Raw genomic sequence first — 54,676 nt, forward strand, 5'->3', positions numbered from 1 at the left:
AGGTCTTCTCGGCGGCCTGGGCCGCGGTGTCGGGCTCGCGCTTCTGGGCGGCGGGCACGGCGTAGAACTGCGACGCGGCGGCCGCAGCGGAAGAGATGGTCGACATTCTCGTCTCCAGCGACCGCTTCGCGGCCGATGGCTTCGGAATATCGCGCCGCGGGTAACCGGCCTTTAAGAGACGGGGTGAACGGCGAAGAAAGGATAACGCGGGTCTTCGAGGGCGCGGCGCTTGCCATCCGCCCCCCTTTCCGCTACTAGCCCGCCCCTTCGGAACGGCCTGGCCCCAAGGCATGCCATGGCGGTTCATCAACACGACCAGAGGACGGGGTTCCAGGACTCCGAGTGAAATGCCGAAACTGAAGACCAAGTCGGGCGTGAAAAAGCGCTTCAAGATGACGGCGACCGGCAAGCTGAAGGCCGGCGTGGCCGGCAAGCGCCACCGCCTCATCAGCCACAACGGCAAGTACATCCGTCAGAACCGCGGGACCAAGGTGATGAGCGAGGCCGACGCCAAGATCATCAAGTCCTGGCTCCCCTACGGCCTCTAAGGAGAACTGACAGATGGCTCGCGTGAAACGGGGCGTTGTCGCCCACGCCAAGCACAAGAAGGTTCTCGAGCAGGCCAAGGGCTTCTACGGGCGCCGCAAGAACACCATCCGCACCGCCAAGGCGGCCGTGGACAAGGCCGGCCAGTACGCCTACCGCGACCGCAAGGTCCGCAAGCGGAACTTCCGCTCGCTGTGGATTCAGCGGATCAACGCCGCGGCGCGCCTGGAAGGCTTCACCTACTCGCAATTTATCCACGGCCTTGAGAAGGCCGGGATCGAAATGGACCGCAAGGTCCTCGCCGACGTCGCCGGCGCCGATCCGGTCGCTTTCAAGGCCATCGCCGACAAGGTTCGCGCCGCGCTGGCTTAAGGATCGCCTGGATCGCTCGATCCTGACGTTTTGAAGAGCCCTCCGGCCGAACCGCCGGAGGGCTTTTTGCTTTTGCTCCTCCCCGCCGCCACTCTCCGACGCCATGGCCGGCCTTGTGCCGGCCACCCATAGACACCGATTTCCGCGGGCCAAATCCGGGGCGGTCGTGTTTCTGGATCCCCGGGACGAGCCCGGGGATGACGAGGGGGTGGTTCCACTCCCGGGAAACGTGATCTAGGACACCCGTCCCATGACAGACCTGACCCAACTGGAAGCCGACCTGACCGGCCGGATCGCGGCCGCCGCCGACGCCGCCGCCCTGGAGGCCGTCCGCGTCGAGGCGCTCGGCAAGTCCGGCTCGATCTCCGAGCTGCTCAAGGGCCTGGGCAAGATGAGCCCGGACGAGCGGCGCGAACAGGGGCCGAAGATCAACGGCCTGCGCGACAAGGTCGCCGCCGCCATCGCCGAGAAGAAGGCCGCCCTGGACGCCGCCGAGCTGGACGCGCGGCTGGCCTCCGAGCGCGTCGACCTGACCCTGCCGCCGCCGCCGGAGCGCAAGGGCCGGGTGCATCCCACCATGCAGACCCTCGACGAGATGATCGCCGTCTTCGGCGAGATGGGCTTCGCGCTCGCGGAGGGCCCGGACATCGAGGACGATTTCCACAACTTCACGGCGCTCAACTTCCCGCCGAACCATCCGGCGCGGGAGATGCACGACACCTTCTGGCTGCCCCCGAATGAGACCGGTGAGCGCAAGCTCCTGCGCACGCACACGAGCCCCGTGCAGATCCGGGTGATGCAGCAGGGCCAGAACGGCAAGCTGCCGGCCTGGATCGCACAGGGCCAGGCGCCGCCGATCCGGGTGATCGTGCCGGGCCGGGTCTACCGCTCGGATTCCGACGCCACCCACACGCCGATGTTCCACCAGCTCGAAGGGCTGGTGATCGACCGCGACATCCACATGGGCCACCTGAAGTGGACCCTGGACGCCTTCACGCGGCGGTTCTTCGAGACCGACGCGGTCGTGACGCGCTTCCGGCCCCACCACTTCCCGTTCACCGAGCCGTCCTGCGAGATGGACGTGCAGTGCGACCGTTCCGGCGGCTCGATCAAGATCGGCCAGGGCACGGACTGGCTGGAAATCCTGGGCGGCGGGATGGTGCACCCGAACGTCATCCGGAACTGCGGCCTCGATCCCGACGAATGGCAGGGCTTCGCCTTCGGCATGGGCGTCGATCGCCTGGGCAGCCTGAAGTACGGCATGCCCGACCTGCGCGACATGTTCGCCGCCGACGTGCGCTGGCTAGAGCATTACGGCTTCTCGGCCTTCCAGGCGCCGAACCCGGCCACCGGCCTGAGCTGAGGGAGAGACCCGCATGAAGTTCACCCTCTCCTGGCTCAAGGAGCACCTCGACACGTCCGCCACGGTGGACGAGGTCGTGGACGCCATGACCATGGCCGGCCTCGAGGTCGAGGACGTCGAGAACCCCGCCGCCAAGCTCGCCAAGTTCTCGGTCGCCAAGATCGTGGAGGCCGTGCAGCACCCCAACGCCGACAAGCTGCGGGTCTGCCAGGTCGAGACCAGGGACGGCCGGCTGGAGATCGTCTGCGGCGCGCCGAACGCGCGGGCCGGCCTGACGACCATCTACGCCCCGATCGGCGCCTATGTGCCCGGCAGCGGCATCACCCTGGAGCCCCGCCCCGTGCGCGGCGTGGTCTCCAACGGCATGCTGTGCTCGGCCAAGGAACTGGAGGTGACCGAGGAGTCCGACGGCATCGTCGAGCTGCCGGACAGCCTGGCGGTCGGGACCAGCGCGGCCGAGGCGTTCGGCCTGGAGGCGGTGATCGACTTCGAGGTCACGCCGAACCGCCCCGACTGGCTGGGCGTGCGCGGCATCGCCCGCGACCTGGCCGCCGCGGGCCTGGGCCAGCTCAAGGACAAGCCGGTCACGCCGGTGAAGGGGACCTTCCCCTGCCCCATCGAGGTCAAGGTGGACGGGACGCTGTGCCCGACCTTCGGCGGCCGGTTCATCAGGGGCGTGAAGAACGGCCCCTCGCCCGCCTGGCTGCAGCGGCGGCTGACGTCGGTGGGCCTGCGCCCGATCAACGCCCTGGTGGACGTCACCAACCTCTTCACCTACGACCTCGCCCGCCCGCTGCACGTCTATGACGCGGCGAAGCTGACGGGGAAGGTCATCGAGGCCCGCGCCGGCCGCGAGGGCGAGACGGTGGAGGCCCTGGACGGCCGGACCTACGCCGTCACCCCGGACATGTCGGTGATCGCCGACGGCTCGGGCGCCATCGGCCTGGGCGGCGTGATGGGCGGCGAGAGCACCGGCTGTTCCGAGGCGACCACCGACGTTTTCCTGGAGTGCGCCTGGTTCGACCCCACGACCATCGCGGTCACCGGCCGCAAGCTGGGGATCGCCTCGGACGCCCAGTACCGCTTCGCGCGCGGCGTGGACCCGGAGTCCATCCTCCCGGGCATCGAGGCCGCCACGGCCCTGATCCTGGAGCTGTGCGGCGGCGAGGCCTCGGAGATCGTGGTGGCCGGCGCGGCGCCCGCCCCGCCCAAGCCCATCGCCTTCGACCGGTCCTACGTGAAGAAGCTGTCGGGCCTGGACCTCGCCGCCGACCGCATCGACTGGATCCTGGGCCGGCTGGGCTTCCAGGTGACCAATGAGACGGTCACCCCGCCGTCCTGGCGCCGCGACGTCGAGGGCAAGGCCGACCTCGTCGAGGAAGTGGCCCGCATCGCCGGCTATGATGCGCTGCCGCTGGAGCCCCTGCCCGACGTCCCGCCGGTGTCGGGCGGCGTGCTGACCCTGCGCCAGCGCCGGATGCGCGACGCCCGCCGGATGCTGGCGGCGCGCGGCTTCCGCGAGGCCATCACCTGGAGCTTCATGCGCCGGGAATGGGCCGAGCTGTTCGGCGGCGGCCAGCCGGCGCTGGTGCTGGAGAACCCGATCGCCGCGGACCTGAACTGCATGCGCCCCACGGCCCTGGCCAACCTGGTCGAGGCCGCCGCGCGCAACGCCCGCAAGGGCTTCCCCGACGCGGCCCTGTTCGAGGTGGGGCCGAACTTCCGCGGCGACGAACCCGGCGACCAGTGGACGGCGGTGACGGCTCTCGTCGCCCCCCACGCGCCGCGCTCGTGGGCGAAGACGGCGGCCGACCCGCTGTTCGAGCTGAAGGCCGACCTGCTGGCGCTCCTGGACGAGCTGGGCGCGCCCGCGCTGCAGGTGGTCCAGGGCCAGAACGCCGCCTGGTGGCACCCGGGCCGCTCGGCCCGGCTGCAGCTCGGCCCCAAGGTCGTCGTGGCCGAGTTCGGCGAACTGCACCCGCGCATCCTGAAGGCGCTGGACGCCGAGGGGCCCATGCTGGCCTTCGAGCTCAACCTGGACGCCATCCCCGAGCCCAAGAAGAAGGGCGGAGTGAAGACCAAGGCCGCGCTGGAGCTTTCGCCCCTCATGCCGCTGACCCGCGACTTCGCCTTCGTGGTGGGGGCGGACACTCCGGCCGGCGACCTCGTCCGCCCGATCCAGGGCGCCGACAAGCAGCTCATCGCCGAGGTGCGCGTGTTCGACGTCTACCAGGGGCCCGGCGTCCCGGAAGGCTCGAAGTCGGTGGCCGTCGAGGTGGTCGTGCAGCCGCGCGAGAAGACCCTGACGGAGGCCGAGATCGAGGCCCTGTCGGCCAGGATCGTCGCCGCCGCCGAGAAGGCGACGGGGGCGAAACTCAGGGGTTAGCGCCTTCTCCCCTGGCGGGAGAAGGCGGGGGTCAGAACGGCAGGACGTTCCGCTTCCGGGTGTAGGCCAGATAGCCCACGTTGGCGCCGAGCCGCAGCCCGACGCCCGCCCGGATGGGGGCCAGGGTGATGCCGTTGGCCTTCTGGTAGTTCACGCCCAGGCCGCCCACGAGGTAGGCCGAGCCCTCGACCCCCGGGAAGCGCTGGAAGATCGCCTCGGGGACGTGCAGGTCGTAGACGAGCGTGAAGACGCGCGAGGCGTTGCCGCCGAAGTCCCAGCCGACCGAGGGGCCCTGCCAGTAGACCTCCATGGGCGGGCGGCCCTTCATGTAGAGCAGGCCCCGGCCGTAGCGGCCGCCGACCACGAACGAGCCCGAGCCCTCCTCGCCGGCGATGTAGGCGGTGGGACGGCCGTTGTTGGCGAACAGCTTCTCCACCACGCCCCCGGCCGTCTCGGCGGTGACGCCCATGAAGTCGGAGACGCCCCGGATGATCTCGTCCTGGCTGTAGGTCTTGTCCTCGGAGCCCGTCTGGTAGGTGGGCTGCGGCGGGACGGGCGTCGGCGGCCCCCCCGAATCCGCCGGCGCGGCCGGCGGCAGGGACCCGGACCGCACCGTCTGGGCGCGGACGAGCGTGGGCGCGCCGATCGTGGCGATGCCCGCGATGATGAGCTTGCGGCGATCCATGTGGGCGCGTGCCTCCTGGCTGTCGGACCTCCCCGTCCCCTGAGGTCTCTGTGCGTGGCGGCAGCTTAATGGCGGATTAACCACGTTCGCCGTGACGCGACGCCGCGCGCCTCGCGAAGCGCCGCAAATGTGCTAGAGGGCGCGCCAATGACCACTCCCCTCGACAAGATCCGCAACTTCTCGATCGTGGCCCACATCGACCACGGCAAGTCGACCCTGTCCGACCGCCTCATCCAGGAGACGGGCGCGCTGACCGCCCGCGAGATGAGCGAGCAGGTGCTCGACAACATGGACATCGAGCGCGAGCGGGGCATCACCATCAAGGCCCAGACCGTGCGCCTGCACTACAAGGCCGACGACGGCGAGACCTACATCCTCAACCTGATGGACACGCCTGGCCACGTGGACTTCGCCTACGAGGTCAGCCGGTCGCTGGCCGCCTGCGAGGGCTCGATCCTGGTGGTGGACGCCTCGCAAGGCGTAGAGGCCCAGACGCTGGCCAACGTCTACCAGGCCATCGACAACAACCACGAGATCGTGCCGGTCCTGAACAAGATCGACCTGCCCGCCGCCGAGCCCGAGCGGGTGCGCCAGCAGATCGAGGACGTGATCGGCCTGGACGCCTCGGACGCGGTCGAGTGCTCGGCCAAGACCGGGGTCGGCATCCACGAGGTGCTGGAGGCCATCGTCCACCGCCTGCCCCCGCCCAAGGGCGACCGCGACGCCCCGCTGAAGGCCCTGCTGGTCGACGCCTGGTACGACCAGTACCTGGGCGTGGTGGTGCTGGTCCGCGTCTTCGATGGGACGCTGAAGGTCGGCCAGAAGGTCAAGATGATGCAGACGGGGGCCGAGTACCAGATCGACCGCCTGGGCGTCTTCCGGCCCAAGCAGACCGAGGTGGCCGAGCTGGGCCCCGGCGAGGTCGGCTTCATCACCGCCTCGATCAAGGAGGTCGCCCACGCCGCCGTGGGCGACACCATCACCGACCTGAAGAAGCCCACCGACAGGCCCCTGCCCGGCTTCCGCGAGGTGCAGCCGGTGGTGTTCTGCGGCCTCTTCCCCGTGGACGCGGCCGACTTCGAGGACCTGCGCGCCGCGATCGGGCGCCTGCGCCTGAACGACGCCAGCTTCACCTACGAGATGGAGACGAGCGCGGCGCTCGGCTTCGGCTTCCGCTGCGGGTTCCTGGGGTTGCTCCACCTGGAGATCATCCAGGAGCGGCTGAGCCGCGAGTTCGACCTGGACCTGATCGCCACCGCCCCGTCGGTGGTCTATCGCGTCAAGCTGACCAACGGCGACGAGATCGAGCTGCACAACCCCGCCGACCTGCCCGACCCGGTGAAGATCGAGAGCATCGCCGAGCCCTGGATCAAGGCCACCATCTTCACCCCGGACGAGTACCTGGGCTCGATCATCAAGCTCTGCCAGGACCGCCGCGGCGAACAGCGCGAGCTCTCCTACGTCGGCAACCGGGCCATGGTGGTCTACGACCTGCCGCTGAACGAGGTGGTGTTCGACTTCTACGACCGGCTCAAGTCCATCTCGAAGGGCTACGCCTCCTTCGACTACTCCATCGAGGCGTACCGGGTGGGCGACCTCGTGAAGATGTCGATCCTGGTCAACGGCGAGCCCGTGGACGCGCTGTCGATGCTGGTCCACCGCGACCGGGCCGAGGCCCGCGGCCGGGGCATGGTCGAGAAGATGAAGGAACTCATCCCGCCGCACATGTTCCAGATCCCGATCCAGGCGGCGATCGGCGGCCGGATTATCGCCCGCGAGACGGTCCGCGCGCTCCGCAAGGACGTGACGGCCAAGTGCTACGGCGGCGACGCCACCCGCAAGCGCAAGCTCCTCGACAAGCAGAAGGAGGGCAAGAAGCGCATGCGCCAGTTCGGCAAGGTGGAGATCCCGCAGGAAGCCTTCATCGCCGCGCTCAAGATGGACGCGGACTGATTTCCTCTCCCGCTCGGCGGGAGAGGGGGACCATTCGCCGAAGAGCGAATGGTGGAGAGGGAAGGCGGCGCCGCCGCGCCTGCGACTCGCCCTTCCCACCATCGGCTCTTCCCCCGGCTCAAGGCCGGGGTCGGCCGACGGTCCCCCCTTCCCGTGAACGGGAAGGGAAATGCCTCAGAGCTGGTTGAACTCGCCGCAGCGGCACTTCACGACGACATCGCGCAGCTCGGCCTTCTCGGGCCCGGCCAGGATGAGCTCCTCGCACGCCCCGCAGCGGTAGGCCGTCCCCTCCGGTTGCCCCTCGACCTCCTGGGCCATCAGGACGGTGCGGCGGCCCACGAACAGGCCGGGAAAGGTACGCATGGGAACTGCAAACACGGGGGAACTCTCCGGGACTCACGCGGGACGCGCTTCGCACCGCACAATGATCCTGGCAAGGTTTCGTTGCAGTGCGGCGACAGTCCGGGCCGCACTGTGGCCAAGCTGCACCGTGCGCGCGGTCCTGGCGGCCCTCATGCGACCGCTCTAAGCTCGGCGCGTTGAAGGCCCATGCGCTTCCTGTGCGACGAGATGCTGGTGCGGCTGGCCCGGCTGCTGCGCGCGGCCGGCTACGACACCTACCTGGCCGGCGGCGGCGAGTCCGACCACGCCCTGCTGAACGTCGCCCGCGAGGAAGGCCGCATCCTCGTCACCCGCGACAAGCGCCTGGCCGCCGCCGCGCCGGAATCGGTGATCGTCGAGGGCCGCGGCGTCGAGGCGGAGGCGCGCAGCCTGTCGCAAGGCGTGGTGCTGGACTGGAATTTCGCGCCCTTCACCCGCTGCGTCATGGACAACGCCCGCCTGCGGGACGCGACCCCGGAGGAGATCGCCCGCATGCCCGGCGCAACCGCGCAGATGGCCGGGCCGTTCCGGGCCTGCCCCGCGTGCGGCCGGCTCTACTGGCCGGGCAGCCACGTGCGGCGGATGGGCTCGCGCCTGGACGATCTGGCGGGCGGCGCCCCATTGCCGCCGCAAGCTTGACTAGGAAGACAGGCTTACGGACTTAAAGGACATCCAAGAGGAGCTGCCCCCATGCGCAAGTTCATCGTGCTCGCCGCCGCCGCCTCGGCCCTGCTGGTCGGCGCCTGCAACACCATCTCGGGGATCGGCCGCGACGCCCAGGCCGCCGGCCGCGCCGTCACCGGCGCCGCGGAAGACGCCAAGCACTGATCCTCGCCGGCCGGCCTTCCGGGAATGGGTAGGAAATCGCCGCAATAGATGCGGCCAAACGCCCGCGCCCCTTCCGCTGGCCGGTTCCAGGGCGCATATCCCCCGCCATGGCAGAGATCGTTCATCCCCTGGCGCGCTCGATCTTCCGGGGCATGCGCCACCGTTGCCCGTCGTGCGGCGAGGGCCGGCTGTTCTGGCGCTACCTCAAGGTCCAGACCCGCTGCGAGCGCTGCGACCATGCGCTGGACCAGTATCCGGCCGACGACGGCCCGGCCTATGTGACGATCCTGCTGACGGGCCACCTGATCGTGGCCCCTCTGCTGCTGTTCCCCATCGTCTGGGAAGCCGACGCGCGCTGGTCGGCGCCGATCATCCTGGGCTCCATGACGGCGCTGATCCTCGCCCTCCTGCCGCGCGTGAAGGGCGGCTGGATCGGCCTGATGTACGCGCTGGGCGTCAACGACCGCGACGCGCGCCTGCACACCGCCGACGCCGCCGACTGACCTTTCCGCCCGGGCGGCCTCCCCTCGGAACCTCCACCGTACCGCGCACGTTGGCTGAGGCGGCGCGGGTCGGGGACCCAACGAGGAGAGCGGAATGTCCCTAGGCACCGTCCTGATCATCATCCTGATCCTGCTCCTGATCGGCGCCTTGCCGAGCTGGGGCTATTCCCGCGGCTGGGGCTATTTCCCGAGCGGCGGCCTGGGCCTGGTGCTGGTGATCATCATCATCCTGGTGCTGCTCGGACGAATATAGCGTCCGGGCCCCCTGGCCCGGATCGCCCTGAGCCCATAGCATCCTCCCCCAAGGCGTTCGGCGAAGCGTTCGGGGGAGGATGAATGTCGGCGGAAGAGACGGGGGTCGACGGCCCGCTGGCGTCGGAGATGTCGCGGCCGGGGCTGACGCCCCTGCAGCGGGCGCGGGCCATCATCGGCGGCTCGGCCGGCAACCTCGTCGAATGGTACGACTGGTTCGCCTATTCGTCGTTCGCGCTCTATTTCGCCCCCCATTTCTTCCCCAAGGGCGATCCCACCGCCCAGCTCCTGCAGACGGCGGCCATCTTCGCCGTGGGATTCTTCGCCCGGCCGCTGGGCGCCTGGCTGATGGGGCTCTACGCCGACTGGAAGGGCCGGCGCGCGGCGCTCGCCATGAGCGTGGCCATGATGTGCGCCGGCGCCTTCGCCATCGCCGTCCTGCCCGACGCCCGCCAGATCGGCGCGCTCGCGCCGCTCGGCCTGCTGGCGGCGCGCATCCTCCAGGGCCTGTCGGTGGGCGGCGAGTACGGGGCCAGCGCCACCTACATGTCCGAGATGGCCGGGCGGGCCCGGCGCGGCTTCTGGGCGAGCTTCCAGTACGTGACCCTTATCGCCGGCCAGCTCCTGGCGCTGGGCGTGCTGATCCTGCTGCAGAACCTGATGGACAAGGCCGTCCTGGAGGACTGGGGCTGGCGCATCCCGTTCGTGCTCGGCGGCCTGCTGGCGGTGGTGGTGTTCTGGATCCGCCGGGGGATGGACGAGAGCCCGTCCTACGAGGCCGCCCGGGCCGAGGGCGCCGAGCGGGCGCGCACCATGATGCTGTTCGCCCGCTTCCCCCGCGAGAGCGCGATCATCTTCGTGCTGACGGCGGCGGGCTCGCTCGCCTTCTACGCCTACACGACCTACATGCAGAAGTTCCTGGTCAACACGGCCGGCTTCTCGAAGACCGCCGCCACCACCGTCACCGCCGCGGCTCTGGTCATCTACATGCTGGCCCAGCCGCTGTTCGGATGGATCTCGGACCACCTGGGACGCAAGACCACCATCGCCTTCGCCTTCCTGGCGGGCGCGGTGGCGACCTACCCCGTCATGTCGGCCCTGGCCGGGACGACCTCGGAGGGCGCGGCCCTGGGGCTCGTCGTCCTGCTGCTCGTCATCATGTCCGGCTACACGGCGGTGAGCGGCCTCGTGAAGGCCGAGCTGTTCCCCGCCCATGTCCGCGCCCTGGGCGTGGCCCTGCCCTATGCGCTCGCCAACGCCCTGTTCGGCGGCACGGCCGAGTACGTCGCCCTGTGGTTCAAGGACGTGGGGAACGAGAGCGGCTTCTACGTCTATGTCTCGGCGATCATGGCCGCGGGCTTCCTGGTCGCCGCCCGCCTGCGCAACACCAACGTGCACAGCCTGATCCGGGAGGACTGACGCCGTGGCCCCACTGGACCTCGCCGCCTTCGTGCTCTTCGCCGTGGCCTGGCTCTTCTACGAGCCGCTGCTGACAGCCCTCGGCAAGCGGCGCGGCGGGGTGATCAACACCGACATGACCACGATCCGCGGGGCGTGGATGCGCAACATGACGGTGCGCGAGAACCGCTTCATGGACGGCCAACTGCTGGGTCACGCCCTGAACTCGGCCTCGTTCTTCGCCTCGTCCAACCTGATCCTGATCGCGGCCACGGCCAGCGCGCTGTTCGGCGGGGAGAACACCTTCCGCGCGGTCTCGGCGCTGGAGCTCATCAAGACCTCCTCGCGGGCGCTGTTCGAGCTGCAGCTCGCCCTGGTGGTGATCGCCCTGGTGCGCAGCCTGCTCGATTTCATCTGGTCGATCCGGCAGATGAACTACTGCATCGCCGCGGTGGGGGCGACGCCGCTGCAGGCGCCCGAGGATCGCCTGAACGCCATCGCCGACGCGGTGGCGCGGGTGCTCAATCCGGCCCTGTCGTCGTTCAACCGGGGGGTCCGCGGCTACTACTTCGCCCTGGCGGCCGCGGCCTGGCTTTTCGGCCCCATGGCCTTCATGGCCGCGACGCTGGGCGCCGTGGGCCTCCTGGTCTGGCGCCAGCGCAGCTCGGCCGCCGCCACGGCCATCCGCGACCTGCGCAAGCTGCTGGAAGGCTAGGCGAGGTCAGGCCAGCCCCAGCTCGGCGCGGACGGCGCGGGTGAGCTTGGCGGCGATCAGGCCGTGCGAGGTCTCGATCCAGCTCCGGGCCTCGCCCTCGTCCATGTCGTCGAGGTCGACGACCACCCAGTGGCCGCGCGCCAGGTACGGCGCCTGTCGCCCAGGCCCGTTCTCGGTCAGCACCATGAAGCCGATCTCGGTGACCTTGAACGCCAGCCCGCCCTGCAGGCCGCAGATGGCGAACACCTTGCCGCCCACCTTGTAGACGTCGGAGCCGCCCCACTGGACCACCTTGGTCGCCGCCGGCATGGAAAGCGCCAGGGCCTCGATCTCCTCGCGCGTCATCCTCGGGCGGGCTCAGGCCTCGACGCCGACGCCGATCGGGCAGGTCACGCCGGTGCCGCCGATGCCGCAGTAGCCCTGCGGGTTCTTGGCCAGGTACTGCTGGTGGTAGTCCTCGGCGAAGTAGAAGGGGCCCGCCGCCTCGATCTCGGTGGTGATGCGGCCGAAGCCCTTGTCGCCCAGGGCCTGCTGGTAGGCCTCGCGCGAGGCCTCGGCCTCGGCGGCCTGGGCGTCGTTCTCGACATAGATCCCCGACCGGTACTGGGTGCCGATGTCGTTGCCCTGGCGCATGCCCTGGGTCGGGTCGTGGTTCTCCCAGAACACCTTGAGCAGGTCGCCGTAGGTGACGACCCTGGGGTCGTAGACCACCATCACCGCCTCGGCGTGGCCGGTGCGGCCCGAGCAGACCTCCTCGTAGGTGGGGTTGGGCGTGATCCCGTTCTGGTAGCCGGCGGCGGTGACCCACACGCCCGGGACCTGCCAGAACTTGCGCTCCACGCCCCAGAAGCAGCCCATGGCGAAGTAGGCGGTCTCCAGGCCCTCGGGATACGGTCCCTTCAGCGGACGACCGTTCACGAAGTGGGTGTCGGCGGTGGGGATGGCGTTGGGGCGGCCGGGCAGCGCCTCTTCGGGCGTCGGCAGGTCGAGGGACTTCTTGGCGAACAGCATGGTCGGGCTCCCGGGACGGACAGGCCTCTTCAGATAGGACCTGAACCCGGCCCTTGCGACCGCGCAAGCCCCCTTCGATACAGGCTTTTCAAGCGCCGCTTGCCCGGCCCCGCATCCTGACTATATTCGCGCCCTTCCCGCGGGGGGCCGTAAGGCTGCCCGGCCGTGGGGTGAGGTGGCCGAGTGGTTGAAGGCGCACGCCTGGAACGCGTGTATGGGGGAAACTCCATCGAGGGTTCGAATCCCTCTCTCACCGCCACCGGGCGGCTGGCGGCCCTCAAGTCCGACATCAGCCGTCCTGCGCCGGGCCCTCGTCCAGGCAGCGGCGCACGGCGGCTTCCAGCAGCGCCCGGGCGCGGCGCTCGTTCAGGCCCTGGTCGGTCCTAAGCCGGTTCCAGGCCTCGAAGCTCAGCAGCAGGTCGAGGGTCTCGAAGGTCCCGACGTCGCGGGCCACGGCGGCGGGTAGCTGATCGCGGAGAATCCGCCGCGCCCCGTCGGCCATGCGGGCGTGGTCGGCCTGGAGGAAGGGCGACTGGTGAAGGTGAACCTCGGAGGCGCGCCTGAACGGCGCGATCCGCTCGTAGACCGCGGCCCGGCGGCGCACGAGTTCGACCACCCGGTCCTGCCAGGTCGCGCCCTCGAAGGGCTTCTCGATCATGGCGGTCAGCTCGGCCTCGATCCGGGCCGACATCTCCCGGTAGAGGCTCTCCATGTCGGCGAAATGCCGGAAGACCGTGCGCAGGCCCACCTGGGCGCGCGCCGCCACCGCCTCGGCCGAGGGCGCCGGATTGCCGGCGTGGACCAGCTCCAGCATGGCCTGGACGATGCGCGCGCGGCTGGTCTGGCTGCGACGGCGGCGGCCGTCAGCCTCGGGCTGTGGGGCCTCGGGTTGGGGAGCGGTCCTGGAACGCGAAGCGGCGGGCATGGGTGACCGATAGGCCTTGCGCCGCGTCGCCGTCTAGAACCTGAAGGTCCGCATGAGGTCGCCGTGGCGGATTTCGCGCGAGCCCGCCGGCAGCGACACGAGGTCCCCGTCGCGGGCCACCCGCACCGGCCCGCCGAAGATCTGGCGGCTGCGGCCCAGGAACGGCCCCTCCAGCGCCCGCACCGGCTGGGGCGGGATGACGTGGTAGAAGACGAGCTCGCGCACGCCCGCCGCCTTGGCCTCCTCCGCCGCCGTCTCGGGCGCGGTGTGGTAGCTCAGGATGTCGTGGAAGATGGCCGCGTAGTTGGCCCGGCCCGCCCCCAGCGCCGCCTTCCGCTGGATGGCCACCAGGTTCGGCGCCAGGCCCTCGTGGACCAGCACCTCTGCGCCCTTGGCCGCCGCCACGAGGTTCGCCGACGGGCCGGTGTCGCCGCTCACCACCACGCTGCGGCCCTTGTACTCGAAGCGGTAGCCGACGGCGGGCTCGACCGGGCTGTGGTTCACCGCGAAGGCCCAGACCCGCACGCCCCCTTCGTCGTAGACCAGCGTCGGCTTGCCCGGCGGGGCGGTGAAGGTCCTCGGCGCGCCGCCGAAGCCGGACGGCGGGACCACCGCCGGGCCGTGGTGGGCGATGCGGTAGCCGCGGTCCAGCGCATAGGCCGCCTGGAAGCCCGCCACCACCTGGTCGACGCCCGCGGGTCCGAACACGGGCACGGGCGCCTGCGACGCGCCGCCGGCCCACCGCTGCAGCATCAGTTCGCCCAGGTCGGCGATGTGGTCGGAATGGAAGTGGGTCAGGAAGATCGCCGAGACCTTCGGCGGCGGCAGGTTCATCAGCGAAAGGTTGCGCGTGGAGCCGGACCCGGAGTCCACCACGAACAGCTTCTGGCCGGCGGCCACGGCGACGCAGGGTCCGGCCCGCGTGGGGTCCGGCATGGGCGATCCGGTCCCGCACAGGCCAACGTGCAGGCCGTCGGGCAGTTCGGCCAGGGCGTCCGGCCCCATGGCCCGCTCGAAGACCCGCGTCATGGCGGCCTCGGCCAGGGCGCCGCGCTGCGTCCACACGACGCCCGCCCCGATCCCGACGGCCGCGACCGCCGCCAAGCCGATCCCCCAGACCTTCCGCATCGCCGCCTCTCCGCTTGACCGCGCCCTTGACCATCTCTGGAATAAAATGGCACGTAGATTGCCAATACATCGAAACCCGAGCGGCTGGAAGGAAGGACTTCGCCATGGACGTGTTGCGGACGCCGGACGAGCGGTTCGAGGGACTGGCGGAATGGCCCTACGCGCCGCGCTACCACACGGTGACGGACGCCGACGGGACGGACCTGCGGATCCACTATGTCGACGAGGGCCCGCGCGACGGGGCGCCCGTGCTGCTGCTGCACGGCGAGCCCTCGTGGGCCTTCCTCTACCGCAAGATCATCGGCGGCCTGGCGGCGCGCGGGCGGCGCGCGATCGCCCCCGACCTCATCGGCTTCGGCCGGTCGGACAAGCCGGCCAGCCGGTCGGACTACACCTTCGAGCGGCACGTGGCCTGGATGAGCCAGTGGCTCACCGACCTGAACCTGACGGGCCTCACCCTCTTCTGCCAGGACTGGGGCGGGCTGATCGGCCTTCGGCTGGTGGCGGCCTTCCCCGAGCGGTTCGAGGGCGTCATCGTCTCGAACACGGGGCTGCCCGTGGGAACCGGCGCCACCGAGGGTTTCCAGGCCTGGCTCAACTTCAGCCAGAACGCGCCCGAGCTGCCGATCGGCCTCCTGCTCAACGGCGGGAGCCAGCGCGACCTGAGCACCGCCGAGATCGCCGCCTACGACGCCCCCTTCCCCGACGACCGCTACAAGGAAGGCGCCCGCCAGTTCCCGGCCCTGGTGCCGGTCACGCCCGAACACGCCTCGGTGGCCGAGAACAAGCGCGCCTGGGAGGTGCTGGAGCGGTTCGACAAGCCCTTCCTCACCGCCTTCAGCGACGGCGATCCGATCACCCGCGGGGGCGAGGCGGTGTTCCAGGGCCGGGTGCCCGGGACCCGCGGCCAGCCCCATGTCACGCTCAAGGGCGGCCACTTCGTCCAGGAGGACAGCCCGGACGAGATCGTCGAGCTGCTCGACGCCATGATCGCCCGCCGCGGCTGAGGGAGGCCCCCATGAACGTCGTCAACAGCGTCTTCCCCGGGCCCGACCAGATCGCCGCGTTCTTCGGCGCGCCCGAGGACGGGCCGTTCGTCATGGTCAACCTGCTGAAGTTCAAGGACCGGGCGGAATATCCCGACGGTTCGGACGCCCACCTCACCGGCCGCGAGGCCTACGCCCGCTACGGCGAGGCGGTCAGCAAGCTGGTCGAGGGCCTGGGCGGCAGGATCCGCTATTCGGGCGCGGTCACCGGCCTGCTGCTGGGCGAGGTGGAGGAGCTGTGGGACGCGGTCGCCCTGGCCGAATACCCTTCGCTCGCGGCGTTCCAGGCCATGGCCATGTCGCCCGAGATGCACGCCATCGAGCACCACAGGAAGGCCGGCCTCGCGGGCCAGCTCAACATCCGCACGCGCCCCGGCCCCGGCTTCTAGCCGGGGCCGCCGCCCCTCAGTTGTCCCAGTAGACGTATTCGTCGCCCGGCTTGTCGGCCACGTTCAGCGGGTGGTCGATGGCGATGGCGCCGCTCAGCACCGACGGCCACAGCGGCGGGACCATCTGGCCATCCAGCCGGGTCAGCGCCGCGGTGAGCTCGCGCACCTTCTCGGGATTGGCCTTCGCCAGGTTGCGCCGCTCGGTCGGATCGGTCTTGAGGTCGAACAGCCAGACCGCCTTCGGCTCCTCGGCCACCTGCAGCTTCCAGCCGCCGGACATCACCATCTTGTAGCGGCCCGAGCGCCAGTAGAGGGTCCGGTCGAGCCCGCCGGCCGCGCCGCCGGCGGTGAGGTAGGGTGCGAGGTCGACGCCGTCGATCGGCCGGTCGTTCGGCAGGGCCGCGCCCGCCGCCCCGGCCGCCGTGGCGAAGATGTCCACATGGGCCACCGGGCTCTCGAAGCGCCCACCCGCCGGCAGCTTCGCCGGCCAGCGCATGAAGAACGGCACATGCACCCCGCCCTCGAAGAACGTCGCCTTCCAGCCGCGGTAAGGGCGGTTGAGGTCGGGGAGGCCGACGTAATGGGCGCCGCCATTGTCGCTGGTGAAGATGACGAGCGTGTTGTCGTCCAGCCCCTGGGCCTTCAGCTCGGCCAGGACACGGCCGATGTTGCGGTCGAGGTTGCGCACCATGGCGCCGTAGACCCGCAGGCGATGGTCCTTGATCTGCGGCAGGGCGTCGTAGTCGGCCTTGGTGGCCTGCAACGGCGTGTGCGGCGCGTTGTAGGCCAGGTACATGAAGAAGGGCCGGTTGCGGTTGGCCCGGATCGCCGTGACCGCCTCGTCGGTGAGGTAGTCGGTCATGTAGCCCCTGGGCCGGAACGGCTTGGAGCCGTTGTACTGGACCATGTAGGGCAGGGCGCCCCACAGGAACTTGTCGATCGGGTCGAACGACTGCTTGGAGTTGACGACGCCCGGGTCGTCCTTGGGCAGGAACATCGAGCCGCCGGCGATGAAGCCCAGGCTCTCGTCGAAGCCCTGCTGCTCGGGCCGCGAGCCTTCGCTGCCGCCCAGGTGCCACTTGCCGAGGTGGATGGTGTGGTAGCCGCGCCCGCGCAGCATCTCGGCGATGGTGATCTCGGAGGCGGGCATGGCCATGGCGTCCACGTCGCGCGGAACCCGGCGGGCGGCGGCGGCGTCGAAGCGGTTCTCGTGGGCCGCGCCGGGCGAATGGAAGGTTCCCACCACGCGCGAGAAGGCCGTGGGCGTCGGCGTGAACTCGAAGCCGAAGCGGGTGGCGTAGCGGCCGGTCATGATCGCCGCGCGCGAGGGGGCGCAGGTGGCGTTGCCGGCGTAGCCGTTGACGAAGGTCACGCCGTCATGGGCCAGGGAATCGATGTTGGGCGTCGGCACCGCGCCGCCCGCGATCCCGCCGCCGTTCAGGGTGATGTCGTTGAAGCCCAGGTCGTCGGCCAGGATGAAGACGATGTTGGGCGGACGGCCCTCGGCGGGCGCGGGAGCGGCGGGCCCCTGGGCCCAGACCACGGCCTGGTTCGGGCCGATCTTGGGGAAGCGCATCCGCGCGCCCAGGATGATCAGGTCGAATCGGAACGTCCAGGCCAGCGCCGCCAGCACGGCCAGCACCGCCGCGCCGCCGGCGACCCATTTCAGGATGCGCATGCCACGACCTCCCCTTGTCGTTGGGAGGCAGCATATATTGACATTTAGCGTGCCGCTACATGCGATCCGCGCAGGTGGATCAGGGCAGCTCCAGCACCTCGATCTTCCGGAATTCCAGCGGATGGCCCTCGCCCTGGAGCGAGATGTAGCCGCCCTCGAGCGGCGCGGGCTCCTGGCCCAGGGCCGCCGCATCGGCGTGCAGGCCCGCATACTCCGACGGCGCGAGGCGCACGTCCGTGTATTCCATCACCGTCTCGCCGTTGACGAGGTGGCGCACCAGACGCCCTCCGTGAACCTCGACCTCGAAGCGCACCCACTCGCCGTCGGGATAGGTCCTCGACGTGGAGTTCAGGCAGTGCTCGGTGCGCGTGACCCCCGCGATGGCGACGGTCACGCCCGGCGTGCAGACGTTGCCGGTGGGCCGGGTCTCGCCCGACGCGCCGCCCAGGAGCTGGGCCTCCACCGAGACGGGGAAGCTCTGGTCCAGGGCCATCGTCTCGGGCGCCTGGCCGTGCAGCATGACCCCGCTGTTGCGCACGGCCCAGGCCGGCGCGCCGGGCGTCTGGGGCCCGACGAACCGGTACTCGAACCGCAGGCGATAGGACGACAGCGGCGTGCGGTAGATCAGGTGGGCGAACTCGTCCTTGAAGACGTCGTACCGGTCGTACGAGACGCGCAGCACGCCGTCCCCGGCCCGGAAGGTGTCCCGCCAGTTCTCCCCCAGCGGATGGTGGTTCACCTTCGGGACCCAGCCCGAGAGGTCGCGGCCGTTGAAGATCGGCCGCCAGTGGTCCGCGGCGGCGGCCGGGGCGGCGCAGGCCAGCAGGCCCAGGGCCAGCAGCCCCGATCGCATCAGGTCGCCCATGCCCGGCCGATCTCCTTCAGCGGCACGCAGCCCCGATAGTCGCCCGGCACGGGATCATAGCGCAGCGCCTTCGTCGCGCCGGGCTCCGAGGTGAAGTAGCCGACCGTGACCAACTCCCGGAGCGCCGGGAACCAGTGAGGCTGGCGCGCGGCCTTGCCCTCGGCCTCGGCGGCGCGGAGCAGCGCGTCCTGCCGCTCGCCGGTGAGGGCCGCGAAGGGCGCCTTGAACTGCGCCCGCGCCTGGGCGTCCAGGCTCGCGAGCCCCGCCCGCAACCCTTCGGCCTCGGCCGGTTCGCACCAGTCGGCCATCGCCCGGTCGATGAACCGGGGCACGCCGACCGCGCCGGCGCCGGGGGTGTCCGTGGCCGGCATGATCCGCTCGCAGGCCGCGGCGAGCGTGCGCGCCTCGTCCGTCGAAAGCGCCTTGGGCGTCCAGGCGGGTACGGCCGTGGCGGCCTGGGCGTGGGCCACCACGGGCACGACCCACAGGGCGGCGAGCGCGCCCGCGAAGGCTTCCCGCCGATTGAGCATCGGAGCCGTCATCAGAGGTCTCCCTTCCGGCCGGCCTCGGCCGCGAAGGCCGCGGCCCGGGCGGTCAGCGCCATGTAGGTCAGGGACGGGTTCACGCAGGCCGACGAGGTCATGGCCGCCCCGTCGGTGATGAAGACGTTCGGGCACTCGTGCATCTGGTTGTGGGCGTTCAGCACCGACGTCTTCGGGTCGCGGCCCATGCGGGCCGTGCCCATCTCGTGGATGCCCAGGCCCAGGGCGTAGTCGCCGTCGTAGGGCCGCACGTTCCTGAAGCCCGCCGCCTCCAGCATCTCGGCGGCGGCGGCGGCCATGTCCTTGCGCATGGCCTTCTCGTTGTCGCCGATGGCGGCGTCGAAGGTGACCGTCGGCAGGCCGTGCTTGTCCTTCACGGCGGTGTTCAGGGTCATGCGGTTGCGGGGGTTGGGCAGGATCTCGCCGAAGCCGCCCAGGCGGAGCATCCAGGGGCCGGGCTGGGTGAGCGCGGTCTTGCGCTCCGCGCCGAAGCCGTCGACCGGCCGCTCCCAGCTCGGACGCCCGGCCCCGCCCTGGTAGCCGAAACCCCGCAGGTAGTCGGCCCGGCGCGTGGCCGCGTCCCCGAGATTGCGGAAGCGCGGGATGTAGAGGCCGTTCGGCCGCCGGCCTGAGTAGTATTTGTCGTCGAAGCCCTCGACCTCGGCGCCCGCGCCGACCCCCAGGTGGTGGTCCATGAGGTTGCGGCCCACCTGATCCGAGCCGTTGCCGAAGCCGTTCGGGAAGCGCGAACTGGCCGAGTTGAGCAGGATCCAGGCGCTGGCGATGGCCGAGGCGCAGAGGAAGATGACCTTGGCGTGGAACTCCTCCTCCTGGCCCGTCGCGGCGTCGAGGATCCTCACGCCCGAGGCCCTCCCCGTGCGTTCGTCGTGGACCAGGGTGGTGACGATGGAGTTCGGGCGAATCTGGAGGTTCCCGGTCCGCTCGGCCGCCACCAGGGTCGCGGAATTGGAGCTGAAGTAGGCCCCGTACGGACAGCCGCGCATGCAGAGGTTGCGGTTCATGCACTTGCCGCGGCCCAGCGCCTGCTGCTCCTCGGTGGGCGCGGTCAGGTGAGCGGCCCGGCCGATGGTGATGCGCCGCTCGGGGAAGCGCGCCTCGGACCTCTGCTTGAACGCCTTCTCGACGCAGTTCATCTCCATCGGCGGCTGGAAGACTCCGTCGGGGAGCTGCGGCAGGCCCTCGGCCTGACCCGAAACGCCGATGAACCGCTCCACATGGTCGTACCAAGGGGCCAGGTCGGCGTAGCGGATCGGCCAGTCCACCGCGATCCCCTCGCGGGCGTTGGCCTCGAAATCGAGGTCCGACCAGCGATAGCTCTGCCGCCCCCAGGTCAGCGAGCGGCCGCCCACGTGGTAGCCGCGAATCCAGTCGAACCGCTGGGTCTCGGAATAGGGGTTCTCGTCGTCGCGGACGAAGAAGTGCTGGGTGTATTCGGTGACGGCGTAGCCGGTGCGCCGCTGCATCGGGTACTTCGTGCGCAGCTCGGCCTCCGGCAGGCGGCCGCGCGGGTAGCGGGTCTGCCAGGGATCGGTGGCGGCGGTGGGATAGTCGGCGATGTGGCGCACCGGCCCGCCGCGCTCCAGCACCAGGGTCTTCAGGCCGCGCTCGGTCAGCTCCTTGGCCGCCCAGCCGCCGGTTATGCCGCTGCCCACGACGATGGCGTCGTAGGTGCGCTCCTCGCGGGCCTTGTTGTTGAGGTTCGCCATCTCAAGTGTTCCCCAGGCCGAGCAGCCGCCGGTTGGCGGCCGCGTCCGTGCCGGCGCCGGCGAAGTCGTCGAACGCCCGCTCCGTCACGCGGATGATGTGGTCGCGGATGAAGGGCGCCCCTTCGCGGGCCCCGTCCTCCGGATGCTTGAGCGCGCACTCCCACTCCAGCACGGCCCAGCCCGGATAGTCGTAGGCCGCCAGCTTGGAGAAGATCGCGCCGAACTCGATCTCGCCGTCGCCCAGCGAGCGGAAGCGGCCGGGGCGGTCCACCCAGCCCAAGTAGCCGCCATAGACCCCGGCGCGGCCGGTGGGCCGGAACTCGGCGTCCTTTACATGGAAGGCGCGGATGCGCGGGTGGTAGCGGTCGATGAAGTCCAGGTAGTCGAGCTGCTGCAGCACGAAGTGGCTGGGATCGTAGAGGATGTTGGCGCGGGGATGCCCATCCACCGCCTCCAGGAAGCGCTCGAAGGTCGCCCCGTCGTGCAGGTCCTCGCCGGGGTGGAGCTCGAAGCAGGCGTCCACGCCCGCGTCGTCGAAGGCGTCGAGGATCGGCCGCCAGCGCCGGGCAAGTTCGGCGAACGCCTCCTCGATCAGGCCCGCCGGCCGCTGCGGCCAGGGATAGACGTAGGGCCAGGCGAGCGCGCCGGAGAAGGTCGCGTGCGCGGTGAGGCCCAGTCGCTGGCTGGCCTTGGCCGCCGCCTTCATCTGGCCCACGGCCCAGGCCTCGCGCTCGCTTGGCTTCCCCCGCACTTGCGGCGGCGCGAAGCCGTCGAAGAGCTCGTCATAGGCCGGATGCACGGCGACGAGCTGGCCCTGGAGGTGGGTGGAAAGCTCGGTTATGGCGAGGCCCCTGTCGGCCAGCATCCCCTTCACGTCGTCGCAGTAGGCCTGGCTCTCGGCCCCCTTCGCCACGTCGAACAGGCCGCCCTCGCCGGTCGGAAGTTGCAGGCCGACGTAGCCCAGGCCGGCGGCCCAGTCGGCCAGGGTCTCCAGCCTGTCGAACGGCGGCTCAGGCCCCACGAACTGGGCCAGGAAGATGCCGGGCCCTTTCAGCGTCCTCATGCGATGCTCCCGTCCAGGGCGACCCAGCCCGCGCCGTCGCGGCTGGCGGCCACGGCCGCCTCCACGAACGCCATGCTGCGCACGCCCTCGGCGATGTCGGGCACGAGCCCTGCGTCGGACCGGCCCTCGGCGACGGCGTCGGCGAGGTCGCGGTAGAGGTTGGCGAAGGCCTCGATGAAACCCTCGGGATGGCCGGTCGGGATGCGCGACGCCGCCTGGGCCGGCGCCGAGAGGTAGCCCGCCGCCGCGTGCAGGGTGTGGCTGGGGCCGTCCAGCCAGTCGATGGTCAGCTCCGCCGGCCGCTCGTGGGACCAGGAGAGCCCACCCGCCTCGCCATAGACCTGAAGCTTCAGCCCGTTGCGGGCGCCGGCCGAAATCTGCGAGGCGATCAGCACGCCGCGCGCCCCGCCCGCGAAACGCAAAAGGACATTGCAGTCGTCGTCCAGCAGGCGGCCTGGGACCAGCGTCGAGACGTCGGCGCACAGCCGCTCGACCCGCACGCCGCCGACGAACTCAGCGAGGTTGAAGGCGTGGACCCCGATGTCGCCGATGCAGCCTGCCCCGGCCTGGGCCGGATCGACCCGCCACTCGGCCTGCTTGGCGCCCTCGCGCTCGATGGGCCGCGACAGCCAGCCCTGCGGATACTCCACGACGATCTTGCGGATGGCGCCCAGGTCGCCCCGGCGGACGATCTCGCGCGCCTCGCGGACCATGGGATAGCCGGTGTAGGTGTAGGTCAGGCCGTAGAGCCGTCCGCTCGCCGCCACCGCGCGCGCCAGCTCGCGGGCCTCGGCGAGGTCGCGGGTGGCGGGCTTGTCGCTCATCACGTGCAGGCCGGCCCGGAGCGCCGCGGCCGACACCGCCAGGTGCAGGTGGTTGGGCGTCACCACCGCCACGACCTGGGCTCCATCCTCACGCGTCGCCTCTGCGGCGATCATACGCGACCAGTCGTCGTAGCCGCGCACGCCCCAGGCCCTGGCGGCCTCGGCGCTCCTGGCCGGATCGCGGCTGAAGGCGCCGGCCACCAGCCGCATCCGCCCGTCCAGCTCGGCGGCCATGCGGTGCACGGGGCCGATGAAGGCGCCCGGCCCGCCGCCCACCATGGCCAGCCGGATGGGGCCGCCGCCGGTCATGCGGTCACGCGCGCCAGAAAGTCGTGGCAGATCTTCGCCGCCTCGATCCGGGGCCGCTCGAAGGGCGGCTCCTGCTCGACGTAGAAGTTCCGTACGCCGGCGGCGTGGGCGCCCGGCAGCAGGCGGCTCCAGTCGAGGCGGCCGGAGCCCACCTCGGTGGGGTCCATCCGCAGCTCGTAGTTCGCCTGGGTCGTGGGCTTGACGTCCTTCACGTGCATCAGGGTGAAGCGGCCCCGGTGCTTCTGGATGAAGGTCAGGGGATCGACCCCGGCGGCCGCCATCCAGCCCACGTCGGCCTCGAAGGTGACGAGCGCCGGGTCGGTCTCGGCCAGCAGGATCTCCAGGCCGTTCGTCTGGCCCTTCGGCGCGAATTCGAAGTTGTGGTTGTGGTAGCCGACGGCGATCCCCGAGCGCTTCAGCACCGCGGCCTTGGCGTTCAGGAACTCGGCGTTCATCTTCCAGTCGTCGGCGGTGAGCGCCCCCATCATCGTGCGGTAGGCGTCCACGCCGGCCACGCCCTGGGCGGCCTTGAGCGCATGGTCGGGAACGAAGGGGCTTGGGGCCACGGCGTGCTTCACGCCGATGGTCGCCAGGTCGTCGGCCAGCCTGGCGAGGTCGCCGTCGAAGCCCCCGCGCGCCTGGATGTGGGCGCTGCGGCAGGTGAGCCCCGCCTTGTCCAGCGCGGCCCGGATCTCGGCCGGGGTGCGGCCCATGAAGCCCGGCAGCTCCACGTCGCGGTAGCCGATCCCCGCCACCGCCGCGAGGGTGGCGTCCAGGTCCTTCCCGGCGTCGGGCCCCAGCGTATAAAGCTGCAGGCCGATCGGCAGGCCGGCCCGCTGGAAGAACGGCGCGGCCCCGGATTGGGCTTGGGCCCTTGTGCTCACCAGCGCAGCGCCGGCGGCGACGAGGAAGCTGCGGCGGTGCGGTTGAAGCGTCGGACGCACGGAACGTCTCCCTGGTTGGCGGACATCATGCGGTGACCGGGTGGACCGGCCGCGCCTGGGGCGGACGGAAGAAGAGGGCGAGCAGGACGACGGCTGCGAGGGCCATGCCGGTCGGGACCAGAAACAGGGTCTGGTAGTCCACCTGCGGCCCGGCGGGGGTCGCCGTCGACAGCCGGCCCATGAGCTGCGGGAAGAGGAAGCTCGCCGCCACGTTGCCGACGCCCAGGATCAGCAGGTTGAACAGGCCCTGCGCGCTGGTGCGAACGTCCTTCGGGAAGACGGCGTCCACGAAGATGTACACGGTGGCGAAGAAGAACGCGTAGCAGATGCCGTGCAGGAGCTGGACGGCGACGATCACCGGCACGCTGTCGGGGAAGAAGGCGAAGACCGAGAAGCGCGCGGCGTGCCCCAGCACGCCCACGATCATGGTCGCCTTCCAGCCGATGCGGATCAGCACGCCGCCCAGGACGAACATGGTCACGATCTCGGCGAGCTGGCCGAGGCTCAGAACCACCATCGAGAGGTTGCCCGCGATCCCCACCCGCTGGGTCAAAAAGGCGTCGGCCATGACGAAATAGCCGTTGTGGATCACGCTATCGATGAAGGTGACCAGGAACAGCACGGCCACGAAGGGAACCCGCAGCAGCTTGAAGGCCTCGCGCCAGGCCAGCGGGTCGGCCGCCTCGGCGCCGCGCTTGGGCGGGGTGTGCGGCAGGGTCAGGCTGTAGGCGGCGAGCACGAAGGAGACGACTGCCGCCACGATGAAGATCGATCGCACCTGATGCGGCTCGGCCTGGGCGCCCAGCAGGAAGACGAAGGGCCAGCTCACCAGCATCCAGCCCACCGTCCCGCCCATGCGCACCGCGCCGAAGTCCTTGGCCGGGTCATTCAGGTTGGCGAAGGCGATGGAATTGGAGACCGACAGCGTCGGCACATAGAGCAGGCTGTAGACGAGGTAGCCCGCGAAGAACGGCCAGAAGCTGGTCTGGAAGGCGGTGAACAGCAGCGCAAGGCCGCCCAGCAGGTGGCTCGCGGCCAGGAACCGCTCGGCCGAGAAGTTCCGGTCGGCGAACTGGTTGGAGAAGAAGATTCCGAGGAGCGCGGCCACGCCCCACGAGCTGCCGACCATTGATTGCTGCCAGGGCGCGAACCCCAGCATTCCCATGTAGGGAAAGAGCTTTGGCGCCCAGGCGCCCCAGACCGCGATCTGGAGCAGCATCATCAGGAACAACCGCGCCTTGGCGCCCATGCCTCGCCTCCCCCGCTGCGAGGGCTCTTGAACGGCCCCGCTCGCGCGATGTAATCGATTACACGTTCAACGCACGGGTGCAAGCCGGTGGCCACGATCCACGATGTCGCCAAGGATGCAGGAGTCTCGACGGCGACCGTCTCGCGGGTGCTGAGCGCGCCCGAGCGGGTGGCCGAGGCGACGCGGGCGCGCGTGCTGGCCTCGGTGGAGCGGCTGGGCTACGCGCCCAACGTGGCGGCCAAGAGCCTGCGCACGCTGAAGACCGGCAAGATCCTGGTGACCGTGCCGGACATCTCGAACCCGTTCTTCTCCCAGGTCATCCGGGGCGTGGAGGAGGCGGCGACCGCCGCGGGCTACGCCGTCCTGCTGGGCGACACGCGCCACGAGGAGGAGCGCGAGGACCAGTACGCGCTCTTGATGCGCCGCAAGGAGGCCGACGGCCTGATCTTCCTGGGTCACCGGCTCTCGCCCGCCCTGGCCGAGCTGGTGGCCGCGCTGGGACCGAAGGCGCCCATCGTCAACGGCTGCGAGTTCAGCCCCGAACTGGGCGTGCCCAGCGCCCACATCGACAACGCCCGGGCGGCCGCCGAGGCCATGGAGCACCTCTACGGCCTGGGCCACCGGCGGGTGGGCGTCATCACGGGCCCGCTCGCCAGCCCGCTCAGCCGCGACCGCCTGAGCGGGGTGCAGGCCGCCGCCGCCCGCCACGGCCGCTGGGGCCTGAACGTGGCGCAAGGCGACTTCTCGATCGAGTCGGGCCTTGCCCAGGCGCTGGCCCTGCTGGACGCCGACCCACGGCCCACCGCGATCTTCTGCTTCAGCGACGAGATGGCCATGGGCGCCCTGGAGGCCCTGCGCCGCCGCGGGCTCTCATGCCCCGCCGACGTCTCCCTCGTGGGCTTCGACGACATCCGCTACGCGCGCCACCTGGACCCGCCGCTCACCACGGTCAGCCAGCCCAAGGAGGCCATCGGCCACGAGGTGGTGCGCCTGCTGCTCGACGTGCTGTCGGGCCGTGTGGACACCGTGCGGCACGTCACCCTCGCCCACCGGCTGGTGGTGCGCGCCAGCACCGCGCCGGCGCCTACTTCAGCGGCCGGATCTTGATGTTGCGGTAGTAGACGTGGTCGCCGTGGTTCTGCAGGGCGATGTGGCCGGTGTCCGAAGCCGCGAACTGCGGCCAGGCCTTGAACTTGGCAGCCGCGACCTTGGCCTTGAACTCGGGTGAGCGCAGGTCGTACTCGGCCACCTTCACGCCGTTCAGCCAGTGCTCGCCCTTGCCGCCCCTGAGCACCAGCCGGCTGTGGTTGAACTCGCCCACCGGCTTCGTCGCATCGGTCGTCGGTGGATAGAGGCCGTAGAGGGCGCCGGCCTGCTCGGCCAGGGGCTCGCCCCGGGCGTTGTCGACGACCTGGTATTCCGGCCCGCTCTGGTAGGTCTGGTCGCCCGTCTCGGTGACGTGGAACATGACGCCGGAGTTGCCCTTGGGCGTGATCTTCCAGTCGAAGACCAGCTCGAAGTCGCCGAACGTCTCCTTCGTCATGATATCGCGCGATGTCTTGGGATCGGGGCCCAGCGTCCCGTCCGTCACGGTCCAGCCGGCGTCGGGCTCGGGCGTCTTGAAGCCGCGCCACCCCGCGGTGGACTTGCCGTCGAACAGCAGCTTCCAGCCCGCCGCCTTCTCGGCCGGGGTCAGCACGTTGTCGGCGGCGAAGGCCGCTCCGCCCGTCATCGCGATCGCCATGGCGATCCCAAGCACCCCAGCCCTCATGGCGTTCCCTTTCAAAGTCCCAGCGCCTTCAGGCGCTCCTCCAGCACGGCCTTCACCTCGGCCGAGGGACCGGGGTCGGACGCACGGGCCTCGTTGCCGATGTAGCCGATGTCCTTGAACCCGGCTTCGGTCGTGTAATAGGCGCCCACGGTCAGGGCCCGGAACCGCTTGAAGAAGGCCTGGGTCTTCTCGTCCGTCGACCTCGGCAGGGCCGCGAGGGCGGCCGCCCGCCGACCTGCGTCGCCGCGTACGAGATCGGGGATCAGCGCCTTCAGCCCGTCGCGAATGACGGGCCGGTCCTTGAGCTGGTCGGGATAGGGCGCGCTCACCCACTCGTCGATGAAGTCGGGCACGCCCAGGGCGCTCGCCGCCGGCGCGGTGGCCGCGGCCGGCAGGATGAAGTCAGCGAGGATCGCGGCGGCCTGCAGCTCGTCGTCCGAGAGCAGGCGCGGCCAGGGCGCCTTGACCGGCGGGTTGAGCTTCGGGTCGGTCCCATAGCCGCCGGCCGTGGGCGTCGCCTTCCCGCCGATGGCGTCGCGATAGATCACCACGCCCGCGCCGCCGGCGATGGCCGCGCCGGCCGCGCCGACCCAGATCAGGGCCGTGCGGCGGTCGATCTTGCGCCGATAGGGCTTGGGGGTCTCGTCGCTCACAGCTCACCCCGCTTGGCCAGTGTCGCCAGATGGTCGCTCGACCGCCAGGCCAGGGCCAGGATCGAGAGGGTCGGGTTCTTGTCGGGACTGGAGACCAGCACCGCCCCGTCGGTGACGAACAGGTTCGGGACCGCCCAGGCCTGGCCGTACTGGTTGACCACCGAGTCCGTCTCGGAGGCGCCCATGCGGGCGGTGCCGACCTCGTGGATCATCTCGCCGCCCTTGGAGATGGCCTTGCGGCCGTCGCGCTCGACCTCGCCCACCGGCTTGCCGCCCAGCCGGTCGATCACTTCCAGGAAGGTGGTCGTCATGTGCGCCGCCTGCCTCGTCTCGGCCTCGCCCCACCTCCAGTGGAAGCGCAGGACAGGAATGCCCCACTTGTCCTTCACCTTCGGATCGAGCTCGCAGTAGCAGTCGTCGTTGGGGATCATCTCGCCCCGGCCGTTGAAGCTGATGACGCTGCCGTAACGGCGGCGCAGGCTCTCCCGCAGCTCGTCGCCGACGCTGGCGTCGTCCGTGAGCAGGCGGGCGATGCTCATGGACGGCATCTGCCGGCCGCCGCCGATCTCGATGTGGTAGCCGCGCGGGAAGCCCAGCTCCTTGTGCCGGTCGTAGCCCCACCAGGGGACGTAGGTGTGCTCGACGCTCATGCCGTCGTCGTTGGTCGGCGGCAGGCCCTCCAGCGCAGGGAACTGGCCGGTGACGTTGAGGCCAACGCTGTCCATCAGGTAGCGGCCGACCATGCCGTGGGTGTTGCACAGGCCGTCCGGGAACCTGGCGCTCTTGGAGTTCAGCAGGATGCGGGCCGTCTCGCCCGAGCCCGCGGCCAGCACCACGGCGCGGGCCGTGGCCGAATGGTGTTCGCCCGTCCTGCGGTCCACGAAGGCGACGCCCTTGGCCTTGCCGGCCGCGTCCAGGTCCACCTGATAGACCAGGGCGTTGGTGCGGATCGTCAGGTTCCCCGTCGCCATGGCCGGCGGCAGCAGCACGGTCGTGGACTGGAAGTTCGCCCCGATGGCGCAGCCCCGGCCGCAGGGGGTGGCGAAGACGCACGTGTTGCGGCCCTCCATGGCCTGGGTGACCACGGCGCCGTGCATCGGCACGACCGGGATGCCCATGGCTTCGAAGGCGCGGGCGTAGAACAGCTCGAAGGCGCGGGGCGGCGGGCTCTCCATCAGGCAGCCCGGCGGCGAGTCAGGCGTGTTGGTAAGCCCACGCGGCGGGGCGGCGCCGGTCACCCCGATCAACTTCTCGGTCCGGTCGTACCAGGGCGCGAGGTCGTCGTAGGCGATCGGCCAGTCGTAGCCCAGGCCGTCGCGGCTGCGCGGCTTGAAGTCCAGCGGCCCGAAGCGCAGCGAGATACGGCCCCAGTGGTTGGTGCGCCCGCCCAGCATCCGCGGCCGCCACCAGATGAACGGCTCCGAGCCCTCGGCCACCGTGTAGGGCTCGTTCGGCACCTCCCAGCCGCCGTCGACGGTGGCGTCGTAGAAGCCGAAGGGCTTGTCCGGCGTCGAGGCCCCGCGCAGGGGCGCCTCGGCGTTGATGTTGTACATCGGGGTCTCGGCGACGGGGTCGTAGTCGCGCCCCGCCTCCAGCATCAGCACCTTCAGGCCCGACTTCGTCAGGTGGTAGGCGCTCATCCCGCCGCCGGCGCCGGAGCCGACCACGATCACGTCATAAGGCTCAGGCCCGGCCACGCTCGCGTCCCCCGCACCCACAATCGGAGGCTGCACGTTGGCCCAGACCGCCGCGGCGGCCAAGGGGCGAGTTTGGGCGTGACCTTGGGGCCGGTCTTAGGCTGCGGTGTTGAGAGCCGGCTGGACGTCGGCCTGAAGCACCGGGATCAGGGCGTCGATCTCGGCCAGTTCGCGCGACAGCTCTTCCTTGCGGCTCACCAGCTTCTTCAGCGCCGTCTCCGAACCCGCGCCCGCGCGCTGGTCGGCGTCGAGCACCTGGCGGATGTCGCGCAGCGACAGGCTGACCGAACGCAGGCGGGAGATCCACGCCAGGCGCTGGCGAGCCCAGCCGTCGTAGTAGCGATGGTTGAGCCGGTCGCGGTGGGCCTCGATCAGGCCCTTCTCTTCGTAGAACCGGATGGCCCGAGGGGTCAGGCCGAAAAGCCGGCAGGCGTCCGACAGGCCCAGCCGGGGGAGGTGGTGCAGCTTCTCGCCAGGACGTCCGATCATCGCAACCTCGCCGCGTCAGGAACGGGCTCCGCCATTTTGCAAAATAGCGCGGAGCGGTCGGAGAGAGAGAAAGCGAGAATCCCGCTCGGATTTCAAACGAGAACGTGCGAAGACTTGGCGCCTCGCAATCCCTGATTTGTGAAATTGTGAAATGGCGGCCAAGCTTTTCGTGGGTCCCCAGGTGCGGGCGCTCCGGCAGGAACACGGCCTGAAGCTCCAGGCCTGCGCCGCCCGGCTGGGGATTTCGGTCAGCTACCTGTCGCAGATCGAGGCCAACCAGCGGCCGGCGACGTCCAGGGTGCTGCTGTCGATCGCCGAGGCCTTCGGGGTCTCGCCCGAGGTGTTCGAGGCCCGCGAGGACGAGCGGCTGATCGCCGACCTCAAGGAGGCGGTGGCGGAATCCGCCCATCCCGGCGCTCCCGTGGCCCTATCCGAGATCCGCCGCGTCGCGTTGCAGGCCCCGGCCTTCGCCCGCCGTTTCCTCGACCTGCACCGGGCCAACCAGCGGCTGACCGAACGCCTCAACCTCACCGAGGCGGCGGTCGCCCTCGACGAGGCGACGGCGGCGAGCTCGCTGCTCCCCTACGAGGAAGTCCGCGAGTTCTTCCACGACCGGGACAACTACATCGACGCCATCGACCGGGCGGCCGAGGCGCTGGCCGAATCCCTGGGCCTGGCCGACGGCGTCGCGCCCGAGGAACGGATCGCCGCGCACCTGTGGGAGCGGTTCGGCATCGCCGTGGAACGCGGGGCGGCCGGCGAAGTGATGCGGCGCTACGACCCGGCGGCCCGCACGCTCTACGTCAATCCCCGCCAGCCCCCCGAGACCCAGACCTTCCAGCTCGCCTACCACCTGGCCGCGGTGGAACTGTCCGACGTCATCGAGGCCGAGCTCGGACGGGCGCGGTTCCGCACGGCGGAGGCCGTCGACGTCTGCCGGGTGGGCCTGTCGAACTATGCGGGCGGCGCCCTCCTGATGCCCTATCGGCGCTTCCACGCGGCGGCCAGGGCGCGGCGCCACGATGTTGAGGCCCTGGCCCTGGGCTTCCACACCAGCCTGGAGCAGGTCTGCCACCGGCTCTCGACCCTCCAGCGGGCGGGCCTGCGCGGCGTGCCGCTGTTCTTCGTGCGCATGGACTACGCGGGCAACATCACCAAGCGCCACAGCGCCACGCGCCTTCGATTCGCCCGGTTCGGCGGCGCCTGCCCCCTGTGGAACGTCCACGAGGCGGTGGGCGCGCCCGAGAGGTTCCTCGTGCAGGTGGCCGAGATGCCGGACGGCACGCGCTACCTGTCGGTGGCGCGCAGCGTGGTGAAGCCGTCAGGGAGCTACCTGCAGCCGGCTCGGCACTTCGTTCTGGGCTTTGGATGCGAGATCGAGCACGCCCATGAGCTGGTCTATTCGCAGGGGCTGGACCTCTCCGGCCCGGCGGCCCGCATCGGGGTAAGCTGCCGGATCTGCGAGCGCAACGACTGCGTCCAGCGGGCCTTCCCGCCGGTCGACCGCCCTCTGCGTGTGCCGCCCAACGAGCGCCGGACGGTGCCGTTCAGGCTGGACTGACCGCCTCCCCCGCCCAAGGACGGAGGAGGCGGCGCGATCCTAGAACGACTGGCCGAAGCGGACGCCGATGATCCGCGGCCGGATGGGCGTCACCCAGACGCGGGTGCAGACCACGCAGGCCACGAAGCGGTCGACCTGGCCGCTCTCGTCGAACAGGTTCTTGGCGAAGGCCTCGACCCGCCACGAGCCGTTCGTCAGGCCCGCGGTCATGTCGAAGGTGGTGTAGTCGGGCAGCTTGCCCACCAGCGCCCGGTCGGCCGTGCGCAGGTCGGGATAGGCCGAGCCCGAATAGACGACGGAGCCCTGCACGTGGGCGGTATTGCCGCCCATGTCCCACTCGTAGCGGACGTTCACATTGCCCTTGAACTTGGGCGTGACCGGCAGGGACTGGCCCTTGGGCGCGAGGATCGGGCCGGCGGGGTCGGAGCGATAGTCCTGGTCGAGCTCGGCGTCGATGTAGCTGGCCGCGCCATTGATCGTGAGGCCCTCGGCCGCGGCCCATGACAGGTCGGTCTCGACGCCCTTCATCCTGGCCTTGCCGCCGTTGGCGATGATGGTCAGGCCGTTCTGCCCCAGGAACGAGAACTGGTAATCGTTCCACTTCTCGCTGAAGAGCGCGCCGTTCCACCGCAGGCGGTTGTCCATCCAGGTCGTCTTCCAGCCGAACTCGAGGTTCTTCAGGAAGTCGGGATCGTAGGGGTCGCCGCCGCGGCGGTTGACGCCGCCAGGCCGATAGCCCGTCGAGTAGGTGAGATAGACCATGCGGTCGTCGTCGATGTTGTACTCGGCGTTGATCCGGTAGGTCTTGCCCTTGTCCTTGGTGGTGCGGTCGAGGTTGGTGCAGGGGCTGCCATCCACGATCGGGCCGCCGAAGCAGGCCGCCTCGCCCGTGCGCGAGCTGTAGCCGTCGCTGTAGCCGAAGAAGCCCTCCAGGCCGTTCTTGGCCTTGAAGAAGCGGATGCCGCCGTTGAGCGTCAGCTTGTCGGTGACGTCGAGCGAGGCGTCGGCGAAGGCTGCGTAGTCGCGGTCGACCCGCAGTTGCTTGGTCAGCCAGATGGTGTCCGGCCAGCCCGTGACCGAGATCGCATCGGCCAGCCCGTCGATCTTGTAGCGCTGCTGAATGTTGTGGGTCTGCTTCTGATAGAACAGGCCCGCCGTGACGCGGAGGCGTTGGTCGGCCGGGGTCGCCACGCGGAACTCGTGGGACTCCTTCATGAAGACATCCTTCGACTGGATGTACTGGGAGATGTCGATCGGATTGCCGGCGTCATCGGTCCAGTACGCGCCATAGCCGTACAGGGTGTCGTAGAAGTAGGCGTAGTCCGAATAGTCGGACTGGCCGTCGATCCAGCGCTTCATCTTGGCGCCGGCGTAGGTGACGTCGAGGTTCGACACCTGACCCTGGATGGTCAGGGCCGCCTGGAGCCACTTGTCGTCCAGGGTGTCGGGCCGGAACCGGGCGGCCTTCAGGCGGCCGCGGCCGGGATCGTACGAGAAGGTTCCGTCCGCCTCGGTGCGCTGGGCGTTCAGCGTGGGCGTGATGGACCAGTTGTCGTCCAGGTCGATCTTCAGCGCGGCTCGCGCACCGTAGGTGTCGACATCGTTGTAGGCGTTCTTGGCCAGGCCATCGTTGTCGATGGTCACGTTGCCGGTCGGATAGGTGATCGAGGCCGGCTCGTTGTCGATGTAGCCGGCGTCATGCTGGGCCCAGCCGACGAGACGGATCGCGGCGCGCTCGCCCAGGGGCTGGTTCACGAAGCCCTCGGCTCCGTATCCGATGTCGCCGTGCGCGACGCTGTTGACCTCCAGGTCGTAGCTCGCCTCGAAACCCGAGGTGGACGGCTTGTTGGTGATGATGCGGATGGTGCCCGCCTGGGAGCTCGCGCCGTAGAGCGTGCCCTGGGGACCGGCCAGCACCTCGACCCGTTCGATGTCGTAGACGTGGATGTCCAGCGGACCGGTGATCGTGGTGACCGGCTGTTCGTCGAGATAGACGCCCACGCTGGGCAGGGGCCCGGAGTGGTTGCTGTTCTCGCCCGAGGCGACGCCGCGCATGTAGATGGTGTTGAAGCCCGGCGCTGCGGACTGGACCGTGACGTTCGGGAGGAACTTCACATAGTCAGCCATGTCCGAGACCTGGAGCTGGTCCAGGCGCTCGGTGCCGATGGCCTGCACGCTGACGGGCACGTCCTGCAGGTTCTCGGACCGCTTCTGGGCGGTGATGACCACCTCCTCGAGCTGGGTCCCCGCGGTCTGCGCCATCGCGGGCGCGGCCACGGCGGTCAGCATGGTGGTCGCCAAGAGGCCCATGGACCAGCGCGGCGTCATTCTCGATCTCATTGTTGTTCCCCCTCAGTGCAAGGCGGCGGCTGATGCGCAGGCGCCTCCGGATACGAATCCAGGACCGGCCCCAGCGCCGCCTTCAGCGGCCCGAGCCAGATATCGTAGTTCCGCCAGTGGTCGGCGGCGTCCGTAAAGATTGGCTTACGGACTTGTTCGGAGCTCGCGGTCCGGACCGCCCGATCGTTCTCGTAGAACCTCAGGCAGGCCGCCTCGAAGGGAAGACCGCAGTAATCGAGCAGGCGGCGCGTCTCCGCCTCGGGATCGGTCACCATCTGCTCATAGATGACGCGATGGACGCGGCCGGGCAGGATCGCGTCGAAGTGCGCCATCAGCTCGACGTAGTCGGCGTAGTAGCGGCCGATGTCGGTCAGGTCGTAGGTGAAGCCCTGGCCGCGGGCGAAGTGCTGCTTGAAGCCCGAGAAGCCGCAGCCCAGGGGATGACGCCGGGCGTCCACGATCCGGGCGTTCGGCAGGGCGAGCTGGATCAGCCCCAGGTGCGCCCAGTTGTTGGGCATCTTGTCGATGAAGAAGGGCCGGCCGAGCTTCCGGTGGACAGAGGCGCGCTCCAGGTATTCCTCCCCCAGCGCCCTGAGGTCCTCGGGGGAAAGTTCCGCCAGCACGTCGGGATAGCGCCCCGCCGAGGATTTCTTGGCCAGACCGCCCAGGCGCCGGGCCATGGCGATGATGTCGGGCAGTTCCTGGGTCCCCTCCACCTGGCTGTGGCTGGAGAGGATCTGCTCGACCAGGGTCGAGCCCGAGCGCGGCAGACCCACGATGAAGATCGCGTCCGGCGCCTGGCAACCCTGCCCCGCCCGCTCGGCGAAGAACCCCGGCGTGAAGAGCGCCTTCGAACGGCGGACGTGGGTCGTGGTCTCGTCGGCCTCGTAGCCCAGGTCGCGGCGGCGCAGCGCGTTGCCCTCCGCGTAGTGGCGGAAGCTTTCCTCGAACCGGCCCTCGTCCTCCAGCGCCTTGCCGAGCGCGAAGTGGAGATGAAAGCGGTCCTCGTCGCCGATGTCGGTGCGGGCGAGCTGGGCCTGCATGGCGGCCACGTCCTCCGCCGAGAACTTCACCGTCTTGAGGTTGGCCAGACTCCACCACGCCTCGCCCAGTTCGGGCGTGAGCGCCAGGCTGCGGCGGTAGGCCTCGATGGAGTCCGCCTGCCGCCCCACCGTCTTCAGGGCATGGCCGTAGCTCATCCAGGTCTTGGGATGGCGGGGATGGTCCTTCAGCACCTCGGCGTAGAGCGCGATCGCGCCCTCGTACTCGCCGATCCGGCCCAGGGCGGCGGCCTTCAGGTTCAGGTAGGCGGGATTGCGCGGGTCATCGGCCAGCAGCCGGTCGAGCTGGCCGATGGCCTCCACGGGCTTGTTGTGGCGGTAGAGGACGGTCGCATAGTTGTGCCGGGCGGGGGTAAAGCCGGGCGCCAGCTCCACGCAGCGGGCCAGCAGCTTCTCGGCCTCCTCGTAGCGCCCCATCCGCATCCCGGTCTCGGCCAGCATCCGGATGGCGGCCACGTCGGTGGGCCGGGCCTTCAGGATGGCGCGGAGCGCATGCTCGGCCTCGGCGAGGCGGTCCTCGACCAGCGCATTGGCGGCGGCGACCAGTTCGGGGTCCTTAACCGAGCCCTTCACCGAGCGGAGATAGGCGGCCTCGGCGGCCTCGGTCTCGCCCTGGCGGCGCAGCGCCTCGCCCAGCAGGCGCAGCGCGTGCGGATGGTCGGGCAGGACCTTGAGGATCTCGCGGGCCTGCTCCTCGGCGAGCGAGGGGTCCTGGGCGAGCAGGCGAGCGGCGTGGGCGAGGGCCACGTCGAGCGTGCCAACCGGATCTGCCGTCGCGCTCTGCACGCCCCCTCCGTCGGCGTTCACGCCGTGGCCGGATCAAGCGGCCGATGCGCTGACACTGTCAATTATAGTCTCGGTATCGGATCGCCCCAGAAGCCTGGCTGTGGCGGCAGGATCACGCCCTGCTCGAACCGGCAGCCCCCTTCCCGGTCCCTGGCCAGCCACCACGGCCCGTCGAGATCGACGAGATCGGCGCCCGCCGCCAGCGGGAGGGCGGGCGCGATGGCCAGCGAGCTCGCCACCATGCAGCCGACCATGACCTTCAGACCGGCCGCGCGCGCGGCGCGCGCCAGGGCGGCGGCTTCCGTGAGCCCGCCGGCCTTGTCGAGCTTGACGTTCACGGCCTGGTAGCGGCGGGCGACGGCGGCGAGGTCGGCGCGGGTATGGAGGCTCTCGTCGGCGCAGATCGGAACGGGACAGGCGATCCCCTCCAAGGCGGCGTCCTCCCCGGCCGGCAGCGGCTGCTCCAGGAGCGCGACGCGGGTCCTTGCCAGCACCGGCGCCATCTCGGCCACGAGCGCCGCCGTCCAGCTCTCGTTGGGATCGGCGATCAGCCGCGCGGCCGGCGCGGCTTCGGCGACCGCCAGCAGGCGGGCGGCGGGATCGTCGGCGTCCAGCTTCACCTTCAGGATCGGGGCGTCGGCGGCCGCGGCGGCCGCGTCGCGCATGGCGTCCACGCCGTCCAGGCTGATGGTCACGGCGCTGGGGACCGGCCCCGCCGCGGGCAGTCCCAGGAGGTCGGCCACCGACCGCCCCTCCAGCCGCGCCCGCAGGTCCCAGGCCGCGCAATCCAGGGCGTTGCGCGCCGCCCCGGGCGGCAGCGCGGCCAAGGCGGCGTCCAGCGAGGACGCGCGGGCGGCGGTCTCCAGTTCGGCCACCACCGACTCGACCGTCTCGCCATAGCGGGGATAGGGCGCGCACTCGCCCCGTCCCGTCGCGCCGTCGCGGGCGAGCTCGACGACGACCACCTCGGCGTGGGTTTTCACGCCGCGCGAGATGCGGAAGGGCGCGCGGAGCGCCAGGCGTTCGGGCCGGATGCGGAGGTCGAGACCCATGCGCCGCCGTTGTCCCGCATCGCGGCCGCCGCGTCGATCCCGGCGCGCCCTGTTCCGGCCCGAGCGCGCGTCGACAGCGCAACCGGAGCGTGATTAGCTCGCGCCCGGATAGGGATTGAGAGCCCGAGCATGACCCACGCCGCCGCCGTGGACACCGGCAAGATCGACATCGGCCGCGTGATCCGCGTGCTCATGGAGGTGCTGAAGCGCAACTTCGCGACGTTCCTGCTCCTGGCCCTCCTGCTCTACGGCCTGCCCTCGGCCATCGTGACGCTCCTGAGAGCCGACGACCTCCGGCGCTTCCAGGACGGCGACTTCAGCCACTTCGGCCCCGGCCTCGGCCTGGGCTGGCTGGTCGGGCTCGTCACCAGCGCCATCCTGCAGGGCGCGCTGACCTATGCGGCGATCGAGGACCTGAGCGGCCGCCGGGCGTCGATCTCCGGCAGCCTGACGGTGGGCCTGCGAGCCTTCCTGCCTCTGATCGGCATCGCGGTCCTGGCGTTCGTGGGCCTGTTCGTGGGCTACCTGCTGCTGGTGGTCCCCGGCGTGATCCTGACCTGCATGTGGATGGTCACCGTGCCGGCCTTCATCGCCGAACGGACGACGATCCTCGGCGCGTTCGGGCGCAGCGCCGAACTGACCCGTGGCAATCGCTGGCGGATTCTGGGCGCCCTCCTGCTCTGGATCTGCGCGGCGTTCGTGGTCTCGCTGGTGATCGGCTTCTTGGGCGGGGTCGCGGCCTTCATCACTGGCGGCGCGGGCGACCCGGCCAACCCGGCGACCGTCCTGACCAACGCCGTGACCGGCTCGATCGGCATCGTGATCGGGGCCGCGGCGGCGGCCGTGCTCTACGTGGAGCTGCGCAAGGCGCGCGAGGGGGGCGCCGCATGGATGGCGGACATCGTTCGCTAGGCGCGCCGCTTGACCCCGGCCCCGGACCCAGGATGCTGACCGCATGACCGCGCTTTCCGACTTCATCCGGGGCCTGCCCAAGGCCGAACTCCACCTGCACATCGAGGGCAGCCTCGAACCCGAGCAGATGTTCGAGTTCGCCCGCAGGAACCGCGTGGACCTGCCGTTCAAGACGGTGGAGGAGGTGCGCGCCGCCTACGCCTTCTCGAACCTCCAGGATTTCCTGGACATATACTACCAGGGGGCGAACGTCCTGCGCACCGAGGCGGACTTCCACGACCTGGCCATGGCCTATTTCCGCCGGGTGGCGGCCGACGGGGCCCGCCACGTCGAACTCTTCTTCGACCCGCAGACCCACACCGACCGGGGCATTCCCTTCTCAGTGGTGGCCGAAGGCCTGCTGGGCGGCATGGCCGAGGCGAAGGCGACCCTGGGCGTCAGTTCGGACCTGATCCTGTGCTTCCTGCGCCACCTGGACGAGGACGCGGCCTTCAGGACCTTCCGCGACGCCGACCCCTACCTGGACCGCATCCTGGGGGTGGGGCTGGATTCCTCCGAGGTCGGCCACCCCCCGTCCAAGTTCCAGGGCGTCTTCAAGGCCGCCCGCGAGCGGGGCCTGAAGCTGGTCGCCCACGCCGGCGAGGAGGGCCCGCCCGAATACGTCTGGGAGGCGCTGGACGCCCTGGGCGTCGACCGCATCGACCACGGCAACCGGGCCCTGGAGGACGAGGCCCTGGTCAAGCGGCTGGCGGACGAAGGCATGACGCTCACCGTCTGTCCGCTCTCGAACCTGAAGCTCTGCGTCGTGGACGACCTGAAGGCCCACCCGCTGAAGACCATGCTGTCGCGGGGCCTCGCCGCGACCATCAACTCCGACGATCCGGCCTATTTCGGCGGGTACCTGCACGACAACTGGGTCCAGACCGCCGAGGCCGTGGATCTCACCCGCGACGAGCTCGTGACCCTGGCCAAGAACAGCTTCACCGGCTCGTTCCTGCACCCCGAGCTTGTGGCGCGGCATCTGGCCGACATCGACGCCTATGTGGCCCGGAGCGCCGGGCCGGCCTGACGCGCCCTCTTGCATCGGCGAGCGGAAGCAGGTCACCTCTCAAAGTTGAACGGTGCGTCACGTCGCCGGATCTCCGAGGGAAGAGACACATGCCCAGGTATGCCGCCGCCCCCATCGCGTTCGCGGTCGTCGCGCTCATGGCCGGCGCCGCCCACGCCAGGACCATCGCCGTGGCCCCAGGCCCGGACGCCCAGGAGCGCATCCAGACCGCCCTGCTCGACGCCAAGCCGGGCGACGTGGTGGAGATCGCCGCCGGCCGCTACGAGCTCACCGACGGCCTGTCGCTGGACGTGGATGGGGTGACGGTGAAGGGCGCCGGCCCCGACGCCACCGTGCTGTCGTTCAAGGGCCAGAAGGGCGCGGGCGAGGGGCTGCTGGTCACCTCCGACCGGGTGACCGTGCGCGACCTCGGCGTCGAGGACACCAGGGGCGACGGGATCAAGGCCAAGGGCTCGGACCAGATCAGCTTCGTCAACGTCCGCGTGGAATGGACTGGCGGACCGAACGAGAAGAACGGCGCCTACGGCGTCTATCCGGTCAGCTCCACCAACGTGCTGGTGGACAAGGTGGTGGTGAAGGGCGCTTCCGACGCGGGCATCTATGTCGGCCAGTCGAAGAACATCGTGGTCAAGCGCAGCCGCGCCGAATTCAACGTGGCCGGCATCGAGATCGAGAACTCGTACAACGCCGACGTCCACGACAACGTGGCGACCCGCAACGCCGGCGGCATCCTGGTGTTCGACCTGCCGAACCTGCCCCAGATGGGCGGCCATTCCACCCGCGTGTTCAACAACCAGGTCGTCCAGAACGACACCCCCAACTTCGCGCCCAAGGGCAACATCGTGGCCAGCGTGCCGACCGGCACCGGCGTGATGGTGATGGCCAACCGCGACGTCCACGTCTTCGGCAACGAGATCGACGGCAACCAGTCGGCCGGCGTCATGCTGGTCAGCTACGTCCAGAAGTTCGACGACAAGTCCTACAACCCCCTGCCCCGCGACGTAGTGGTCCGCGACAACCGGATCGGCAGGAACGGCTGGGACCCCAAGTTCGACGGCGGACCCTTGCTGGCCCTGCTGGCGGGCGGCCAGATCCGGGTGATGTGGGACGGCGTGACCTCGTTCGGCGCGACGACCGAGCCGGTGCGCGTGCGCCTCGCGGACGGGCCGGTGCTGAACCTGCGGCTCGCGGGACCCGGCCAGCTCGACACCGCCAAGCCCACCGTGCAGCCCACCTTCGGCGAGGCGGCCCTGCCCGAGCCGCCGGCCGTGACCCTGCCCGCCGCCCAGGCCGCCCTGACCGACTGAGGCGCCAGACATGAAACGCGCGCTGGCCGCTTTCGCCGCCCTCCTGTGCCTGGGGGCGGCGCCCGCGCCGAAAGGCGTGGCCCTGGACGTGCTGCTGGCCGAGGGGCCGGCCCCGAAGCTCTCGGACTACCGCCTGTTCTCCGACGCCGGCGGGCGCACGCCGAACGCGCGGGTGACGCCCTATGCGCTGAACACGCCGCTGTTCACCGACTACGCCGAGAAGTTCCGGTTCGTGTACGTGCCGCCGGGAACCACGGTGGGCTACCGGCCCGAAGGCGCGCTGGACTTCCCGGTAGGGACCGCGCTGGTCAAGACCTTCGCCTATCCGGCCGATCTGCGCCGGCCGGACCAGGATGTCCGCTACCTCGAGACCCGGGTCCTCATCCGCAAGGCCGACGGCTGGACCGCCCAGGCCTATGTCTGGAACGCCGACCAGACCGAGGCCGTGCTGAAGCGGGCCGGCGCGCGCATCGACGTGGCCGTCGTCGACGCCCAGGGACGGGCCCGCCGCATCGACTACGGCGTGCCGAACCAGAACCAGTGCAAGGAATGCCATCAGCTCGACAAGGCCATCCAGCCGCTGGGCCCCAAGGCGCGTAACCTGAACGGCGACTTCCGCTACGCCTCGGGCGTGGAGAACCAGCTCGCCCACTGGACGAAGGCCGGGCTGCTGACGGGCGCGCCGAAGCCCGCCGCCGCGCCGCGCACGGCCCGCTGGGGCGATCCGGCCGAACCCCTGGAGGCCCGGGCCCGGGCCTATCTCGACGCCAACTGCGCCCACTGTCACAACCCGCGCGCCGTCGCCTCGAACAGCGGCCTCTTCCTGCAGTGGGAGGAGATCAATCCCGTGGCCCTGGGCGTCGGCAAACGGCCCGTGGCGGCGGGTCGCGGCTCGGGCGGGCTTGAGGTTGGGATCAGGCCGGGAGACCCCGACGCTTCGATCCTGGTCCACCGCATGGCCTCGGACGAACCCGGCGTGATGATGCCCGAGCTCGGCCGCAGCGTGACCCACGAGGAGGGCGTGAAGCTGATCCGCGACTGGATCGCGGGGATGAAGCCCCAAGGGGACTGACACCCTCCGCAGAATCCCTGGATTGCCTGCCGCCGGGGCGCCCGCGTAGCAAGGCCTGGCCCGACATCGACGGAGGTCCCCCTTGGCGAGCCCAACCCTGTTCGACCCGCTCACCCTGGCTCACGGCCGGCCCATGAAGAACCGCTTCATGCTGGCCCCGCTGACCAACTGCCAGAGCCACGCGGACGGCACGTTGTCGGACGATGAGTACAACTGGCTGACCATGCGGGCGAAGGGCGGCTTCGGCCTGACCATGACCTGCGCGGCCCACGTCCAGGCGGTCGGCCAGGGCTTCCCCGGCCAGCTCGGCATCTTCGGCGACCAGCACCTCGAAGGCCTCTCGCGCCTCGCCGCCGGCATCAAGGCGGCGGGCAGCCTCTCGGCCGTCCAGCTCCACCACGCCGGCGACCGCTCGCCCAAGGAGCTGGTGGGCCAGCCGGTAAGCGCCTCGGACAATGCCGAGACGGGCGTGCGCGGCCTCTCGACCGCCGAGGTGGAGCAGCTCGTCCAGGACTTCGTCGCCGCCGCCGTCCGCGCCGAGAAGGCAGGCTTCGACGGCGTGGAGATGCACGGCGCCCACGGCTACATCCTGGCCCAGTTCCTGTCGCCCGAGATCAACCGCCGGGACGACCGCTACGGCGGCGGGCTGGAGAACCGGGCCCGCATCTTCTTCGAGATCATCGACGGCATCCGCGCGAGCACGGGCCCCGACTTCCAGCTCGGCCTGCGCCTGTCGCCGGAACGGTTCGGCCTGAGGCTCGGCGAGGTGATCCAGGTGGCCCAGGAGATCCTGCGCGACGGCAAGATCGACTATCTCGACATGTCGCTGTGGGACGTCTTCAAGGAGCCGGTGGAGGAGGAGTTCAAGGGCCGTTCCCTGATGTCCTACTTCACCGAGCTGGAGCGCGGGAACGTGCGCCTGGGCGTGGCGGGCAAGATCACCACCGCCGCCATCGCCGCCGAGATGCTGGACAAGGGCGCCGACTACGTCCTGATCGGCCGCGCCGCCATCGTGCACCACGACTTCCCCGAGCGCGCCCGCGACCCGGCCTTCGCCCAGCTCCCGACGCCGGTCAGCGCCGAACACCTGATCAAGGAGGGCGTGTCCCCCACCTTCGTCGAGTACCTGCGCAACACGTTCAAAATGGTGGCTTAGGCAAGATGGCGGCCTAACCCCGGCTGACCTCGGCCGCCCGGGGCTTGAAGTCGGCGTCCGGGATCATGGCCGCCGGGCGCGGCCCCCCGGTGGCCCAGTCCAGCAGCTCGACCGGGTGCACGACCGCGGCGTCCACGACGGGCGCGATCTGGGCCATGCAGCCCACGTTGCCGGCGGCCACCACGCTCGCGCCCGTGCGGGCGATGTTGGCGGCCTTGCGGTCGCGCAGCCGTCCGGCCAGCTCGGGCTGGAGGATGTTGTAGACGCCGGCCGAGCCGCAGCAGAGGTGGCCCTCGGGCACGGCGCGGACCTCGAACCCGGCCTCGGCCAGCAACCTGGGCGGCGCGGCCTTGATCTGCTGGCCGTGCTGCAGCGAGCAGGCGGCGTGGTAGGCGACGGCCAGGCCCGGCGGCCGCACCACCGGCGGCAGGCCGACCTCGGCGATGAACTCCATCACGTCGCGGGCGAGCGACGCCGCGCCTGCGGCCTCGACCCCGCCCACCGTCTCGCCGTAGCCCTTGATCATGGTTCCGCAGCCGGCGGCGGTGGTGACGATGGCGTCAAGGTCGCCCGCCGCCTCCCAGGCGACGAGATTCCGGCGCGCCAGCGCCTTCGCCTCGTCGGCCCGGCCCAGATGCTCGGACAGCGCCCCGCAGCAGCCCTCCCCTTCCGCCAGCACCACGTCGAAGCCGGCGCGGGTGATGAGCCGGATGGCGGCCTCGCGCACCTGGGGCGTCACCGCCGGCTCGACGCAGCCCTGCAGCAGCGCCACCCGGCCCCGGCGCGGGCCCTGGGCGGGGATCACATCGGCCGGGGCGCGGCGGCCCGTGCGCGCCGGGACCAGGCGGCGCATGGCGGCCAGCGGTCCGGGCAGCAGGCGCTCGAACGGCGCGGCCAGCCGGCCCAGGGCCAGCGCCATCCGCAGGACGAGCGGCCGCGTCATCACCGCGGGGATCGCGGCCCGCAGCAAACGTTCCGGCCAGGGACGCCTGTAGCGCCGCTCCACATGGACCCGGGCGTGATCGATGAGCCGGGCGTAGTCCACGCCCGACGGGCAGGTCGTGGTGCAGGCCAGGCACGAGAGGCAGCGGTCGATGTGGGTGACCGTGGCCCGGGTCGGCGGCGCGTCGCTCTCCAGCATCGCCCGGATCAGCTCGATGCGTCCGCGCGGGCCGTCGCGCTCGTCGCCCGTGAGGACGTAGGTGGGGCAGGTGGCCGTGCAGAAGCCGCAGTGGACGCACTTGCGGATCGCCGCCTGGCTGGCGGCCATCTCGGGATCGGCGAGCTGTTCGGGCGTGAAGTGCGTGCGCATCAGCCGGCCATCCGTCCGGGGTTCAGGACGTCCAGCGGATCGAAGGCGGCCTTCACCCGCGCCGTCAGCGCCGCGAGCGGCCCCGGCATGGTGTCGAAGGCCGGCCCGGGCCCGCGCAGCTTCATGGCGTGGCCGCCCAGGTCCCGCGCCACGGTCCGGACGCGCGGCGCCTCGGCCTCGGTGAGCAGCCAGACGAGGCCGCCCGCCCAGTCGTAGAGCACGTCGCCCGGCAGGGCCTCGGCCACGCGCCAGCCGGCGGCGGGCGGCAGCGACAGGCGCCATAGGGGCCGCTGGTCGCGGGCGAAGGCGTCCACCTCGCGCACGCCGCTCCAGAACTCGCGGGAGTGGGCCGCGTCCAGTGTCTCCAGGCGTCCGAAGCCCTTCAGCGCCGCCGCCAGCCCCTCGCCCCGGGCGGCGACCGAGGCCTCGAAGCCCTCCAGCCGAAGGGCGGTGACGGCCATCTCCGCGCCGGCCGCGAAGGGCGGCAGGTGGGCCGCGCCCGAGACCTCGAACGGTCCGTTCATGGCCTGGGCCATGGCCTCGCAGGCCTGGGCGTCGGCCAGGCCGAACAGCATCACCGTGGCCTCGGTGCGCGGCGCCGGCAGCACCTTGATGGTGACCTCGGTCAGCACGGCCAGCGTGCCCCAGGAGCCCGCCATCAGCTTCATCAGGTCGTAGCCGGTGACGTTCTTCACCACCTTGCCGCCGGCCTTGAAGACCTCGCCCCGGCCCGACACCCCCTGGAAGCCCAGGAAGTGGTCGCGCGCCGCGCCCGCCCGGATGCGCCGGGGGCCCGACAGGTTGGCGGCCAGGGCCCCGCCGATCGTGGGCTCGCCCGACACCCCCAGCAGCTTCGTCCAGCGCGGCGGCTCGAAGGCCAGCATCTGGCCCTGGGCGGCGACGATCCGCTCCAGGTCCGAGAGGCGCGCCCCGGCCTGGGCGGTCAGCACCAGCTCCTCGGGCGCATAGTCGACCACCTTGTCGAGCCCGGCCAACGAGAGCGTGACGTCGGCCGTCACGGGGTCGATCCCGCGCTTGGTGCCGCCGCCCACCACCTCGATACGCCGGCCATGCGCCCCGGTCTCGGCGACGAGGGTCTGCACCTCATCGAGACTCGTCGGAAGCCGGGCGGGGATGGCGGCGGCCAGCATCAGAACCTCGGCAGGTCCGGGAAGGCGAGCTTGCCCTTGTGGACGTGCATCCGGCCCAGTTCGGCGCAGCGGTGGAGCGTCGGGAACACCTTGCCCGGGTTGAGCAGCAGCGAAGGATCGAAGGCGCACTTCACCCGCTGCTGGCAGGCCAGGTCCGTGGGATCGAACATGGTCCCCATCAGGTCGCGCTTCTCCACCCCCACGCCGTGCTCGCCGGTCAGCACCCCGCCCACCGCCACGCACAGCTTGAGGATCTCGGCCCCGAAGGCCTCGGCCTTCTCCAGGTCGCCGGGCTTGTCGGCGTCATAGAGGATCAAGGGGTGCAGGTTGCCGTCGCCGGCGTGGAAGACGTTGGCCACCCCCAGGCCGAAGGCCTCGCCCATCTGGCTGATGGCCGACAGCACCTTGGGCAGCTTGCCGCGCGGGATGGTGCCGTCCATGCAGTAGTAGTCCGGCGCGATCCGGCCCACCGCCGGGAAGGCCGCCTTGCGCCCGGCCCAGAACGCCAGCCGCTCGGCCTCGCTGTGGGAGACGCGCACGAAGTCCGCGCCGCGCGCGGTGGCCAGCGCCCGCACGTGGCCGGTCAGCTCGGCGCATTCGGCCTCGGGCCCGTCCAGCTCGACGATCAGCAGGGCCGCGGCGTCCACCGGATAGCCGGCGCCCACGAAGGCCTCGGCCGCCCGGATCGCCGGGTTGTCCATCATCTCCAGCCCCGCCGGGATGACGCCGGCGGCGATGATGTCGCCCACCGTGGAGCCCGCCGCCTCGACCGAGGAGAAGCCCAGCAGCAGGGCCCGCGCCGTCTCGGGCTTCGGCAGGATGCGCACGGTGACTTCCGTCACCACCCCCAGCAGCCCCTCGGACCCGGTCACCAGGCCCAGCAGGTCGTAGCCGGCCGCGTCGAACGCCTTGCCGCCGAGGCGGACGACCTCGCCGTTCATCAGGACGATCTCGCAGCCCAGCAGGTTGTTGGTGGTCAGGCCGTACTTCAGGCAGTGCACCCCGCCCGAGTTCTCGGCCACGTTGCCGCCGATGGTGCAGGCGATCTGGCTGGAGGGGTCTGGGGCGTAATAGAAGCCATCGGCCTCGACCGCCGTGGTGACGCCCAGATTGGTCACGCCCGGCTGCACGACGGCGCAGCGGTTGGCGTAATCCACCTCCAGGATGCGGTTGAACTTGGCCATGCCCAGCACGACGCCATCAGCCAGCGGCAGGGCGCCGCCGGACAGCGACGTCCCGGCCCCGCGCGGCACCACCTTCACCCCCTCGGACTGGCACCACCTGAGGATCTCGGCCACCTGCTGCGTCGTCTCGGGCAGCACGACGGCCAGCGGCGTCTGGCGGTAGGCGGACAGGCCGTCGGATTCGAAGGGGACGAGCTCGTCGGGGTCGCTGACCACCCCCTCGCCCGGCACGATGCGGCGCAACGCCCGCACGATCTCCGCCTTGCGGGCGATGAGCGCGGGCTCCGGCGCGGGCATCTTCATGAGCGGGACCGTAAGCGGAGACTCACCCGCGCTCCAGAGGAGATGACGCCGCGCCCCAGAGCCTTATCGCCCCTCGAAATTGGCCGTCCGCTTCTCGTTGAAGGCGGCCACGCCCTCGCGCCGGTCGCGGGTGGTGAAGAGGTGGTTGTAGACCTCCAGCTCCAGGTCCATGGCCCGGGAAAGGTCGAGGTCCTGGCCCTGGTGGACGACGCGCTTGGCGCCGCGCACCGACAGGGGGGCCTTGGACGCGATCAGGTCGGCCACCGACAGCACCTTGGCCAGCAGATCGTCCAGGGGCACGACGCCGTTGACCACGCCGAACTCGAAAGCCTCCTCGGCGCTGAACGGGCGGGCGGTGGTGAGCAGCTCGATGGCCCGGCGGGGCCCCACGGCGCGGGTCAGGAGCTGGGTGCCGCCCAGCCCCGGCAGGATGCCGAGCCCCGCCTCCGGCAGGCCGAACCGCGCGCCCTCCGCCGCATAGGCGAAGTCGCAGGCCAGCGTCATCTCGCAGCCCCCGCCCATGGCCGCCCCGTGGACGGCGGCGATCACCGGGACCGGACAGGCGAGCTGGGCGCGGATCATGGCCTCGAACAGGCGGTGCTGTTCGGCCCAGGCCTCGTCGCTCATGCCGTTGCGTTCCTTGAGGTCCGCCCCGGCCTGGAAGTGCTTGCCCTCGCCGCGCAGGATCACGCAGCGCAGGTCCTCGCGCCCGTTCAGCTCGGACCAGGCGTCCAGCAGTTCGCGGCCCATGCGGGTGGACAGCGCATTGGCCACGTCCGGCCGGTTGAAGGCGATCACCGCCACCCCCGGCGCGGCCTCGGAGACCTGGATGGTTTCGTAGGTCATCAGAAGCTCCCCATCCCTAGAAGGATTTGGGCTGGCCCAGCACGTGGGTGGCCACGTGGGACAGGATGAGGTTCGTGGAGATCGGGGCCACCTGGTAGAGGCGGGTTTCGCGGAACTTGCGCTCGATGTCGTACTCCTCGGCGAAGCCGAAGCCGCCGTGGGTCTGCAGGCACATGTCGGCGGCGAACCAGCTCGCTTCCGACGCCGCGAGCTTGGCCATGTTGGCCTCGGTGCCGCAGGGCTCGCCCGCCTCGAACAGCTCGGCGGCGCGGTCGACCATCAGGCTGGCGCCGGTCATCTGGACATAGGCGCGGGCCAGCGGGAACTGCACCCCCTGGTTCTCGCCGATCGGCCGGCCGAACACGGTCCGCTCCTTGGCGTACTGGCTGGCGCGGTCGATGAAGAAGCGCGCGTCGCCGATGCACTCGGACGCGATCAGGATGCGCTCGGCGTTCATCCCGTCGAGGATGTACTTGAAGCCCTTGCCCTCCTCGCCGACCAGGTTCTCGGCGGGGACCTCCAGGTCCTCGAAGAAGAGTTCGGTGGTGGCGTGGTTCAGCATGGTCCTCACCGGCCGGATGGTCAGGCCGTCGCCCACCGCCTGGCGCAGGTCGACCAGCAGCACGCTCATGCCGGCCGAGGGCCTGGCCTCGTCCCGCGGCGAGGTGCGGCAGAGCAGGACCATGAGGTCGGAATGCTCGGCCCGGCTGATCCAGATCTTTCGGCCCGACACCACGTACCTGTCGCCGACCTTGCGGGCGAAGGTGGTGATGCGGGTGGTGTCGGTGCCCGCGTCGGGCTCGGTGACGCCGAAGGCCTGGAGGCGCAGCTCGCCGGTGGCGATCTTCGGCAGGTAGGCCTCCTTCTGGGCCGGCGTCCCATGCCGCAGCACCGTGCCCATGGTGTACATCTGGGCGTGGCAGGCGCCGCCGTTGCAGCCCGAGCGGTGGACCTCCTCAAGGATGGCCACCGCCGCCTTCAGCCCCAGTCCCGAGCCGCCGTACGCCTCGGGGATCAGCACCGACAGGAAGCCGGCCTCGGTCAGCGCCTGGACGAACGCGGTCGGGTACGCCCGCTCGCGGTCCAGCTCGCGCCAGTAGGCGCCGGGGAAGCGGGCGCACAGCTTGCGCACGGCCTCGCGGATTTCGGGGAAGGTCTCGCTCACGGGTCCTCTCTGCCATGTCGCACGCCGGCCAGAAAGCGGACCGCCCCTAGGTCAAGCAACCGACGCGGCCAGGCCCGCAGGCGGAAGGGTCATCAAGTTCTTCCAGGAATCGGCGCCTGGAAGGCATGACCTGACGCACCATCGGGTTCGCCCAGCAAAAATCCACCGCACCAAAAGCAAGGATTGCCGAACTTGACCCGGCGCCCGAAAAGACGGCCTGACCAAGAGAACGCGAGACCCGCTCCGCATGAGGAAACTGCAGACCGCCGTCGATCCGGCGTCCGAGGGCTTCGCCGCCAACGCCGCCGTGAACCTGGCGCTCGTCGAGGAGCTGCGCCAGCGGAGCGGCGAGGCGGCCCTGGGCGGCCCGGCCGAATCCCGCAAGCGCCACACCGCCCGCGGCAAGCTGCTGCCTCGGGACCGGGTGATGCGGCTGCTCGATCCCGGCTCCCCGTTCCTGGAGGTGGGGGGGCTCGCCGCCTTCGGCATGTACGAGGACGAGGCCCCGGCGGCCGGCGTCATCACCGGCATCGGCCGGGTGTCCGGCCGCGAGGTGATGATCGTCGCCAACGACGCCACGGTGAAGGGCGGGGCCTATTTCCCGATCACCGTGAAGAAGCACCTGCGGGCCCAGGAGATCGCGCTCCAGAACCGCCTGCCCTGCGTCTATCTGGTGGACAGCGGCGGGGCGAACCTGCCCCACCAGGCCGAGGTCTTCCCCGACCGCGAGCACTTCGGCCGGATCTTCTACAACCAGGCGCGGATGAGCGCCGAGGGGATCGCCCAGATCGCCTGCGTCATGGGCTCGTGCACGGCCGGCGGGGCCTACGTCCCGGCCATGAGCGACGAGACGGTGATCGTCCGGGGCCAGGGCACCATCTTCCTGGGCGGCCCGCCGCTGGTGAAGGCCGCCACGGGCGAGATCATCACCGCCGAGGAACTGGGCGGCGCCGACACCCACGGCCGCCGCTCGGGCGTCGTGGACCACGTGGCCCGCGACGACGAGCACGCGCTCGCCATCGTCCGCACCATCGTCGCCAACCTCAACACCACCAAGCGCGTGGACCTGACGCTGGCCCCGCCCGAGCCGCCGGCCTACGACCCGGAGGAGCTGTACGGCATCGTGCCGCCGGACGTGCGCGCGCCCTACGACGTGCGCGAGGTGATCGCCCGCATCGTGGACGGCAGCCACTTCGACGAGTTCAAGGCCCTCTACGGCACGACCCTGGTCTGCGGCTTCGCCCGCATCTGGGGCTTCCCGGTGGCGATCCTGGCCAACAACGGCGTCCTCTTCTCGGAAAGCGCGCTGAAGGGCGCCCACTTCATCGAGCTGGCGGCCAGGCGGAAGATCCCGCTCGTCTTCCTGCAGAACATCTCGGGCTTCATGGTCGGCGGCCGCTACGAGGCCGGCGGCATCGCCAAGGACGGCGCCAAGCTGGTCACGGCCGTCGCCTCGGTGGAGGTCCCCAAGTTCACCGTCCTGATCGGCGGCTCGTTCGGCGCGGGCAACTACGGCATGTGCGGCCGGGCCTATTCGCCGCGCTTCCTGTGGACCTGGCCCAACAGCCGCATCAGCGTTATGGGCGGCGAGCAGGCCGCCTCGGTGCTCGCCACCGTCCACCGCGACGCCGGCAAGTGGAGCCCGGAGGAGGAGGAGGCCTTCAAGGCCCCGATCCGCCAGAAGTACGAGGACGAGGGCAACCCCTACTACGCCACCGCGCGCCTCTGGGACGACGGGGTCATCGACCCGGCCCAGACCCGCGACGTGCTCGGCCTCTCCATTTCCGCGTCCCTGAACGCCCCGATCCCCGAGACGCGCTTCGGCGTCTTCCGGATGTGACCCGCATGGCCAAGATCACCTCCATCCTCGTCGCCAACCGCGGCGAGATCGCCCGCCGCGTCTTCGCCACCGCCCACCGCATGGGCCTGTCGACCGTGGCCGTCTTCTCGGACGCCGACGCCGAGGCGCCGCACGTGCGCGAGGCCGACGCCGCCGTGCACATCGGCCCGGCCGCCGCCCGCGAGAGCTACCTCGTCCCGGAGAAGATCATCGCCGCGGCCAGGGCCGCCGGCGCCGACGCCATCCACCCGGGCTACGGCTTCCTGTCCGAGAACGCCGAATTCGCCGAGATGGTCGCCAAGGCCGGCCTCACCTGGATCGGGCCGCCTCCGTCGGCGATCCGCGCCATGGGCCTGAAGGACGCCGCCAAGGCCCTGATGGCCAACGCAGGTGTTCCCGTCACGCCCGGCTACCTGGGCGAGGACCAGGGCGAGGACACGCTGAAGCGCGAAGCCGACCGCATCGGCTATCCGGTGCTGATCAAGGCCGTGGCCGGCGGCGGCGGCAAGGGCATGCGCAAGGTCGAGAAGGCCGACGATTTCGCCGCCGCGCTCGCCGCCGCGAAACGCGAGGCCAAGGCCGCCTTCGGCGACGACCGGGTGCTGCTGGAGACCTACGTCACCCGCCCGCGCCACATCGAGGTCCAGGTGTTCGGGGATTCCCAGGGCGAGGTCGTGCACCTGTTCGAGCGCGACTGCTCGCTTCAGCGCCGCCACCAGAAGGTGATCGAAGAGGCCCCGGCGCCCGGCATGGACGCCGCGACCCGCGAGGCCGTCACCGCCGCCGCCGTCCGCGCCGCCAAGGCCGTGGACTACGTCGGCGCCGGCACCGTCGAGTTCATCGCCGACGCCAGCCAGGGCCTGCGCCCCGACCGCATCTGGTTCATGGAGATGAACACCCGCCTGCAGGTGGAGCACCCGGTCACCGAGATGGTCACCGGCCTCGACCTCGTGGAGTGGCAGATCCGCGTCGCCCAGGGGGAGCCCCTGCCGCTGCGCCAGGACGAGATCACGCTGACCGGCCACGCCGTGGAGGCCCGCCTCTACGCCGAGACCCCGGCCACGGGCTTCCTGCCCTCCATCGGGCCGCTGGACCACTTCCGCCTGCCCGAGTTCGTCCGCGTCGACTCCGGCGTCGAGGAAGGCGGGGAAGTCACGCCCTTCTACGACCCCATGATCGCCAAGCTGGTGGCCCATGGCCCGACCCGCGAGGCGGCGCTGTCGCAGCTCGCCGAGGCCTGCGACGAGGTCGAGGTCTGGCCGGTGAAGACGAACGCCGGCTTCCTCGCCCGCTGCCTTGAGGAGCCGGACTTCATCGCCGGCGACGTGGACACCGGCTTCATCGAGCGGCGGCTGGAGACCCTGGCCGCTCCGCCCGAGCCCTCGCCCGCCGCGCTGTCGGCCGCCGCCGACGCCGCCACCCTGAACCTCAAGGAAGGCGAGGCCGACGATCCCTGGAAGGGCCTGTTCGGCTTCCGCCTCAACGCCGAGCCCCAGACCGGCGTGCGCCTGTTCGCGAACGGCCAGGCGGTGATCTGCGACAGCCTGCCCGACGCGCCCGACCGCTCCGTGCTGATCGGCGAGGAGGGCGAGATCGTGGTCTTCGAGGCCGGCGAGGCCTTCGCCTTCAGGGACCACCCGCCCGCCGCAGACCTCGACCCGTCCGCCGCCGGCGACGGCCAGGTGCGGGCGCCCATGCCGGGCAAGGTGACCCAGGTCTCGGTCAAGGCCGGCGACACGGTCGCCAAGGGCCAAGCGCTGGTCACGCTGGAGGCCATGAAGATGGAGCACGCGCTTACGGCGCCCTTCGACGGCAAGGTCGAGGAGGTGGCCGCAAGCCTCGGCGCCCAGGTGAGCGAGGGAACCCTCCTCGTCCGCCTCGCCACGGCCGACTGAAGGACCCCCGCCATGCCGCTCGACCGCCGCAGCTTCGTCCTGGGCCTTGGCGGCGCGGCGCTGGCGCCCGGCCTCGCCTGGAGCCAGGACTGGACCCCGCCGCCGCCCGACCGCGAGCTGCGCGTCCCCGTACGCGGCGGGAGCATCTACGTCAGGGTCAACGGCGACCTCGCGGGGCCGCGCGCCCCCGTGGTCTTCGCCCACGGCGGGCCGGGCTCGAACCACGCCTACTTCCTGGGAGCGCTGAAGATGGCCGGCGAGCGGGCGGTGGTCCTCTACGACCAGCTCGACGCGGGCCTCTCGGACCGGCCGAACGATCCGGCCAACTGGACCGTCGAGCGCTACGTCTCGGAGGTGGACGCCATCCGCGCCGCGTTGGACTTGCGGCGCCTGCACCTGGTGGGCCACTCCTGGGGCTCGACGATCGCCCTGGACTACGCCGCCCGCCAGCCCGGCGGCCTGCTCAGCGCGACCCTCGGAAGCCCGCTGATCTCAACGAAGAGCTGGGAGCGCAGCACCACGGCCCAGCTCGCAAAGCTGCCGCCCGACATCCAGCGGGTGGTCAACGCGCACGAGGCGGCCGGCACGACCGACAGCCCCGAATACGCCAGGGCGATGGAGACCTTCTACGCCGCCTACCTCAGCCGGGGGCCCCGGGCCGACTACGTGCTGGCCTACCGCGACGGCCTGGTCCGCAAGACCAACGGCCGCGTCTATCTCGGCATGTGGGGGCCGGGCGAGATCCGGGCGACGGGGCTGCTCAAGAGCTACGACGGCGAACCCCTGCTGCCCCGCATCGCCGCGCCCACGCTGGTGGTGACGGGCGAGTACGACGAGATGACCGCCGACGTGCTGAGGCCCCTGGCAGCGCGCATTCCGAAGGCCGAGCTGAAGGTGATCCCCGGCGCGGGCCACGCCCTGCCGTCCACCCATCCGGACGCCTACGTCGCCCTGGTCCGGGCCCACCTGGCCCGCAACGACGGGATCTAGTTGCGCAGCAGCGCCATGGTCCCCTGGCCGCCGTCGGCGCAGATCGAGACGAGGCCCCAGGTCCCGGCGGGCATGGCCGCCAGCTCCTTGATCGCCTGGGACAGGATGCGCGCGCCTGTGGCCCCGAACGGGTGGCCGAGCGCCGTCGAACCGCCGTTCGGGTTCATCCGCTCGCGCGGGAAGCGGCCGAGCCTGGCCGTCACGCCGGCCTTGTCGCGGACGAAGCCGTCGTCCTCCAGCGCCTTGATGTGGGTGGCGACCTGGGCCGTGAAGGCCTCGTGGATCTCCCACAGGCCGATGTCGTCATAGGTCAGGCCGTTGCGGGCCAAGAGGCGCGGGATGCCGTAGGCCGGCGCCATCAGCAGGTACTCGGTCCGCAGGTCGATGGCGTTGATCTCGTAGTCCACCAGCCGCACGCGCGGCAGGTGGGCGGGCAGGCGGTCCAGGCCCTTGTCGGTGGCCACCCAAAGGCCCGCCGCGCCGTCGGTGAGCGGGCTGGAGTTGCCGGCGGTCAGCGTGCCCTGCCCGCTGGTGCGGTCGAAGGACGGCGCGAGCTTGGCCAGCTTCTCCAGGCTGGTGTCGGGCCGCACCGTGGTGTCCTTCGTCGCCTCGGGCAGGCGGATCACGAGGTCGTCGAAGAAGCCCGAGCTCCACCCCCTGGCCGCGCCGCGGTGGCTGGCCAGCGCCAGCTCGTCCTGCTCGGTCCGAGAGATCGACCAGCCCTTGGCCATCTCCTCGGTGTGCTCGCCCATGCTCTTGCCGGTGATGCGGTTCACCACGCGCGGGATGTGCAGGCGGATGTCGGAGAGCCGCGTGGCGCCCAGGGCGGCAAGGCGGGCCTTGAGGTCGCGCGCTTCGAGCAATCGGCGCAGGTCGTCGGAAAGCTCGGGCCCCAGCCCCACCTGCACACGGCTCATGCTCTCGGCGCCGCCCACCAGGGCCAGGCTGCGGCCCCGGTCGTCCAGCATCCCGGCGGCCTGGAAGGCGCCCGCCATGCTGGTCGAACAGGCCATGACGGTGGTGAAGGCGGGGATCGAGGCGTCGGCGCCGGCGTCCAGCAGCACCTCGCGGGCCAGGTTGCTCCACATCAGGCTCGGGATCACCGCGCCCCAGACGGCGAGGTCGGGCCGTTCGCCCTCGGCCAGCATGGCCTTCACCACGGGCACGGAGAGTTGGAGCGCGTCGTAGCCGGCGAGCGCGCCGTTCACCCGGGCGAAGGGCGTCCGCTTGCCCGCCGCCAGCCAGATGTCCCGCGTTCCCGTCCCACTGGATTTTGCAGGGGTCTTCGCCGCCCTCGCCATGTCCCAAGCTCCGCGTCTGCCGAAGCTTCAGATGGGGCGGCGCGGGCGAGGGCGCCAGCCGCTTTCAGGCCACGACGGCCTGGTCGTGCAGCTTGCCGATTTCGGCGGCGCTCAGACCCAGGATTTCCGCCAGCACCTCGTCGGTGTGCTGGCCCAGTCTGGGCGCCGGCGCGACCGGGCCGCGCGCGTCCTGTGGGATGGTGGCCGCCGCGCCGGGCGCCGGATAGGTCAGCCCGCTGGGATGGCGCACGTCCTGGAAGACGGGGTTGTCCTTGAACAGGCGCGGATCGTTCAGGGCCGCCTCCAGCGGCTGATAGGTCCCCCAGGTGACGCCGCCCGCGTCGAAGGCGGGTGCGATCTCCGCCAGGTCCTTGCCGGCGAAGGCCTGCTCGAACAGCGGGTAGAGCCGGGCGCGGTGCGTGAAGCGCAGGCCCTCGTCCGTCGCGAACGAGACGCCGAGCTCGGCCTCCAGGGCGGCCACGGCCTCCTTCAGGCCCAGGGCCTCCAGGGCCTTGGACCACTGGCGGGGCGTGATGGCGAGCAGCATCAGGGTCTGGCCGTCCCGGGTTACGAAGTCGCGGCCGAAGGCGCCGTAGACGTCGTTGCCCATGCGCGGCCGCTGGCGGCCAGCCAGCATGGTCTCGGCCGTGAAGCCCAGGTTGGCCAGCGTGGTCGCGGCGA

General features: G+C 70.8%; 52 protein-coding genes and 1 tRNA gene (2 of these 53 cut by a window edge). 24 read left to right on the forward strand and 29 right to left on the reverse strand.

Annotated elements, in window-relative coordinates; translation table 11 throughout:
• A protein-coding gene (locus ACK4TT_RS07665) for a hypothetical protein (RefSeq protein WP_409635101.1) crosses the window boundary here: on the reverse strand, nt 1-106 show its 5' portion. It extends 92 nt beyond the left edge of the window; 106 of the gene's 198 nt are visible here — the first part of the coding sequence; its start codon is at nt 104-106; its stop codon lies beyond the left edge, outside the window.
• Nucleotides 107-347: 241 nt separating this feature from the next.
• Between ACK4TT_RS07665 and rpmI the strand changes: the two genes are divergently transcribed.
• From rpmI to pheT, 4 genes are all read left to right on the forward strand, one after another.
• Nucleotides 348-548, forward strand: coding sequence for a 50S ribosomal protein L35 (rpmI, locus tag ACK4TT_RS07670; RefSeq protein WP_012523522.1), 201 nt, complete (start codon nt 348-350; stop codon nt 546-548).
• A 13-nt stretch (nt 549-561) separates the two neighbouring features.
• The gene (gene rplT / locus ACK4TT_RS07675; RefSeq protein ID WP_410212741.1) at nt 562-918 is read left to right on the forward strand and encodes a 50S ribosomal protein L20; all 357 of its coding nucleotides are present in this window, start codon (nt 562-564) and stop codon (nt 916-918) included.
• Nucleotides 919-1,168: 250 nt separating this feature from the next.
• A complete protein-coding gene (gene pheS / locus ACK4TT_RS07680) occupies nt 1,169-2,281 on the forward strand; it encodes a phenylalanine--tRNA ligase subunit alpha (protein ID WP_409635107.1) in 1,113 nt (370 codons plus the stop codon).
• A gap of 13 nt (nt 2,282-2,294) precedes the next feature.
• Nucleotides 2,295-4,667: a phenylalanine--tRNA ligase subunit beta gene (pheT, locus tag ACK4TT_RS07685; RefSeq protein ID WP_409635110.1), complete on the forward strand. Its 2,373-nt coding sequence runs from the start codon at nt 2,295-2,297 to the stop codon at nt 4,665-4,667.
• A 31-nt stretch (nt 4,668-4,698) separates the two neighbouring features.
• On the opposite strand, the gene ACK4TT_RS07690 is transcribed toward pheT, so the two are convergent.
• Nucleotides 4,699-5,352, reverse strand: a complete 654-nt coding sequence (locus tag ACK4TT_RS07690; protein WP_409635113.1) for a DUF1134 domain-containing protein — start codon at nt 5,350-5,352, stop codon at nt 4,699-4,701.
• A 147-nt stretch (nt 5,353-5,499) separates the two neighbouring features.
• Between ACK4TT_RS07690 and lepA the strand changes: the two genes are divergently transcribed.
• Nucleotides 5,500-7,305, forward strand: coding sequence for a translation elongation factor 4 (lepA, locus tag ACK4TT_RS07695; RefSeq protein WP_409635116.1), 1,806 nt, complete (start codon nt 5,500-5,502; stop codon nt 7,303-7,305).
• Nucleotides 7,306-7,479: 174 nt separating this feature from the next.
• Here the strand turns inward: lepA and ACK4TT_RS07700 are convergent, their stop codons facing one another.
• Nucleotides 7,480-7,668, reverse strand: coding sequence for a hypothetical protein (locus ACK4TT_RS07700; RefSeq protein WP_409635119.1), 189 nt, complete (start codon nt 7,666-7,668; stop codon nt 7,480-7,482).
• Nucleotides 7,669-7,854: 186 nt separating this feature from the next.
• On the opposite strand from ACK4TT_RS07700, the gene ACK4TT_RS07705 reads away from it, so the two are divergent.
• From ACK4TT_RS07705 to ACK4TT_RS07730, 6 genes are all read left to right on the forward strand, one after another.
• Nucleotides 7,855-8,325 (forward strand): DUF5615 family PIN-like protein, encoded by a 471-nt coding sequence (locus ACK4TT_RS07705; protein WP_409635122.1) that lies wholly within the window; start codon nt 7,855-7,857, stop codon nt 8,323-8,325.
• Nucleotides 8,326-8,376: 51 nt separating this feature from the next.
• Nucleotides 8,377-8,514 carry an entericidin EcnA/B family protein gene (locus ACK4TT_RS07710; RefSeq protein WP_409635124.1) on the forward strand — a complete coding sequence of 46 codons (138 nt, stop codon included), beginning with the start codon at nt 8,377-8,379 and terminating at the stop codon, nt 8,512-8,514.
• Nucleotides 8,515-8,621: 107 nt separating this feature from the next.
• A complete protein-coding gene (locus ACK4TT_RS07715) occupies nt 8,622-9,017 on the forward strand; it encodes a DUF983 domain-containing protein (RefSeq protein ID WP_410212742.1) in 396 nt (131 codons plus the stop codon).
• Nucleotides 9,018-9,111: 94 nt separating this feature from the next.
• Entirely contained in the window at nt 9,112-9,270 is a 159-nt protein-coding gene (locus ACK4TT_RS07720) for a DUF3309 family protein (RefSeq protein ID WP_409635130.1), read from the forward strand.
• A gap of 83 nt (nt 9,271-9,353) precedes the next feature.
• Nucleotides 9,354-10,688 (forward strand): MFS transporter, encoded by a 1,335-nt coding sequence (locus tag ACK4TT_RS07725; RefSeq protein ID WP_410212743.1) that lies wholly within the window; start codon nt 9,354-9,356, stop codon nt 10,686-10,688.
• A 4-nt stretch (nt 10,689-10,692) separates the two neighbouring features.
• A complete protein-coding gene (locus tag ACK4TT_RS07730; RefSeq protein ID WP_409635136.1) occupies nt 10,693-11,382 on the forward strand; it encodes a DUF599 domain-containing protein in 690 nt (229 codons plus the stop codon).
• Between the two features lie 6 nt (nt 11,383-11,388).
• Here ACK4TT_RS07730 and ACK4TT_RS07735 read toward each other — a convergent pair whose 3' ends face one another.
• Complete coding sequence (locus ACK4TT_RS07735) at nt 11,389-11,727, reverse strand: MmcQ/YjbR family DNA-binding protein (RefSeq protein WP_409635140.1); 339 nt, start codon at nt 11,725-11,727, stop codon at nt 11,389-11,391.
• 12 nt (nt 11,728-11,739) lie between these two features.
• A complete protein-coding gene (gene msrA / locus ACK4TT_RS07740; protein WP_410212744.1) occupies nt 11,740-12,393 on the reverse strand; it encodes a peptide-methionine (S)-S-oxide reductase MsrA in 654 nt (217 codons plus the stop codon).
• 169 nt (nt 12,394-12,562) lie between these two features.
• Here msrA and ACK4TT_RS07745 point away from each other — a divergent pair.
• Nucleotides 12,563-12,652: transfer RNA gene (locus ACK4TT_RS07745), tRNA-Ser, on the forward strand.
• A 30-nt stretch (nt 12,653-12,682) separates the two neighbouring features.
• On the opposite strand, the gene ACK4TT_RS07750 is transcribed toward ACK4TT_RS07745, so the two are convergent.
• Together ACK4TT_RS07750 and ACK4TT_RS07755 are read right to left on the reverse strand one after the other, a co-directional pair.
• The gene (locus tag ACK4TT_RS07750) at nt 12,683-13,318 is read right to left on the reverse strand and encodes a TetR/AcrR family transcriptional regulator (protein ID WP_409635146.1); all 636 of its coding nucleotides are present in this window, start codon (nt 13,316-13,318) and stop codon (nt 12,683-12,685) included.
• A gap of 33 nt (nt 13,319-13,351) precedes the next feature.
• Nucleotides 13,352-14,446 (reverse strand): MBL fold metallo-hydrolase, encoded by a 1,095-nt coding sequence (locus ACK4TT_RS07755; RefSeq protein WP_410212745.1) that lies wholly within the window; start codon nt 14,444-14,446, stop codon nt 13,352-13,354.
• Between the two features lie 104 nt (nt 14,447-14,550).
• Between ACK4TT_RS07755 and ACK4TT_RS07760 the strand changes: the two genes are divergently transcribed.
• Nucleotides 14,551-15,453, forward strand: coding sequence for a haloalkane dehalogenase (locus tag ACK4TT_RS07760; RefSeq protein ID WP_410212746.1), 903 nt, complete (start codon nt 14,551-14,553; stop codon nt 15,451-15,453).
• An 11-nt stretch (nt 15,454-15,464) separates the two neighbouring features.
• The gene (locus ACK4TT_RS07765; RefSeq protein WP_409635156.1) at nt 15,465-15,881 is read left to right on the forward strand and encodes a DUF1330 domain-containing protein; all 417 of its coding nucleotides are present in this window, start codon (nt 15,465-15,467) and stop codon (nt 15,879-15,881) included.
• Between the two features lie 16 nt (nt 15,882-15,897).
• On the opposite strand, the gene ACK4TT_RS07770 is transcribed toward ACK4TT_RS07765, so the two are convergent.
• The 8 genes from ACK4TT_RS07770 to ACK4TT_RS07805 all read right to left on the reverse strand — a co-directional run bounded on the left by ACK4TT_RS07770 (nt 15,898) and on the right by ACK4TT_RS07805 (nt 25,082).
• Complete coding sequence (locus ACK4TT_RS07770) at nt 15,898-17,559, reverse strand: sulfatase-like hydrolase/transferase (RefSeq protein ID WP_410212747.1); 1,662 nt, start codon at nt 17,557-17,559, stop codon at nt 15,898-15,900.
• A 79-nt stretch (nt 17,560-17,638) separates the two neighbouring features.
• The gene (locus tag ACK4TT_RS07775; protein WP_409635162.1) at nt 17,639-18,424 is read right to left on the reverse strand and encodes a DUF1080 domain-containing protein; all 786 of its coding nucleotides are present in this window, start codon (nt 18,422-18,424) and stop codon (nt 17,639-17,641) included.
• Nucleotides 18,412-18,966 carry a gluconate 2-dehydrogenase subunit 3 family protein gene (locus tag ACK4TT_RS07780; protein ID WP_409635165.1) on the reverse strand — a complete coding sequence of 185 codons (555 nt, stop codon included), beginning with the start codon at nt 18,964-18,966 and terminating at the stop codon, nt 18,412-18,414. Before ACK4TT_RS07780 ends, ACK4TT_RS07775 begins: the two co-directional genes overlap by 13 nt.
• Nucleotides 18,966-20,693: a GMC oxidoreductase gene (locus ACK4TT_RS07785; RefSeq protein WP_409635167.1), complete on the reverse strand. Its 1,728-nt coding sequence runs from the start codon at nt 20,691-20,693 to the stop codon at nt 18,966-18,968. The genes ACK4TT_RS07780 and ACK4TT_RS07785 overlap by 1 nt, the downstream gene beginning before the upstream one ends.
• A gap of 1 nt (nt 20,694) precedes the next feature.
• Nucleotides 20,695-21,756 carry a sugar phosphate isomerase/epimerase family protein gene (locus tag ACK4TT_RS07790; RefSeq protein ID WP_410212748.1) on the reverse strand — a complete coding sequence of 354 codons (1,062 nt, stop codon included), beginning with the start codon at nt 21,754-21,756 and terminating at the stop codon, nt 20,695-20,697.
• A complete protein-coding gene (locus ACK4TT_RS07795; RefSeq protein ID WP_409635173.1) occupies nt 21,753-22,889 on the reverse strand; it encodes a Gfo/Idh/MocA family protein in 1,137 nt (378 codons plus the stop codon). The genes ACK4TT_RS07790 and ACK4TT_RS07795 overlap by 4 nt, the downstream gene beginning before the upstream one ends.
• Entirely contained in the window at nt 22,886-23,833 is a 948-nt protein-coding gene (locus ACK4TT_RS07800) for a sugar phosphate isomerase/epimerase family protein (protein WP_409635176.1), read from the reverse strand. Before ACK4TT_RS07800 ends, ACK4TT_RS07795 begins: the two co-directional genes overlap by 4 nt.
• Before the next feature lie 25 nt (nt 23,834-23,858).
• Nucleotides 23,859-25,082, reverse strand: coding sequence for an MFS transporter (locus ACK4TT_RS07805; protein ID WP_409635179.1), 1,224 nt, complete (start codon nt 25,080-25,082; stop codon nt 23,859-23,861).
• 87 nt (nt 25,083-25,169) lie between these two features.
• On the opposite strand from ACK4TT_RS07805, the gene ACK4TT_RS07810 reads away from it, so the two are divergent.
• Nucleotides 25,170-26,189: a LacI family DNA-binding transcriptional regulator gene (locus tag ACK4TT_RS07810; RefSeq protein WP_409635182.1), complete on the forward strand. Its 1,020-nt coding sequence runs from the start codon at nt 25,170-25,172 to the stop codon at nt 26,187-26,189.
• Here ACK4TT_RS07810 and ACK4TT_RS07815 read toward each other — a convergent pair.
• The 4 genes from ACK4TT_RS07815 to ACK4TT_RS07830 all read right to left on the reverse strand — a co-directional run bounded on the left by ACK4TT_RS07815 (nt 26,167) and on the right by ACK4TT_RS07830 (nt 29,692).
• Nucleotides 26,167-26,826 (reverse strand): DUF1080 domain-containing protein, encoded by a 660-nt coding sequence (locus ACK4TT_RS07815; protein ID WP_409635185.1) that lies wholly within the window; start codon nt 26,824-26,826, stop codon nt 26,167-26,169. The two genes, ACK4TT_RS07810 and ACK4TT_RS07815, sit on opposite strands and share 23 nt — an antisense overlap.
• A 38-nt stretch (nt 26,827-26,864) precedes the next feature.
• Nucleotides 26,865-27,506, reverse strand: coding sequence for a gluconate 2-dehydrogenase subunit 3 family protein (locus ACK4TT_RS07820; RefSeq protein ID WP_409635188.1), 642 nt, complete (start codon nt 27,504-27,506; stop codon nt 26,865-26,867).
• On the reverse strand, nt 27,503-29,203 hold the full coding sequence (locus ACK4TT_RS07825; RefSeq protein WP_409635191.1) for a GMC family oxidoreductase: 1,701 nt from the start codon (nt 29,201-29,203) through the stop codon (nt 27,503-27,505). Before ACK4TT_RS07825 ends, ACK4TT_RS07820 begins: the two co-directional genes overlap by 4 nt.
• 96 nt (nt 29,204-29,299) lie before the next feature.
• Nucleotides 29,300-29,692 carry a MerR family transcriptional regulator gene (locus tag ACK4TT_RS07830; RefSeq protein ID WP_409635194.1) on the reverse strand — a complete coding sequence of 131 codons (393 nt, stop codon included), beginning with the start codon at nt 29,690-29,692 and terminating at the stop codon, nt 29,300-29,302.
• A 151-nt stretch (nt 29,693-29,843) separates the two neighbouring features.
• Here ACK4TT_RS07830 and ACK4TT_RS07835 point away from each other — a divergent pair, with 151 nt between their 5' ends.
• Entirely contained in the window at nt 29,844-31,253 is a 1,410-nt protein-coding gene (locus ACK4TT_RS07835; RefSeq protein ID WP_410212749.1) for a short-chain fatty acyl-CoA regulator family protein, read from the forward strand.
• Nucleotides 31,254-31,292: 39 nt separating this feature from the next.
• On the opposite strand, the gene ACK4TT_RS07840 is transcribed toward ACK4TT_RS07835, so the two are convergent.
• From ACK4TT_RS07840 to dgcA, 3 genes are all read right to left on the reverse strand, one after another.
• Nucleotides 31,293-33,581 carry a TonB-dependent receptor gene (locus tag ACK4TT_RS07840; RefSeq protein ID WP_409635201.1) on the reverse strand — a complete coding sequence of 763 codons (2,289 nt, stop codon included), beginning with the start codon at nt 33,579-33,581 and terminating at the stop codon, nt 31,293-31,295.
• 8 nt (nt 33,582-33,589) lie between these two features.
• Nucleotides 33,590-35,440 (reverse strand): tetratricopeptide repeat-containing sulfotransferase family protein, encoded by a 1,851-nt coding sequence (locus ACK4TT_RS07845; RefSeq protein WP_410212750.1) that lies wholly within the window; start codon nt 35,438-35,440, stop codon nt 33,590-33,592.
• Between the two features lie 62 nt (nt 35,441-35,502).
• Nucleotides 35,503-36,492, reverse strand: coding sequence for an N-acetyl-D-Glu racemase DgcA (dgcA, locus tag ACK4TT_RS07850; RefSeq protein WP_409635207.1), 990 nt, complete (start codon nt 36,490-36,492; stop codon nt 35,503-35,505).
• A 129-nt stretch (nt 36,493-36,621) separates the two neighbouring features.
• On the opposite strand from dgcA, the gene ACK4TT_RS07855 reads away from it, so the two are divergent.
• The 5 genes from ACK4TT_RS07855 (at nt 36,622) to ACK4TT_RS07875 (ending at nt 42,008) form a co-directional block, all read left to right on the forward strand.
• The gene (locus ACK4TT_RS07855) at nt 36,622-37,404 is read left to right on the forward strand and encodes a glycerophosphoryl diester phosphodiesterase membrane domain-containing protein (RefSeq protein ID WP_409635210.1); all 783 of its coding nucleotides are present in this window, start codon (nt 36,622-36,624) and stop codon (nt 37,402-37,404) included.
• Nucleotides 37,405-37,447: 43 nt separating this feature from the next.
• Nucleotides 37,448-38,473, forward strand: coding sequence for an adenosine deaminase (locus ACK4TT_RS07860; RefSeq protein ID WP_409635213.1), 1,026 nt, complete (start codon nt 37,448-37,450; stop codon nt 38,471-38,473).
• A gap of 89 nt (nt 38,474-38,562) precedes the next feature.
• Nucleotides 38,563-39,780: a parallel beta-helix domain-containing protein gene (locus tag ACK4TT_RS07865; RefSeq protein WP_409635216.1), complete on the forward strand. Its 1,218-nt coding sequence runs from the start codon at nt 38,563-38,565 to the stop codon at nt 39,778-39,780.
• 10 nt (nt 39,781-39,790) lie between these two features.
• The gene (locus tag ACK4TT_RS07870) at nt 39,791-40,852 is read left to right on the forward strand and encodes an SO2930 family diheme c-type cytochrome (RefSeq protein WP_409635219.1); all 1,062 of its coding nucleotides are present in this window, start codon (nt 39,791-39,793) and stop codon (nt 40,850-40,852) included.
• A gap of 82 nt (nt 40,853-40,934) precedes the next feature.
• Nucleotides 40,935-42,008: an NADH:flavin oxidoreductase gene (locus ACK4TT_RS07875; protein ID WP_409635222.1), complete on the forward strand. Its 1,074-nt coding sequence runs from the start codon at nt 40,935-40,937 to the stop codon at nt 42,006-42,008.
• Between the two features lie 13 nt (nt 42,009-42,021).
• Here the strand turns inward: ACK4TT_RS07875 and glcF are convergent, their stop codons facing one another.
• From glcF to ACK4TT_RS07900, 5 genes are all read right to left on the reverse strand, one after another.
• Entirely contained in the window at nt 42,022-43,320 is a 1,299-nt protein-coding gene (gene glcF, locus ACK4TT_RS07880) for a glycolate oxidase subunit GlcF (RefSeq protein ID WP_409635225.1), read from the reverse strand.
• Nucleotides 43,320-44,471 (reverse strand): glycolate oxidase subunit GlcE, encoded by a 1,152-nt coding sequence (glcE, locus tag ACK4TT_RS07885; RefSeq protein ID WP_410212751.1) that lies wholly within the window; start codon nt 44,469-44,471, stop codon nt 43,320-43,322. Before glcE ends, glcF begins: the two co-directional genes overlap by 1 nt.
• Nucleotides 44,471-45,958 (reverse strand): FAD-linked oxidase C-terminal domain-containing protein, encoded by a 1,488-nt coding sequence (locus tag ACK4TT_RS07890; protein ID WP_410212752.1) that lies wholly within the window; start codon nt 45,956-45,958, stop codon nt 44,471-44,473. Before ACK4TT_RS07890 ends, glcE begins: the two co-directional genes overlap by 1 nt.
• A gap of 63 nt (nt 45,959-46,021) precedes the next feature.
• Nucleotides 46,022-46,804: an enoyl-CoA hydratase/isomerase family protein gene (locus tag ACK4TT_RS07895; protein ID WP_409635234.1), complete on the reverse strand. Its 783-nt coding sequence runs from the start codon at nt 46,802-46,804 to the stop codon at nt 46,022-46,024.
• 16 nt (nt 46,805-46,820) lie between these two features.
• Nucleotides 46,821-47,969, reverse strand: a complete 1,149-nt coding sequence (locus ACK4TT_RS07900; RefSeq protein ID WP_410212753.1) for an acyl-CoA dehydrogenase family protein — start codon at nt 47,967-47,969, stop codon at nt 46,821-46,823.
• A 247-nt stretch (nt 47,970-48,216) separates the two neighbouring features.
• Here ACK4TT_RS07900 and ACK4TT_RS07905 point away from each other — a divergent pair, with 247 nt between their 5' ends.
• Genes ACK4TT_RS07905 through ACK4TT_RS07915 form a run of 3 tightly spaced genes read left to right on the forward strand, consistent with a single transcriptional unit; the run spans nt 48,217 to nt 52,694 of the window.
• Entirely contained in the window at nt 48,217-49,809 is a 1,593-nt protein-coding gene (locus ACK4TT_RS07905) for a carboxyl transferase domain-containing protein (protein WP_410212754.1), read from the forward strand.
• A 5-nt stretch (nt 49,810-49,814) separates the two neighbouring features.
• Nucleotides 49,815-51,704 (forward strand): acetyl/propionyl/methylcrotonyl-CoA carboxylase subunit alpha, encoded by a 1,890-nt coding sequence (locus ACK4TT_RS07910; protein WP_410212755.1) that lies wholly within the window; start codon nt 49,815-49,817, stop codon nt 51,702-51,704.
• Between the two features lie 12 nt (nt 51,705-51,716).
• Nucleotides 51,717-52,694, forward strand: a complete 978-nt coding sequence (locus ACK4TT_RS07915; RefSeq protein ID WP_410212756.1) for a proline iminopeptidase-family hydrolase — start codon at nt 51,717-51,719, stop codon at nt 52,692-52,694.
• Here the strand turns inward: ACK4TT_RS07915 and ACK4TT_RS07920 are convergent.
• Complete coding sequence (locus ACK4TT_RS07920) at nt 52,691-53,995, reverse strand: acetyl-CoA C-acyltransferase (protein WP_409635248.1); 1,305 nt, start codon at nt 53,993-53,995, stop codon at nt 52,691-52,693. The two genes, ACK4TT_RS07915 and ACK4TT_RS07920, sit on opposite strands and share 4 nt — an antisense overlap.
• A gap of 64 nt (nt 53,996-54,059) precedes the next feature.
• A protein-coding gene (locus ACK4TT_RS07925; RefSeq protein WP_410212757.1) for a CoA transferase crosses the window boundary here: on the reverse strand, nt 54,060-54,676 show its 3' portion. 592 nt of this gene lie beyond the right edge of the window; 617 of the gene's 1,209 nt are visible here — the last part of the coding sequence; the start codon falls outside the window, past its right edge — the gene reads right to left on this strand; it ends in the stop codon at nt 54,060-54,062.

The organism is Phenylobacterium sp. (assembly GCF_046463815.1).
GTDB lineage: Bacteria > Pseudomonadota > Alphaproteobacteria > Caulobacterales > Caulobacteraceae > Phenylobacterium.

Excerpts from the sequence above, each read along its gene's own strand:
- ACK4TT_RS07780 (WP_409635165.1), bottom strand. The coding sequence starts at position 18,966 with ATGACGGCTCCGATGCTCAATCGGCGGGAAGCCTTCGCGGGCGCGCTC.
- dgcA (WP_409635207.1), bottom strand. The coding sequence starts at position 36,492 with ATGGGTCTCGACCTCCGCATCCGGCCCGAACGCCTGGCGCTCCGCGCG.
- ACK4TT_RS07760 (WP_410212746.1), top strand. The coding sequence starts at position 14,551 with ATGGACGTGTTGCGGACGCCGGACGAGCGGTTCGAGGGACTGGCGGAA.
- ACK4TT_RS07860 (WP_409635213.1), top strand. The coding sequence starts at position 37,448 with ATGACCGCGCTTTCCGACTTCATCCGGGGCCTGCCCAAGGCCGAACTC.
- ACK4TT_RS07855 (WP_409635210.1), top strand. The coding sequence starts at position 36,622 with ATGACCCACGCCGCCGCCGTGGACACCGGCAAGATCGACATCGGCCGC.
- ACK4TT_RS07795 (WP_409635173.1), bottom strand. The coding sequence starts at position 22,889 with ATGACCGGCGGCGGCCCCATCCGGCTGGCCATGGTGGGCGGCGGGCCG.
- ACK4TT_RS07835 (WP_410212749.1), top strand. The coding sequence starts at position 29,844 with ATGGCGGCCAAGCTTTTCGTGGGTCCCCAGGTGCGGGCGCTCCGGCAG.
- ACK4TT_RS07710 (WP_409635124.1), top strand. The coding sequence starts at position 8,377 with ATGCGCAAGTTCATCGTGCTCGCCGCCGCCGCCTCGGCCCTGCTGGTC.
- ACK4TT_RS07865 (WP_409635216.1), top strand. The coding sequence starts at position 38,563 with ATGCCCAGGTATGCCGCCGCCCCCATCGCGTTCGCGGTCGTCGCGCTC.
- ACK4TT_RS07890 (WP_410212752.1), bottom strand. The coding sequence starts at position 45,958 with ATGAAGATGCCCGCGCCGGAGCCCGCGCTCATCGCCCGCAAGGCGGAG.
- ACK4TT_RS07840 (WP_409635201.1), bottom strand. The coding sequence starts at position 33,581 with ATGACGCCGCGCTGGTCCATGGGCCTCTTGGCGACCACCATGCTGACC.
- msrA (WP_410212744.1), bottom strand. The coding sequence starts at position 12,393 with ATGCTGTTCGCCAAGAAGTCCCTCGACCTGCCGACGCCCGAAGAGGCG.
- ACK4TT_RS07700 (WP_409635119.1), bottom strand. The coding sequence starts at position 7,668 with ATGCGTACCTTTCCCGGCCTGTTCGTGGGCCGCCGCACCGTCCTGATG.
- glcE (WP_410212751.1), bottom strand. The coding sequence starts at position 44,471 with ATGCTGGCCGCCGCCATCCCCGCCCGGCTTCCGACGAGTCTCGATGAG.
- ACK4TT_RS07910 (WP_410212755.1), top strand. The coding sequence starts at position 49,815 with ATGGCCAAGATCACCTCCATCCTCGTCGCCAACCGCGGCGAGATCGCC.
- pheS (WP_409635107.1), top strand. The coding sequence starts at position 1,169 with ATGACAGACCTGACCCAACTGGAAGCCGACCTGACCGGCCGGATCGCG.
- ACK4TT_RS07905 (WP_410212754.1), top strand. The coding sequence starts at position 48,217 with ATGAGGAAACTGCAGACCGCCGTCGATCCGGCGTCCGAGGGCTTCGCC.
- ACK4TT_RS07915 (WP_410212756.1), top strand. The coding sequence starts at position 51,717 with ATGCCGCTCGACCGCCGCAGCTTCGTCCTGGGCCTTGGCGGCGCGGCG.
- ACK4TT_RS07690 (WP_409635113.1), bottom strand. The coding sequence starts at position 5,352 with ATGGATCGCCGCAAGCTCATCATCGCGGGCATCGCCACGATCGGCGCG.
- pheT (WP_409635110.1), top strand. The coding sequence starts at position 2,295 with ATGAAGTTCACCCTCTCCTGGCTCAAGGAGCACCTCGACACGTCCGCC.
- ACK4TT_RS07790 (WP_410212748.1), bottom strand. The coding sequence starts at position 21,756 with ATGAGGACGCTGAAAGGGCCCGGCATCTTCCTGGCCCAGTTCGTGGGG.
- ACK4TT_RS07785 (WP_409635167.1), bottom strand. The coding sequence starts at position 20,693 with ATGGCGAACCTCAACAACAAGGCCCGCGAGGAGCGCACCTACGACGCC.
- ACK4TT_RS07830 (WP_409635194.1), bottom strand. The coding sequence starts at position 29,692 with ATGATCGGACGTCCTGGCGAGAAGCTGCACCACCTCCCCCGGCTGGGC.
- ACK4TT_RS07815 (WP_409635185.1), bottom strand. The coding sequence starts at position 26,826 with ATGGCGATCGCGATGACGGGCGGAGCGGCCTTCGCCGCCGACAACGTG.
- ACK4TT_RS07705 (WP_409635122.1), top strand. The coding sequence starts at position 7,855 with ATGCGCTTCCTGTGCGACGAGATGCTGGTGCGGCTGGCCCGGCTGCTG.
- ACK4TT_RS07775 (WP_409635162.1), bottom strand. The coding sequence starts at position 18,424 with ATGGGCGACCTGATGCGATCGGGGCTGCTGGCCCTGGGCCTGCTGGCC.
- ACK4TT_RS07870 (WP_409635219.1), top strand. The coding sequence starts at position 39,791 with ATGAAACGCGCGCTGGCCGCTTTCGCCGCCCTCCTGTGCCTGGGGGCG.
- lepA (WP_409635116.1), top strand. The coding sequence starts at position 5,500 with ATGACCACTCCCCTCGACAAGATCCGCAACTTCTCGATCGTGGCCCAC.
- ACK4TT_RS07765 (WP_409635156.1), top strand. The coding sequence starts at position 15,465 with ATGAACGTCGTCAACAGCGTCTTCCCCGGGCCCGACCAGATCGCCGCG.
- ACK4TT_RS07720 (WP_409635130.1), top strand. The coding sequence starts at position 9,112 with ATGTCCCTAGGCACCGTCCTGATCATCATCCTGATCCTGCTCCTGATC.
- ACK4TT_RS07725 (WP_410212743.1), top strand. The coding sequence starts at position 9,354 with ATGTCGGCGGAAGAGACGGGGGTCGACGGCCCGCTGGCGTCGGAGATG.
- rpmI (WP_012523522.1), top strand. The coding sequence starts at position 348 with ATGCCGAAACTGAAGACCAAGTCGGGCGTGAAAAAGCGCTTCAAGATG.
- ACK4TT_RS07920 (WP_409635248.1), bottom strand. The coding sequence starts at position 53,995 with ATGGCGAGGGCGGCGAAGACCCCTGCAAAATCCAGTGGGACGGGAACG.
- rplT (WP_410212741.1), top strand. The coding sequence starts at position 562 with ATGGCTCGCGTGAAACGGGGCGTTGTCGCCCACGCCAAGCACAAGAAG.
- ACK4TT_RS07770 (WP_410212747.1), bottom strand. The coding sequence starts at position 17,559 with ATGCGCATCCTGAAATGGGTCGCCGGCGGCGCGGCGGTGCTGGCCGTG.
- ACK4TT_RS07735 (WP_409635140.1), bottom strand. The coding sequence starts at position 11,727 with ATGACGCGCGAGGAGATCGAGGCCCTGGCGCTTTCCATGCCGGCGGCG.
- ACK4TT_RS07750 (WP_409635146.1), bottom strand. The coding sequence starts at position 13,318 with ATGCCCGCCGCTTCGCGTTCCAGGACCGCTCCCCAACCCGAGGCCCCA.
- ACK4TT_RS07895 (WP_409635234.1), bottom strand. The coding sequence starts at position 46,804 with ATGACCTACGAAACCATCCAGGTCTCCGAGGCCGCGCCGGGGGTGGCG.
- ACK4TT_RS07715 (WP_410212742.1), top strand. The coding sequence starts at position 8,622 with ATGGCAGAGATCGTTCATCCCCTGGCGCGCTCGATCTTCCGGGGCATG.
- glcF (WP_409635225.1), bottom strand. The coding sequence starts at position 43,320 with ATGCGCACGCACTTCACGCCCGAACAGCTCGCCGATCCCGAGATGGCC.
- ACK4TT_RS07755 (WP_410212745.1), bottom strand. The coding sequence starts at position 14,446 with ATGCGGAAGGTCTGGGGGATCGGCTTGGCGGCGGTCGCGGCCGTCGGG.
- ACK4TT_RS07805 (WP_409635179.1), bottom strand. The coding sequence starts at position 25,082 with ATGGGCGCCAAGGCGCGGTTGTTCCTGATGATGCTGCTCCAGATCGCG.